This window comes from Gillisia sp. Hel_I_86, assembly GCF_007827275.1.
Classification (GTDB): domain Bacteria; phylum Bacteroidota; class Bacteroidia; order Flavobacteriales; family Flavobacteriaceae; genus Gillisia.
In genome coordinates this window covers 519,042-576,712 of the sequence record NZ_VISE01000001.1, presented here as the reverse complement: position 1 = coordinate 576,712, position 57,671 = coordinate 519,042, and the positions used below count along the sequence as shown (strand labels likewise).

General features: G+C 36.8%; 53 protein-coding genes (2 of these 53 cut by a window edge). 41 read left to right on the top strand and 12 right to left on the bottom strand.

The features are described from left to right. The 22 genes from JM83_RS02480 to JM83_RS02375 form a co-directional block, all read left to right on the top strand. A protein-coding gene (locus JM83_RS02480) for an alpha-1,2-fucosyltransferase (RefSeq protein WP_144959055.1) crosses the window boundary here: on the top strand, positions 1 to 24 show its 3' end. 882 nt of this gene lie to the left of the window's left edge; 24 of the gene's 906 nt are visible here — the last part of the coding sequence; the start codon falls outside the window, past its left edge; it ends in the stop codon at positions 22 to 24. 28 nt (positions 25 to 52) lie between these two features. Beyond that, entirely contained in the window at positions 53 to 907 is an 855-nt protein-coding gene (locus JM83_RS02475) for a glycosyltransferase family 2 protein (protein WP_144959053.1), read from the top strand. A gap of 33 nt (positions 908 to 940) precedes the next feature. After that, positions 941 to 1,873 carry a glycosyltransferase family 2 protein gene (locus tag JM83_RS02470; RefSeq protein ID WP_144959051.1) on the top strand — a complete coding sequence of 311 codons (933 nt, stop codon included), beginning with the start codon at positions 941 to 943 and terminating at the stop codon, positions 1,871 to 1,873. Further along, on the top strand, positions 1,870 to 2,976 hold the full coding sequence (gene wecB / locus JM83_RS02465) for a non-hydrolyzing UDP-N-acetylglucosamine 2-epimerase (protein ID WP_409994691.1): 1,107 nt from the start codon (positions 1,870 to 1,872) through the stop codon (positions 2,974 to 2,976). Before JM83_RS02470 ends, wecB begins: the two co-directional genes overlap by 4 nt. A gap of 204 nt (positions 2,977 to 3,180) precedes the next feature. Next, complete coding sequence (locus JM83_RS02460; RefSeq protein WP_144959047.1) at positions 3,181 to 4,425, top strand: glycosyltransferase family 4 protein; 1,245 nt, start codon at positions 3,181 to 3,183, stop codon at positions 4,423 to 4,425. Between the two features lie 51 nt (positions 4,426 to 4,476). Further along, the gene (locus tag JM83_RS02455; RefSeq protein WP_144959045.1) at positions 4,477 to 5,442 is read left to right on the top strand and encodes a glycosyltransferase family 2 protein; all 966 of its coding nucleotides are present in this window, start codon (positions 4,477 to 4,479) and stop codon (positions 5,440 to 5,442) included. An 11-nt stretch (positions 5,443 to 5,453) separates the two neighbouring features. Continuing rightward, complete coding sequence (locus JM83_RS02450; protein ID WP_261376313.1) at positions 5,454 to 6,608, top strand: glycosyltransferase family 4 protein; 1,155 nt, start codon at positions 5,454 to 5,456, stop codon at positions 6,606 to 6,608. Between the two features lie 2 nt (positions 6,609 to 6,610). Next, positions 6,611 to 7,684 carry a glycosyltransferase family 2 protein gene (locus tag JM83_RS02445; RefSeq protein ID WP_144959043.1) on the top strand — a complete coding sequence of 358 codons (1,074 nt, stop codon included), beginning with the start codon at positions 6,611 to 6,613 and terminating at the stop codon, positions 7,682 to 7,684. An 8-nt stretch (positions 7,685 to 7,692) separates the two neighbouring features. Then, entirely contained in the window at positions 7,693 to 8,691 is a 999-nt protein-coding gene (locus JM83_RS02440; protein WP_144959041.1) for an N-acetylneuraminate synthase family protein, read from the top strand. Positions 8,692 to 9,284: 593 nt separating this feature from the next. Beyond that, positions 9,285 to 10,298: a hypothetical protein gene (locus JM83_RS02435; RefSeq protein ID WP_144959039.1), complete on the top strand. Its 1,014-nt coding sequence runs from the start codon at positions 9,285 to 9,287 to the stop codon at positions 10,296 to 10,298. 43 nt (positions 10,299 to 10,341) lie between these two features. Then, the gene (locus JM83_RS02430) at positions 10,342 to 11,907 is read left to right on the top strand and encodes a glycosyltransferase family 2 protein (protein WP_144959037.1); all 1,566 of its coding nucleotides are present in this window, start codon (positions 10,342 to 10,344) and stop codon (positions 11,905 to 11,907) included. A 10-nt stretch (positions 11,908 to 11,917) separates the two neighbouring features. Next, a complete protein-coding gene (locus JM83_RS02425; protein ID WP_144959035.1) occupies positions 11,918 to 12,919 on the top strand; it encodes a glycosyltransferase family 2 protein in 1,002 nt (333 codons plus the stop codon). Further along, positions 12,912 to 13,925 carry a hypothetical protein gene (locus tag JM83_RS02420; protein WP_144959033.1) on the top strand — a complete coding sequence of 338 codons (1,014 nt, stop codon included), beginning with the start codon at positions 12,912 to 12,914 and terminating at the stop codon, positions 13,923 to 13,925. Before JM83_RS02425 ends, JM83_RS02420 begins: the two co-directional genes overlap by 8 nt. Further along, positions 13,922 to 14,746, top strand: coding sequence for a class I SAM-dependent methyltransferase (locus JM83_RS02415; RefSeq protein ID WP_144959031.1), 825 nt, complete (start codon positions 13,922 to 13,924; stop codon positions 14,744 to 14,746). Before JM83_RS02420 ends, JM83_RS02415 begins: the two co-directional genes overlap by 4 nt. Next, complete coding sequence (locus tag JM83_RS02410; protein WP_144959029.1) at positions 14,734 to 15,558, top strand: class I SAM-dependent methyltransferase; 825 nt, start codon at positions 14,734 to 14,736, stop codon at positions 15,556 to 15,558. Before JM83_RS02415 ends, JM83_RS02410 begins: the two co-directional genes overlap by 13 nt. Continuing rightward, a complete protein-coding gene (locus tag JM83_RS02405) occupies positions 15,558 to 16,805 on the top strand; it encodes a glycosyltransferase family 4 protein (RefSeq protein WP_144959027.1) in 1,248 nt (415 codons plus the stop codon). The genes JM83_RS02410 and JM83_RS02405 overlap by 1 nt, the downstream gene beginning before the upstream one ends. A gap of 97 nt (positions 16,806 to 16,902) precedes the next feature. Continuing rightward, the gene (locus JM83_RS19750; protein WP_144959025.1) at positions 16,903 to 17,247 is read left to right on the top strand and encodes a four helix bundle protein; all 345 of its coding nucleotides are present in this window, start codon (positions 16,903 to 16,905) and stop codon (positions 17,245 to 17,247) included. 85 nt (positions 17,248 to 17,332) lie between these two features. After that, positions 17,333 to 18,412 (top strand): glycosyltransferase, encoded by a 1,080-nt coding sequence (locus tag JM83_RS02395; protein WP_144959023.1) that lies wholly within the window; start codon positions 17,333 to 17,335, stop codon positions 18,410 to 18,412. Between the two features lie 2 nt (positions 18,413 to 18,414). Further along, positions 18,415 to 19,779 (top strand): O-antigen ligase family protein, encoded by a 1,365-nt coding sequence (locus tag JM83_RS02390; RefSeq protein WP_144959021.1) that lies wholly within the window; start codon positions 18,415 to 18,417, stop codon positions 19,777 to 19,779. After that, entirely contained in the window at positions 19,736 to 20,749 is a 1,014-nt protein-coding gene (locus JM83_RS02385) for a glycosyltransferase family 4 protein (RefSeq protein WP_144959019.1), read from the top strand. Before JM83_RS02390 ends, JM83_RS02385 begins: the two co-directional genes overlap by 44 nt. Continuing rightward, entirely contained in the window at positions 20,749 to 21,762 is a 1,014-nt protein-coding gene (locus tag JM83_RS02380) for a glycosyltransferase family 4 protein (protein ID WP_144959017.1), read from the top strand. Before JM83_RS02385 ends, JM83_RS02380 begins: the two co-directional genes overlap by 1 nt. Positions 21,763 to 21,815: 53 nt before the next feature. After that, on the top strand, positions 21,816 to 23,213 hold the full coding sequence (locus tag JM83_RS02375) for a sugar transferase (protein ID WP_144959015.1): 1,398 nt from the start codon (positions 21,816 to 21,818) through the stop codon (positions 23,211 to 23,213). A 118-nt stretch (positions 23,214 to 23,331) separates the two neighbouring features. On the opposite strand, the gene lnt is transcribed toward JM83_RS02375, so the two are convergent. Further along, the gene (gene lnt / locus JM83_RS02370; protein WP_144959013.1) at positions 23,332 to 24,918 is read right to left on the bottom strand and encodes an apolipoprotein N-acyltransferase; all 1,587 of its coding nucleotides are present in this window, start codon (positions 24,916 to 24,918) and stop codon (positions 23,332 to 23,334) included. A 350-nt stretch (positions 24,919 to 25,268) separates the two neighbouring features. Between lnt and JM83_RS02365 the strand changes: the two genes are divergently transcribed. Then, complete coding sequence (locus tag JM83_RS02365; protein WP_144959011.1) at positions 25,269 to 26,048, top strand: CDP-alcohol phosphatidyltransferase family protein; 780 nt, start codon at positions 25,269 to 25,271, stop codon at positions 26,046 to 26,048. A 1-nt stretch (position 26,049) separates the two neighbouring features. Here the strand turns inward: JM83_RS02365 and lptB are convergent, their stop codons facing one another. Genes lptB through JM83_RS02345 form a run of 4 tightly spaced genes read right to left on the bottom strand, consistent with a single transcriptional unit; the run spans position 26,050 to position 29,011 of the window. Further along, positions 26,050 to 26,790: an LPS export ABC transporter ATP-binding protein gene (lptB, locus tag JM83_RS02360; RefSeq protein ID WP_144959009.1), complete on the bottom strand. Its 741-nt coding sequence runs from the start codon at positions 26,788 to 26,790 to the stop codon at positions 26,050 to 26,052. A gap of 46 nt (positions 26,791 to 26,836) precedes the next feature. Next, positions 26,837 to 27,193, bottom strand: a complete 357-nt coding sequence (locus JM83_RS02355) for a carboxymuconolactone decarboxylase family protein (protein ID WP_144959007.1) — start codon at positions 27,191 to 27,193, stop codon at positions 26,837 to 26,839. Between the two features lie 4 nt (positions 27,194 to 27,197). Then, complete coding sequence (tatC, locus tag JM83_RS02350; RefSeq protein ID WP_144959005.1) at positions 27,198 to 28,046, bottom strand: twin-arginine translocase subunit TatC; 849 nt, start codon at positions 28,044 to 28,046, stop codon at positions 27,198 to 27,200. Further along, positions 28,046 to 29,011 carry an SIS domain-containing protein gene (locus JM83_RS02345; protein ID WP_144959003.1) on the bottom strand — a complete coding sequence of 322 codons (966 nt, stop codon included), beginning with the start codon at positions 29,009 to 29,011 and terminating at the stop codon, positions 28,046 to 28,048. Before JM83_RS02345 ends, tatC begins: the two co-directional genes overlap by 1 nt. A gap of 83 nt (positions 29,012 to 29,094) precedes the next feature. Here JM83_RS02345 and JM83_RS02340 point away from each other — a divergent pair, with 83 nt between their 5' ends. Further along, positions 29,095 to 31,290 carry a RecQ family ATP-dependent DNA helicase gene (locus JM83_RS02340; protein WP_144959001.1) on the top strand — a complete coding sequence of 732 codons (2,196 nt, stop codon included), beginning with the start codon at positions 29,095 to 29,097 and terminating at the stop codon, positions 31,288 to 31,290. Between the two features lie 150 nt (positions 31,291 to 31,440). Beyond that, on the top strand, positions 31,441 to 32,373 hold the full coding sequence (locus JM83_RS02335) for a peptidylprolyl isomerase (RefSeq protein WP_144958999.1): 933 nt from the start codon (positions 31,441 to 31,443) through the stop codon (positions 32,371 to 32,373). Positions 32,374 to 32,432: 59 nt separating this feature from the next. On the opposite strand, the gene JM83_RS02330 is transcribed toward JM83_RS02335, so the two are convergent. Further along, positions 32,433 to 33,080 carry a peroxiredoxin gene (locus JM83_RS02330; RefSeq protein ID WP_144958997.1) on the bottom strand — a complete coding sequence of 216 codons (648 nt, stop codon included), beginning with the start codon at positions 33,078 to 33,080 and terminating at the stop codon, positions 32,433 to 32,435. Between the two features lie 191 nt (positions 33,081 to 33,271). Further along, a complete protein-coding gene (locus JM83_RS02325) occupies positions 33,272 to 33,829 on the bottom strand; it encodes a thioredoxin family protein (RefSeq protein WP_144958995.1) in 558 nt (185 codons plus the stop codon). 108 nt (positions 33,830 to 33,937) lie between these two features. Here JM83_RS02325 and JM83_RS02320 point away from each other — a divergent pair, with 108 nt between their 5' ends. Next, complete coding sequence (locus JM83_RS02320; protein ID WP_144958993.1) at positions 33,938 to 34,273, top strand: tRNA-binding protein; 336 nt, start codon at positions 33,938 to 33,940, stop codon at positions 34,271 to 34,273. Between the two features lie 370 nt (positions 34,274 to 34,643). On the opposite strand, the gene JM83_RS02315 is transcribed toward JM83_RS02320, so the two are convergent. The 3 genes from JM83_RS02315 to JM83_RS02305 form a co-directional block, all read right to left on the bottom strand. Next, positions 34,644 to 37,157: a M14 family metallopeptidase gene (locus JM83_RS02315; RefSeq protein ID WP_144958991.1), complete on the bottom strand. Its 2,514-nt coding sequence runs from the start codon at positions 37,155 to 37,157 to the stop codon at positions 34,644 to 34,646. An 80-nt stretch (positions 37,158 to 37,237) separates the two neighbouring features. Further along, positions 37,238 to 37,618, bottom strand: a complete 381-nt coding sequence (locus JM83_RS02310) for a PUR family DNA/RNA-binding protein (protein WP_144958989.1) — start codon at positions 37,616 to 37,618, stop codon at positions 37,238 to 37,240. Positions 37,619 to 37,689: 71 nt separating this feature from the next. After that, positions 37,690 to 39,447 carry an ABC transporter ATP-binding protein gene (locus tag JM83_RS02305; RefSeq protein ID WP_144958987.1) on the bottom strand — a complete coding sequence of 586 codons (1,758 nt, stop codon included), beginning with the start codon at positions 39,445 to 39,447 and terminating at the stop codon, positions 37,690 to 37,692. A gap of 133 nt (positions 39,448 to 39,580) precedes the next feature. Between JM83_RS02305 and JM83_RS02300 the strand changes: the two genes are divergently transcribed. The 4 genes from JM83_RS02300 to yajC all read left to right on the top strand — a co-directional run bounded on the left by JM83_RS02300 (position 39,581) and on the right by yajC (position 42,533). Continuing rightward, positions 39,581 to 40,681 carry a Glu/Leu/Phe/Val family dehydrogenase gene (locus tag JM83_RS02300; protein WP_144958985.1) on the top strand — a complete coding sequence of 367 codons (1,101 nt, stop codon included), beginning with the start codon at positions 39,581 to 39,583 and terminating at the stop codon, positions 40,679 to 40,681. A gap of 81 nt (positions 40,682 to 40,762) precedes the next feature. Further along, positions 40,763 to 41,707, top strand: a complete 945-nt coding sequence (gene nusB, locus JM83_RS02295; RefSeq protein WP_144958983.1) for a transcription antitermination factor NusB — start codon at positions 40,763 to 40,765, stop codon at positions 41,705 to 41,707. Positions 41,708 to 41,753: 46 nt separating this feature from the next. Next, positions 41,754 to 42,218, top strand: a complete 465-nt coding sequence (locus JM83_RS02290; RefSeq protein WP_144958981.1) for a DUF1573 domain-containing protein — start codon at positions 41,754 to 41,756, stop codon at positions 42,216 to 42,218. 21 nt (positions 42,219 to 42,239) lie between these two features. Next, complete coding sequence (gene yajC / locus JM83_RS02285) at positions 42,240 to 42,533, top strand: preprotein translocase subunit YajC (RefSeq protein WP_144958979.1); 294 nt, start codon at positions 42,240 to 42,242, stop codon at positions 42,531 to 42,533. A 364-nt stretch (positions 42,534 to 42,897) separates the two neighbouring features. On the opposite strand, the gene JM83_RS02280 is transcribed toward yajC, so the two are convergent. After that, entirely contained in the window at positions 42,898 to 43,122 is a 225-nt protein-coding gene (locus JM83_RS02280; RefSeq protein WP_144958977.1) for a hypothetical protein, read from the bottom strand. A gap of 149 nt (positions 43,123 to 43,271) precedes the next feature. Here JM83_RS02280 and JM83_RS02275 point away from each other — a divergent pair, with 149 nt between their 5' ends. The 10 genes from JM83_RS02275 to JM83_RS19065 all read left to right on the top strand — a co-directional run bounded on the left by JM83_RS02275 (position 43,272) and on the right by JM83_RS19065 (position 53,069). Next, the gene (locus JM83_RS02275) at positions 43,272 to 45,695 is read left to right on the top strand and encodes a heavy metal translocating P-type ATPase (protein ID WP_144958975.1); all 2,424 of its coding nucleotides are present in this window, start codon (positions 43,272 to 43,274) and stop codon (positions 45,693 to 45,695) included. A 68-nt stretch (positions 45,696 to 45,763) separates the two neighbouring features. Beyond that, a complete protein-coding gene (gene ccoS / locus JM83_RS02270) occupies positions 45,764 to 45,979 on the top strand; it encodes a cbb3-type cytochrome oxidase assembly protein CcoS (RefSeq protein WP_144958973.1) in 216 nt (71 codons plus the stop codon). A 2-nt stretch (positions 45,980 to 45,981) separates the two neighbouring features. Further along, on the top strand, positions 45,982 to 48,186 hold the full coding sequence (gene ccoN, locus JM83_RS02265) for a cytochrome-c oxidase, cbb3-type subunit I (protein ID WP_144958971.1): 2,205 nt from the start codon (positions 45,982 to 45,984) through the stop codon (positions 48,184 to 48,186). Between the two features lies 1 nt (position 48,187). Further along, on the top strand, positions 48,188 to 48,376 hold the full coding sequence (locus tag JM83_RS02260; RefSeq protein ID WP_144958969.1) for a cbb3-type cytochrome c oxidase subunit 3: 189 nt from the start codon (positions 48,188 to 48,190) through the stop codon (positions 48,374 to 48,376). Further along, the gene (locus JM83_RS02255) at positions 48,373 to 49,284 is read left to right on the top strand and encodes a cbb3-type cytochrome c oxidase N-terminal domain-containing protein (RefSeq protein ID WP_144958967.1); all 912 of its coding nucleotides are present in this window, start codon (positions 48,373 to 48,375) and stop codon (positions 49,282 to 49,284) included. The genes JM83_RS02260 and JM83_RS02255 overlap by 4 nt, the downstream gene beginning before the upstream one ends. A gap of 455 nt (positions 49,285 to 49,739) precedes the next feature. Further along, on the top strand, positions 49,740 to 50,123 hold the full coding sequence (locus tag JM83_RS02250; protein WP_144958965.1) for a group III truncated hemoglobin: 384 nt from the start codon (positions 49,740 to 49,742) through the stop codon (positions 50,121 to 50,123). Positions 50,124 to 50,142: 19 nt separating this feature from the next. Then, positions 50,143 to 51,564, top strand: coding sequence for a cytochrome c oxidase accessory protein CcoG (ccoG, locus tag JM83_RS02245; RefSeq protein WP_144958964.1), 1,422 nt, complete (start codon positions 50,143 to 50,145; stop codon positions 51,562 to 51,564). 186 nt (positions 51,565 to 51,750) lie between these two features. Then, a complete protein-coding gene (locus JM83_RS02240) occupies positions 51,751 to 52,197 on the top strand; it encodes a FixH family protein (protein WP_144958962.1) in 447 nt (148 codons plus the stop codon). Continuing rightward, positions 52,198 to 52,905, top strand: coding sequence for a sulfite exporter TauE/SafE family protein (locus tag JM83_RS02235; RefSeq protein ID WP_144958960.1), 708 nt, complete (start codon positions 52,198 to 52,200; stop codon positions 52,903 to 52,905). 20 nt (positions 52,906 to 52,925) lie between these two features. After that, on the top strand, positions 52,926 to 53,069 hold the full coding sequence (locus JM83_RS19065) for a hypothetical protein (protein WP_186434936.1): 144 nt from the start codon (positions 52,926 to 52,928) through the stop codon (positions 53,067 to 53,069). Positions 53,070 to 53,692: 623 nt separating this feature from the next. On the opposite strand, the gene hemN is transcribed toward JM83_RS19065, so the two are convergent. Beyond that, entirely contained in the window at positions 53,693 to 55,057 is a 1,365-nt protein-coding gene (gene hemN / locus JM83_RS02230) for an oxygen-independent coproporphyrinogen III oxidase (RefSeq protein ID WP_144958958.1), read from the bottom strand. A gap of 1,495 nt (positions 55,058 to 56,552) precedes the next feature. On the opposite strand from hemN, the gene JM83_RS02220 reads away from it, so the two are divergent. Continuing rightward, positions 56,553 to 57,671: the beginning of a substrate-binding domain-containing protein gene (locus JM83_RS02220; RefSeq protein ID WP_261376310.1), read on the top strand. The gene runs 1,626 nt beyond the window's last position; 1,119 of the gene's 2,745 nt are visible here — the first part of the coding sequence; it begins with the start codon at positions 56,553 to 56,555; its stop codon lies off the right edge, out of view.

Here is a 57,671-nt window from a genome sequence, read left to right as displayed (position 1 = left end):
CCACAAAAGTGGATCAGGCTATAATTTAGTGCTTTAATCGTTAAAAATGATTATGAATAAACCAGATCCTTTAATTTCAATAGTAATTCCTTGCTATAATGATCCTTATTATATTGTAAAAAGCGTGCAATCAGCGATTGAACAAACCTATAAAAACAAAGAAATTATAGTAGTTGATGACGGCTCCAATTTAAAAACTAAAAAAGTTTTAGCAAACATAAAAACCAAAATTGATCTACTAATAACACAGGAGAATAAAGGATTGAGTGCTGCCAGAAATGCGGGTATAAACCAATCTAATGGAGACCTTATTTTGGTTCTGGATTCCGATGATTTCTTCGAACCAGAATTTTGTGCCAAAGCTGCTGAAGTACTTCAGAGTTCAGAAGATATAAAAATAGCCACCTGCTATGCGAGGAGATTTAACGAAGAAGGCATTATTGACATTTTTAAGCCTTCAGGTGGAGGTATTGAAAAATTTTTGCTTTTCAATGCTGCCATTGGTAATTCGCTTTATAGAAAAAAGGAGTGGGAAACTGTAAAAGGGTATGATGAAAAAATGATTAAAGGATACGAGGATTGGGAATTTTATATAAGGCTTTTAGCTGGAAGTGGAGAAGCTTATGTAATTAATGAACCCCTCTTTAATTATCGGCAGAAAAAACAATCTATGAGAATAGACGCAAATAAAATTAAATATGAACTGCAAAAGTATATTTATTTCAAGCATTCCAATCTTTATAAAGAGCATTATACTTTGTTTATTGAGGATTTGTTAAAACGAATTGAAGCGGAAGAAAAAGAAAAATTAAAAAATACCCGCAGAATTGAGTTTAAAATTGGAAAAACAATTTTAAAACCCATTAAATTTTTAAAGTCTAAATTTGGGAGTAGTCCAAGCAGATAGGGAGAACATTTAAATTCCAAAAACTAAATAAAAATGAACCCTTCCCCAATAGTTTCTATTATCATGGCAACCTATAATCGGGAACATTTGATTTCTGAAACGCTTGTGAGTATTCAAAATCAAACCTTCCCCAATTGGGAATGCCTAATTATAGATGATGGCAGCACCGATGACACGAAAGAAATCCTAAGGCCTTTTCTAGATGGAGAGTCACGCTTTAAGTATATAAAACGTAGCTCAAAATATAAAAAAGGATTGCCTGGTTGTCGAAATATGGGTTTGGATATAGCGAAAGGGGAGTATGTTGTTTTTTTTGATGATGATGATATTGTACATCCTGAAAATTTAAAAATTTCAGTCGATAATTTTAAAAATAATGTCAAGTATGTTAGATATTTAAGAAAGGTTTTTTGGGGAGATTTTCATTATAATTTCGATGGTAATACTAAATATAATTCTGAACTACTGGATATCTCTGTTTTAGATAAAATGATTACTAATAAGATCCCTTTTAATTCATGTCAGGTAATGTGGAGAAGGGAATGTTTTATTATGAACAGATTTAATGAAGCTTTAATGTACGCGGAAGAATGGGAATGTTATTCAAGAATTCTTTCATCGGGGATTAAAGGAATTTCTGTAAACAAAGTGCTTTTTTATGGAAGGAAACACTCCAATTCCAATACAGGAGAGTTTCATTCTGGAAATAATATAAGGAGGGATTCCCAAATTAAAGCTTCTTTCCTTATAATGGAAAAGCTAAAAAAAAATAATCTTTGGAATGAAGTTCTTGAAAAGTTTTTTATACGTTTGGGATTTTCTATTCAATCTTTTAGTGTAACAAAAACTGCTTTAGCTGCTGGGAACAGTTCAAATTGGAAGTCGTTCAAATATAAATTTGGCTATCAGTTTTATTTTGTTCTAAAACCAATTTTTGAATTAAAATCCAAAATGATCAAATCTTGAAAATCCTAGTCTGTTTTGGCACCCGCCCCGAAGCCATAAAAATGGCTCCAATTATTCATGAACTTCAAAAAGAAAACCTTCCTTTTAAAGTTTGTGTAACAGCCCAACACCGGGAAATGCTGGATCAGGTGTTGGATTTCTTTGAAATAGTGCCAGATCACGATCTCGATTTAATGCAACCAAACCAGTCATTGAATGCGCTTAGCGCAAAAATTCTTAGTGAAATCGACCGTATATTGGAAGAGGAAAATCCCGATCTTGTTTTGGTGCATGGAGATACTACCAGTGCAGCCCTGGTTGGCCTTGCCGCTTTTCACAAGGGTGTAAAAGTGGGGCATGTGGAGGCGGGTTTACGCACTTACAATAAAGCAGCTCCTTTTCCTGAGGAAATAAACCGCCAGCTTACTGCAAGGATCGCCGACTTCCATTTTGCACCTACAGGTAAAGCACATGCCAACTTATTAAGTGAAAAAATTCAAAAAGATCAGCTTTATGTTACAGGAAATACCGTGGTAGATGCCTTGCATTGGGCAATTGATAAAATGGATTCGAAGCCATTGAGCGAAGAAATTAAGAAAATCAAAGCCATGCTCAACCCGAATAAAAAATTGATCCTTGTTACAGGGCATCGCAGGGAAAATTTTGGAGAAGGATTTATTAAAATATGTGAAGCTTTGCGGGAATTGTCAGAAACCAAAAATATGGAATTGATTTTCCCCCTTCATTTAAATCCCAATGTAAAAAATCCCTTGCAGGACATGCTTAGGCACAAAAACAATATTCATCTTATGGAACCGGTGGCTTATCCCACCATGCTTTGGCTGATGCAGCGTTGCAGCCTTATAATTTCTGATTCTGGCGGAATTCAGGAGGAAGCCCCTACTTTTAAAAAACCCGTGCTCGTAACCAGGGACGTTTCAGAAAGAATGGAAGGCGTGGAAGCTGGGTTTTCTATTTTGGTGGGTACCGATAAAGATAAAATAGTGGAGGAGGCTGCTCGACTTTTGGATAATCTTCCAGATTTTAAGAATATAGCAAATCCTTATGGGGATGGAAATGCGGCTTTTAGAATTGTTGAGTTTCTGAAAAATAAAATTGAGTAATTAGCATTGAGTATTCAGAAAAGTGAATTGTGAAGAGTGATGGGTGAAGAAATGTAAAAACAGTAAACAGCAGATTACCACGGCTACGCCTTGCAATGACTCACGGATAATAGAAAACAGGACAACTCTTTTTAATAAGGTTCCTCTAAATTTCATAGTTTTACAACAAACCATAAACTAAGAACCATAAACCCCAAACAACATTTGCCAACCCAAAAGAAAATATTAGTCGTTGTTGAATCTATTGACGTGGAAGACAGCAGTGGTTCTAAGGCAAATTTAGCACTAATTAAAAACTTAAACGAAGCCGGGTTAGAGGTGTTGGTATACCATTACACCCGTAAAGAAATGCAAATACCCGAAATACAATGCGTAGCCATAAAGGAAAAAAGATGGACTTGGTTATTTTTCTTAAGCCGGCTGGAAAGGCAAATTCGATATAAATTAAAAATACATCTTAATAAACCGCTCGAAAAGATTTTCGGTTTTTCTTTTACCCTTTTTAACGATCGTAACAGTATAATAACAGCATTAGGAGAAATAAAAGATTTTGAGCCAGATTTAGTGCTTACCTTAAGTAAGGGGGGAAGTTTTAGGCCTCATCACGCTTTATTAAAAATACCGAAATGGCATAAGAAATGGATAGCTTATATTCACGATCCTTATCCGTTTGCATATTATCCAAGGCCTTATGACTGGGTAGAGCCGGGACATGAACAAAAAAGGATGTTTTTTGTGAAAGTTTCACAGCAAGCGGCTTTTGCGGCTTACCCCAGTTTGCTTTTAGCCGAGTGGATGGAGAGTTACTTTCCGTTTTTCAGAAATAAACGTTTAATTATTCCGCACCAAATTCAAGAAAGGAAGAGCTCCATTGCCTTACCAGATTTTTTTGATAAATCTAAATTTAATATTGTGCATGCGGGTGCTTTAATGGGGCCCAGGAACCCTTTAGGTCTTTTAAAAGCATTTGAATTATTCTTGCATAATAATCCGGAAGCAAAACTAAATGCAAGTTTAATCATGATTGGAAGGCAGTCGCAATTTTCAAAGAAATTTCAGGAAATGATGATCGCGATACCGCAATTCTATGCCAGTGAAAAAACCATTGATTTTGATACGGTATATAAAATTCAACAAGATGCTACGGTAAATGTGATTTTGGAAGCTAAGGCTTCAATAAGCCCATTTCTGCCTGGTAAATTTCCACACTGCATAGCATCAGGCAAACCAATTTTACTATTGGGACCCAATATTAGTGAATCTCATCGTTTACTGGGTAAGGATTATTTGTACTGGTCAGAAATTTCAGATATTGAAAACATTCAAAGAAAAATTGAAACACTGTATCAAAATTGGAAAGAAGAAAAAGATATAAGTCTAAATAGAATGGATTTAAACAAATATTTATCTGTTGATCATCTTAAAAACCTTATTAAAAAAGTGGTTTGATCCGCTTAGCATTAAGCTCAATAGAAAGTATAAATCAATTAAAATGAAGAAGTGAAAACAGCCTTGGTTTCTATAATTATTCCAACCTATAACAGGGCTCAACTTCTTGAGAAAACCCTCGATTCCATTTTGGAACAAACATATCGCAGTTGGGAATGTTTGGTTATAGACGATAACAGTACCGATAATACCCGCGAAATTCTTGAAAAATATATAGCAAGGGATTCCAGGTTTAAATATTTAAAAAGCCCCAGACATAAACCCAAAGGAGGAAATAGCGCAAGAAATTTTGGATTTTTGGAGAGCAAGGGGCACTTCATACATTGGTTTGATAGTGACGATTTAATGCAGAAAGACAATTTAAGTCTTAAAGTTAATTACTTAATCAATAATAATGACTGTGATTATTGCATTTGTAAAACGGTACAATTTTATGAAGAAAACAATAAATGGTATAAACGTAAAAATGAAAAACGATTAGAAATTAAGGAGGATGTCTATGAAGAATATGTGCTTGGTAAAATTTCTATTTTAAATGTAGTGCCGTTATGGCGTAAAAGTGCATTGCTGAATAAAAAACTTTATGATGAAAAAATACATCAGTTGCAAGATCTGGATTTCTTCTCAAGAATCATTTTTAAAAATGCCAATATTGGAATTTTAGATAAGGAATTGATTTATGTTCGCAGAGGTAATGAGTCTATAACCACACATAAAAACAAATTACAAATTGAGATAAATTCTTTTGTGGAAGTTTATAAAAGAATTATGGATAGAACTCCCAACAATCAAAAAATAGTATTACATTCTGTAAAGAACCTACTATGGGCGATGAGATGGAAGATGGCTGAAAGAAAATATGCCGAAGCTCAAGAATGTATAAATCTTAGTTTTTTATATTTTCGGAATTTATCTTTGAAAAACAGACTAGGACTTTTGAAGGTTTTTGTCTTCTATCAGGTTTTCAAAACCCTAAAAACCGGGGATACAAGGTTTAAGAAATTCTTGAAAATTTAAAATAATTTGCTTTGAAAATTCTTATGGTCTCTATGTTTTCCAATCATTTTTTTCGTTGGACGGAACAATTAAAAGATTCCGGGCATGAAATTTACTGGCTGGATGTCTTTGATTCCAATACCAGAGGAGAAAAAATAGATTTTGTACAGCAAATAATTGGTTGGCGTCAAAAAATTAAATATCCAGGTAGGTACGCCATAAAGCATCAATTACCGAGATTATACGATTATATAAATTCATTTAACCAAAGACAACTTTCTGATGTTTTTGAAGGAAAACTCAAAGAAATACAGCCCGATGTGGTGCATAGTTTTGTTATGTATTCGGCTTGCGTGCCAATTTTAGAAATAATTAAAAAGCATCCTGAAATTAAATGGATATATTCTGCTTGGGGAAACGATTTGTTCTTTTATCAAAATAATGCTCAAATGTTACAGGACATGAAGAGCGTATTTCCTCGTATGGATTATATGTTCGCTGATTGTGCCCGAGATTTTATTATCGCCAAAAGACATGGCTTTGATGGAGAATATTTAGGGAATTACCCTGGAGGAGGAGGTTACGTACTTGATAATTATAATAAGTATATAAAGGAGCATATAGAACGAAATATAATCTTAATAAAGGGATATCAGCATACATTTGGAAGGGGTAATAATATTTTAGAGGCTGTTTCAAGTTTGAAAAAGAAACTATCGACTTACGAAATTGTGGTTTTTGGAACTCATCAAACTATTTTCGATTTTGTGGAAAGTTCCGAAAAATTGAGTTCAATGGAAAACCTGAAGTTAATCGGCCAGGTTAGTCATGATGAGGTACTGGAACTTATGGGGAAAGCTGTTATTTATATAGGCAACAGTATCTCCGATGGTACGCCCAATACGCTTTTGGAAGCCATAATTATGGAAGTTTTCCCCATACAATCTAATCCCGGAGGTGCAACCGCTGAAATTATTGAACATGATAAAAATGGATTGTTGATTGATGAGCCCGAAGATAGTGATGAAATTGCAGCACTGATTTTAAAAGCTATTGGTAATCCAGAATTGATAATGAAAGGAATTGCTTATAATACAGCCAATATTAGACCCAGGTTGGAAAGAAAGTACATTCAGAAACAAGTTTTAGAAAAGTATAAATTGGTTGAAGATAATTTAAAAAGATAAACTTGCTATCCATCATCTACCCATACCGAAACCGCGATTTACAAAGGCTAATATATTCCTTCGAGTCTTTGGCGGGGCAAACCAGCAAAGATTTTAAGGTTTTTTTTGTGGATTATGGCTCGCGGCCGGAAACTGCGGAAAAAGTAAAAAAGCTATGTACCGCTTATCCTTTTATAACTTACCAATATTGTTTTACCCAATTTCAGCCATGGAATAAAAGCCGTGCGTTAAACTCGGTGATCAAAAACTTAGATTTCGGTTTTTGCTTTGTGGCTGATGTGGATATGGTTTTTCATTCTAAATTTGTTGAAAAAGCTATCGCCCTCCAAAACCCAGAAACCACTACTTATTTTCAGATAGGGTTTACTACCAATAAAGATGATATTTCCCAAATTTCAGAAGAAAGATTTAGCGGTTTTAGAAAGAGCACGGCAGAAGCGACCGGGCTCAGCATGTTTCCGGTAGAAATTTTACAGAAATTACGTGGGTTTGATGAATTTTTTCACTTTTGGGGTGCCGAAGATACCGATATGCACAACCGGCTTCGCAATGCGGGCTATAAACTGCAATATTACAATGAAAATGTTTTGATGCTACACCAATGGCATATCAGTTATCACTTGGCTGAGAAAAAAGATGTACATACAGATTTGCAAATTAAAGGTATTGTTAAATTAAATCATGAACATTTAAAATACAATAAACAAAACCACTTAACGCAGGTAAATAGTGATAATTGGGGCGATACTCTACAAAAAATAGAATTGCAGAAACTTTTAGAGGTGCCCACTTCTTTGGAATTGGACAATACCAAAGCGTCGATTGATCATTTCTTGTTTATACAGCTACCTTTAATACAGGGAATTCATAAAGTTAAGATCAGCCGCAGCAATTTTGAGAAAAGTGCAAAGTATAAAACGAAAAAAATGTTTAACAAGAAAGTTCCCACTTATTACAGTTTAAAAGAGATTAATGATAAGTTGCTGTTGCATAGTGTCGCCTTTTATCGTAACAAGCCTTATATATATAAAATTTCAGAAGGCTTGGATGCCCTAGAGTTTACCATTAAAAAATAAGTATAAACATGTTCATAATCGCCGAAATAGCGCAAGCCCACAATGGAGGTTTTCAAACTGCGTTGGAATATATAAATGCTTTGGCGAAAACCGGAGTAGATGCGGTTAAATTTCAAGTGCATATTGCCGAGGCCGAAAGCAGTATTCATGAACCATTTAGAGTGAAGCTGGATACACCGGACAAAACCCGTTTCGATTACTGGAAACGCATGGAATTTTCATTGGTTGAGTGGAAAGAACTAAAACAACACTGTGCGGAAGCGGGAATGGAATTTTTGGCTTCTCCTTTTAGCAACGCCGCAGTGGATTTACTGGAAGAAGTGGGGGCAACGCGATATAAAATCGGCTCGGGGGAGGTGAATAATTTTTTATTGTTGGAAAAAATAGTGGGCACTGGGAAGCCAATGGTTCTATCTTCCGGAATGAGTTCCTTTGAAGAACTGGATCGCACTATGAGATTTTTAAAGAAAAGAAAGGTGGAAGTTTCAATCTTACAATGCACCACGGCTTATCCCACCCAACCCGAGAATTATGGGTTGAATGTGATCGGGGAATTAAAGGAACGATATGGAGTTCCAGTAGGATATTCAGATCACTCCGCTAAAATAGAAACCTGTATCGCCGCTGCCGCATTGGGCGTGGAGATCTTGGAGTTTCACGCTGTTTTTAGTCGGGACAGTTTAGGACCGGATGCCAGTTCTTCCTTGGAAATTGAGGAAATCGCTCAATTGGTAAAAGCTGTAGGAAATATCCAAAGGGCTCTGCAACATCCTGTGGATAAAAATGACAATTCCAATTTTATGGAGTTAAAAAATATTTTCGAAAAATCATTAGCGGTAAATAAAGATTTAAAGGCAGGGTACGTATTGAGATTTGAAGATTTGGAAGCGAAAAAGCCTAAAGGATTTGGAATAGAGGCTTCGAGGTTTGGGGAGGTAATTGGAAAGAGGTTGAATAAGGATTTGAAGCAGTGGGAATTTTTGAATTGGGAAGATGTTTTGGAGTGAAGGGGGTGAAGTGTGAAGGGTGAAGAGTGAAGAAAAGATGCAATGCCATTTCGAGCGAGCGCAGCGACGAGAAATCTCGTTTTTGATCATGAGATTTCTCAATCGCCGAAAAGACTCATTGCGAAATGACGGGGTTGTCATTTCGACAGAGCGGTTTTACCTTAAGGGCTAATTTTATATCAAGAATTAATTTTAATTGGGATTTTTAAGTATTGGATAATGAAAGCGACGAGAAATCTCGTTTTTGACCATGAGATTTCTCAGTCGCTCAAAAAGCTCCTTCGAAATGACGTGGGTTGTCATTTCGAGCGAGCGCAGCGACGAGAAATCTGCGCCTTGAGTGTTGAGATTTCTCAATCGCTGAAAAAGCTCCTTCGAAATGACTTTGAGTACGTTTTTTGTTCTTTTTATAATAGAAGTTTCCAGTCATTTCGAGCGAGCGCAGCGACGAGAAATCTGTGTCTTGAATCGGGAGATTTCTCAATCGCCGAAAAGGCTCATTTCGAAATGACTCAGTACGTTTTTTTTCTTTTGAAATGCCCAGTTGGTAAGAGCGTTTTCCTTTGTATATTGGCATCATAAAAGTCCCAATAATGTATAAAGTTGTTGTTCATTTTAATTCTACACTTCATCATTTCAGTCAGCTCCTTGCCGGCCTTGAAATTCTGAGCAAGGAGAAGAAGATAGTTCTAAGCTATAATCTCGAGCTAGACAAATATCCAATCGATATTTTTAGGATTGAATTTAATGGATTGAACGTTTTCTTTGACCTAGCAGATAATAGTAGGATTTACAAGACTATCTACGAGCAAAGTGATTTCTATGTAAAAAGGATGCTGCTTAAAACAGATTTTGGCCAAAAGAAAAAACTTGTCCCATACGGTCTTTACTACCCGGTTTATTTTCAAAACCCGAGTTTAAAATGGCTTTTTCTTCAAAATTTTTCATTATTTAAATATGCATTGAAATACTGGAAATTTTTTTCAGGCATAATGAATGTAAAAGATAGTATTGCGGTAAATGAACTTTCCAGGTTAGAATCAAAACCTTGCCATACTAATCAGGTGATTTTTAGGGCGAGATTATGGAATCCCGGTAATAACGATACAGAGTGGAAAAAAAAGGAAAGAATCTTTTTAAACCAACAACGTATTGATATCAACAGGTTGCTAATCGAGAATTATTCTTCAAACTTTAAGGGTGGGATCTTAAGAGATGCATATTCTGAAGAAGTTTGTCCCGATATATTACTTCCCGAAAATGAATACCACAGGAAGGTGTATCTTAAAGAAGTAAAAAATTCCTCCATTGGCATTGTAAATCATGGGTTGGAAGACAGTATAGGTGCTAAAATGGGAGAATATGTAGCAAATGGTTTATGTGTCTTAACAACTTCCATAGATAAATACAAATTACCGGGCAACTTCATTGAAGGGCAAAATTATCTATCCTATGAAACAGCAGAAGATTGTTTAAAATTGACATCTAATATATTGGAAGATCTTCAATTACGGGAGAATATACAGGAAAATAATGCGGTGTATTATGAGAAATACCTGCACCCGGCAAAAAAAATTCAGATTATTATTGATCAAATAATAAAATAACGAAACGTAAATTTAATTCTTATAAAGCTCCTAATATTTTAATATGCTGATTATTGTCCATGAAAATTCGAAAATAGTAGTAGAAATTATTAGGGACAATAAGGCTGTTTCTATTGTGTTTTTGGATTTGGCTAAGGAATTCCGAAGAGTAGTAACAGCCTATCCCGAAGAGTTAATTATATGGATTGATAAACGGTTTTTTAAAAATTTAAATATCAATGAAATTGAAAATGTTTTCCATCATGATTTAATTATGGCCTCTTTTTCGGTTAATGAGCAATATTTTCCTGAAACTATTGGGTATATAGATCAGTTGCCTTTTATTAATCCAAACTACAATGTTCCCTATCCTACCTGGAGAATGAGTGCAAATGTAGGTGGTATTAGGAGTAATGTGGCCCGGTCTTTTCTTGATTTAACAAGGAATAATGATGATTTCGGTTATATAATAAATGGAATTGCCAAAGTGGGACAACAAAATTCTCTTTTTTGCTATTCAAACCCTTTTTTGATAAAAGATTTAAAAGCAACAAGAAATGGGAACAACAGTGCCCCAACAACCAAACTTTTTAAATTTGTCTACCAGTTTTACAAAACAGAATGGCTATTTATTTTGCTTTTTTGTTATATAAGATATGAATTCAAGTTTCCTGTTTTGGCTTTTATAAATGCATTTCTTAATAAAAAAAACTTTAACAGGGAAATTATTTTAAGTGATATTAAAACAAAAAACATTCAAAGGCATAGTGAATTGAATGAAACTATTGATGTAGTGATTCCTACTTTAAAACGGACTGAATATTTAAAGCAGGTTCTAATCGACCTTAAAGATCAGAGCCTTTGCCCAACACGAGTTATAGTAATAGAGCAGGATCCTGAAGTTGGTTCAAATTCTCAAATTTTGGAACTTCTTGAAATGCAATGGCCCTTTGAGATAATACATCGTTTTGTAAATAAAACGGGAGCTTGCATGGCACGAAATATGGCACTTAAAGAGGTGAGATCAAAATGGATATTTTTTGCCGATGATGATTTAAGAATGCCCCCAGATGTTCTTAAAAATGCGCTTTTAGAGATCAATAGGTTGGATATTTCTGCACTAAATTTAAACTGCCTGCAACCAGCGGAAGTCACAACATTTAATAAAATTAAGCAATGGGGAACCTTTGGATCCGGCACTTCAATTGTAGCGGCTGAGTATGCCCTAAAATGCAGGTTTAGAAAAATATATGAGCATGGATTTGGAGAGGATACAGATTTTGGATTACAATTGAGATCAATAGGAGCGGATATTATTTATCATCCGGAGATTAAAATTACTCATTTAAAAGCAGAAAGAGGTGGGTTTCGGGAAACTAATAATGCTCCCTGGGAATTAACAGAGATGATCCCAAAGCCATCTCCAACAATGATGCTTTTAGTACTTACGCATTACACGCCCTGGATGATAAAAGGTTATAAGGTATCTTTGTTTATAAAATTTTATTCAAAACAATCTATAAAAAATCCTATCAAATATATAAGGTTAATGGAAAGAAAATGGATGTACAGCCGAAAATTGGCCGATAAACTTTTGATAGAATCCAGAAGGTCACAGGCAATATGCTAAAATTTTTATTATGAGATTCAGCCTTATTATTTGCACCTATTGTCGCGCCCATTCTTTATACAGATTACTGGAATCTATAAAAAAACAAACATTGTATCCAGATGAAATCCTCATCGTAGATGGGTCTCCCGATTCTCAAACGGAACAGATGCTGAATGATCATGTATACGCCAGCCTTCGATATTACAAAGTAGATAAATATCACCGGGGGCTTACAAAACAAAGGAATTTAGGGGTTAAAAAATCTCATCAGGATTCCGAAATTTTGTGTTTTCTGGATGACGATATCGTTTTAAAACCAGATTACTTTAAGCATTTAGTTTCAACATTTTCGATTCATCCTGGTGCGGTGGGAGTGGGTGGGGCAATTATAAATGCCAGAGTCTGGAAAAAAAGCATTCCGGGATCTCCTAAAATGTTTAAGGCCTATTATTATAAAGAATGGGAACGGAAATTGGGAAGTAGAAATGTGCTGAGAAAGAGATTGGGATTGTTAAGTGATAGACCTCCCGGTATAATGCCAGTTTTTTCTAATGGATTTTCAATTGGATATTATCCACCCTTGGGGGAGATCCATCAGGTTGAATTTTTTATGGGTGGAGTTTCGGCTTACAGGAAGGAGTTATTTAGTCAAATCAATTTCTCTGAATATTTTCAAGGATATGGTTTATATGAAGATATGGACTTTTGTCTTCGTGCATCCAAAATAGGATTACTTTATTTAAATACTGCTGCACAGGTGTACCATCTTCATGAAGCAGGTGGCCGGCCAAATCATTTTAAATATGGTCAAATGGTTATAAGGAACGGTTTTTATGTCTGGAGGGTTAAGTATCCCAAACCTACAATCCTTGCCAGATTTCAGTGGCATTCGATCGCACTTTTGTTAACTTTGGTTCGTTTGGGAAATGTGGTAACTACCAGCCAAAAAAAAGAAGCTTTAACCGAAAGCCTGGGCAGAATAGCCGGGTGGTGGAGTCTTTTTTTTAAAGAACCAGGAACAAATGATTAAAAAATCCTTCATAATTCTTGCTGTATTTGCCACATTGGGTGTAACTACCCTTTTTATAAGTAATTTAAGGTATAGTTTTTATCCAATTCCTGGAAGTGGCTGGTCTATAGGTTTTAAAAATATTAAAAATCCTTTAGAAGAGTTCGAACCTTCAACAATACAAATTTTAAGCCCAGACTGGTTAAATAGCCGGACGCCACAAAATACAAGATTTTTAGCCGATCCTTTTGTGATTATGGAAAACCAGGAATATTATATATTTTTTGAACATCAGGCTGAGGGAAATGCTAATATAGGATTATTGAAATCCCAGAATGGTCAAGAATTTGAATATTTAGGCGAAGTGCTTGATGAAGATTTTCACCTTTCTTTTCCGCAGGTTTTTAAGTACAATGGAGCATTTTATATGTTGCCGGAAACGAAACAGGCAGGTCATGTTTTATTATACAAAGCTGAAAATTTCCCCAATAATTGGAAGCTTTACGATACTTTAATCAAAAATGTGGCCCTTCAAGATCCTGCAATTTTAATTTCCGATTCTTTATACCTTATTAGCGGCCGTTCTGAAAATCTTACCCAATATGTTTATACATCTGCATCTTTAAATGGAAAGTGGAAAAAAGACAAACGATTTACGCTACGGAAAGGCGATGAAACACGTGCGGCCGGAAATTTTTTTAACATTGAAGGGCGGTGGTATATTCCATTTCAAAAAAACAATAATGGCTATGGGAGCGGTGTATCATTATACGAATTAAATATTACGGGAAGGAATATAAAATTTAAAAGAATAATAAAATCATATTTGACAAAATCTGATAAAATAAAATTGTTTAACAAAGGAATGCACCATTTTTCTATTACTAAATTAGATAAAGATTACTTTAGTGTTTTTGATGGGGATATGAAAGATCATTCAAAACCTAGGACACCAAACTGGAAAGCTTCCCTTAAATACAATTTTTATGATTTTATGGATTTATTAAATGGAAAAAATTCAGAATGAAATTTGACAGAGAATCCATCAATCTAAAACAAAAGGAATTTTACGATTCTAAGAAAAAAAATCCTGCCACCCGTCTATGGTCTTATTTTCGCAATGGTTTATTAAATAACCTTAAAAAGGATATAGGGGTTGAAAAAGATATTTATAACTTACATAAAACATGGTTTGGGGACCTTTCGGGAAAAAAAGTTCTTGATTTAGGGTGTTATGAAGGAAATTCACTGAGTATATACTTGGCACAGCATTCAAATGAATATATTGGGATTGATCTAAGCTCAAAAGGTATAGACAATCTGAGCCGGCGACTCGAAAATATTTCAGGTGCCCGGGCAGAGGTAATGGACTTCTTTTCAAAAGATTTTGAAGAAAAGGATTTCCACCTTATCTATGCTTATGGAGTACTGCATCATTTTAAAGATGTGGATGAACTTATTGTTAAACTAAAGGAAAAACTTCAGCTTGACGGAGAAATCATAAGTCACGACCCCCTGCAAACAAGCTTGTCAATTAAATTAATTAGAAGCCTTTACCGTCCTTTTCAAAGTGACAAGGCCTGGGAATGGCCTTTTTCCAGAAAGACCTATTATAAGTTTGAAAATGCTTTCGAAATTAAAGAACGCCGAGCGGTTTTAGGGAATGCAAAATGGAGCGCATTAACTGGGCTCCTACCTCTTTCTGATGAAAAAAACCTTAAAAAAGCCAAAGACTGGCACCGGGAAGATTGGGAAAAATCTGCGATATCTGATAAGCATATGTTTAGGTGTATGCAGTTAAGCCTATTTATGAAAAGAAAAAAATCTAATCTTTTATGGAAAGAATAAGGTGTAAACTTTGTGGAAACAAGACAGAAATAATTAATTATTCACACAGTTTGCTGAGATGTTTGAATTGCAAATTGATTTTTTCTTCTCAGCATTTCAGCCAGGCACAGCTCGAAGCAATTTATAATGAACTATATAACGCTGATGATCCTATTTATAAAAGGCGGAGCATTTTTGAGTATAATTTATTAAAAAATGGAAAACCCACTATTTCTTATAATAGAAAATTACTATTAGCTAAATGGTTGAAGCCAACTTCGCAAATTCTTGAGATTGGTGCAGGTATAGGCACTTTAGGAATGTATATTCAAAAAAAATTTAAGAACCATAATTATACTGGTTTGGAATTGGATAAAACTACCGCAAGTAAAGCGAGGGATTTAGGGATTAATGTTTTAGAAGGTGATTTTTCATCCATAAAAAACTTTAAAAAAAAATATGATCTAATCCTTATGTGGGAAGTATTAGAACATATTCAGGATTTAAAATTGTGCCTTAAACTTATTTATGAACGTTTATCAAGTGGGGGAGTTTTATTGTTCTCAGTTCCAAATTACAAGAAAAAAGACAACTATAATTCTAATTCAGAAGTTTTACACCAGGTTGGTCCGCCAGTTCATTTAAATTTCTTCACCATTGAATCTCTGCATAAAATTATAGAGAATGCAGGATTTGAGGTAATAAAGTTGAGAAAGAAAAGAATTCCCTATTTAAGTAGAAATAAAAGTTTTTTTAAAATGATTCCAGTGGTTATATCCTTAAAATTTGAGGGTCCAACTATTTTTGGTGTAGTTCGTAAACCTTTGAAGTAATGAGACTTGCCGTATTCACTCACGTAATTCATCAGGAATTGGAAGAAAGGTATTATGCCTATATTCCTTATGTGCGCGAGATGAATATTTGGGTGCGGCAAGTGGAGGAAGTGGAAGTTGTGGCTCCCTCCTGGTTAGCAATCAGGGCGAGGGATGGAAAGCCCCCCAACCCCCGAAGACGAAGTGGTTTCGGAGCGTCCTATATCCATTCTCATCTTATTTTTACTAAAATCCCAAGTTTTCACCTGATGAACTTCAATGCAACTGTTGAAGCCATTTTTATTATTCCCCTGATCTTTTTCAGGATGCTGGGTGCGATGCGAAGAGCAGATCATATACATCTTCGATGTCCTGGGAACGTTGGGTTAATAGCCTGTTTTGCCCAAATATTTTTCCCACAAACCCCCAAAACAGCAAAATATGCCGGGAACTGGGATTCAAACTCGAAACAACCCAGAAGCTATAAGCTCCAGAAATGGATCCTTTCAAATACTTACCTTACCCGGAATATGACGGTGCTTGTTTATGGCAAATGGGCCAAGCAGACGAAAAATATCCTTCCGTTTTTTACGGCCTCATTTTCTGAAAAGGAAAGAGAAATTAAAAATAAAGAATTTACTACCCCTTATAAATTTTTATTTGTCGGGAACCTTGTTATTGGAAAACGCCCTGACATAGCAATAAAAGTTGTAGAAACTTTGAATAAAAGAAATATACAAGCTGAATTACATTTTTATGGAGATGGAGAACTGATGGCTTCATTACAAGACCAGTCAAATAATAAAACTTACATTCATCTGCATGGTAATGAATCCTTAGAAGTTTTAAAGCAGGCTTACAAAGATTCTCATTTTTTAATCCTTCCCTCAAAAAGTGAAGGCTGGCCAAAAGCGGTTGCAGAAGCAATGTTTTTTGGGTGTATCCCAATTGCAACGACGGTGAGTTGTATTCCATGGATGCTTGGGGAAGGGAGTCGGGGGGTTTTAATATCTGGTAGTATAAGAGAGGGTAGAGGTAAGAGGGCTGTGGATAGTGTAGGAGTTGAAAGTTGGGAGAGGAACCTGTCCAAACCGATAGGAGCGGGAGAGGCGAGCCAAGAGGTATTAGACGGTATAGTGGAGAAGATAATTGAACTTATTCAGATTCCAGAGGAAATGAAGAGGATGTCATTGGAGGCGCAGGAATGGAGTCAGGAGTATACGTTGGAAAGGTTTGAAGAGGAAATAAAAAAAGTTCTGAACGTTTAGAGTTTAACGTTCAGTGATCAGGGGTAAAAGAGTGTTTAATTTTATCAATACGTAAATGGGAAAGATGGAAAAGTTTGAAAATTTGTAGGTTTGACAATTGGTAAGAGAAATTTGTCAGGATCTTGAGAAGCTTTTCAACAACCCAGCATTAAGAAAGCGATATGCACTCCAGAACCAAATGGATAGGAGTTCCGGTTCAATAATGGATAATATTGCTGACGGTCTTGGGAGAGGAAAGAATTTGGAATTTCGTAATTTTCTGGGGTTTGCACGTAGTTCCTGCGCCGTATTAAGGTCGCAACTTTCTCGTACTTTAGATAAGGAACTAATTACTCCAGAACAATTCAAAGATCTGGATCAAAAATGTGATAAAATAAAAGCGTTTCATGTTCAGGGTTCAGTGTTTAAATGTTCAAGATATTGTCTAAAAGATCACTGTTGATTTTTAAATAGGAGCGACGCTAAACGCTGAACATTTAAACACTAAACGTCAAACGGAAAAAAAACACCAAACCAAGAAAGAAGTTATGCGTGTACTTCAACTAATAGATAGTTTACGCCCCGGCGGAGCAGAACGAATGGCTGTTAATCTTGCCAATGCCCTCGTCCCGCATGTGTCAGGTTCTTTTGTTTGTTGTACGCGTATGGAAGGGGATTTAATACAAGCTTTAGGACCTTCTGTAAAATATCTTTTGCTGGAAAAGAAAAACAGTCTGGATATTAGAGCTTTAAAAAAACTGAAACGGTATATTAAAAATAACAATATAGATATAGTTCACGCCCATGGGACATCCTATTTTTTAGCAGGATTATTGAAAATTACCGGAACAAATATAAAAATTGTGTGGCATGAACATTACGGGGGCCGTAGTTTAAAAAAAGTATTTAATTTCCCAATTCTATATACATTTTCTTATTTATTTAATGGAATTATTACTGTGAATCCTGATCTTTTATTGTGGGCAGAAAAATATCTTAAGGGGAAGAACAAAATCCATATCCCGAATTTTGTTCCTAATCAGCCCCTTTTGAGACCTCAGGAAAGCCTGATTATTAAAGATGATTATATTGTTTGCCTGGCCAATCTTAAAGTTCCTAAAAACCATCTAAATTTGCTCAAATCTTTTCTTCGTGTCGTAAAAGAATATCCAGGCATTAAATTATATTTAATTGGTAAGGATAATAATGATGATTATAAAAAAGAATTAGAAATTTTTATAAATACTCATAACATAGGCAATAACATTATTTTTAAGGGAGAGATTATGAATAACTTTGCCTTATTGAAAAATGCCAAAATTGGCGTTCTTTCCTCAGATTCGGAAGGTTTACCAATGGCCTTGCTGGAATATGGTAATGCCGGAATTCCGATTGTCTGTACTGATGTTGGGCTATGTGGTGATCTTGTCAAAGGATATGGCAAGGTAGTTCCTGTCCGGGATGATGAGGCTTTAGCTAAAGGGATACTATTTTATTTAAAAAATCCTGATCTTGGTAGCATAGATGGAAACTTATTCCAGAATCTTATCGAAATAAGTTATTCTGAAAAAAAAAATATTCCTGAATTTCTTAAATTATATAATAAATTAAATTTGCATAAAGGTTAACCATGGCCCGTACTCAAATAAACCCTAACGTACAGTATGTTCAGTTATTGCTGCTTCATATAGGGATTGCTTTGGCAATATACCTTTATCGACCGCTATCCTCTTTTATCCTGCTTTCTGTTTTAATTTACTTTCTATTCAAAATCATTCAAAATGAAAACCGGAACAATGAAGCATTATTGGCAGCTGCCTATATTTCCGGAGCAGAGGTATTCTTCCGGCAAACGGATGGAATGATATTTTATGAAACAGGAAAATATACGGTAATTGTTTTCCTTTTGATCGGGATGTTTTTTAAAGGAACTTCTTCCAAGACAGTACCCTTCTGGACTTATTTATTAATACTTATTCCAGGGATCGTAATTGGAGCATTGTCCATGAATTATAATGCACCTGTCCGGAATCAGATAGCTTTCAATTTAAGCGGGCCTGTAAGCTTGGGCGTTTCAGCATTATATTGTTATTACAAAAAGATCCGGAAAGAGGATTTTCAAATGGTAATAAACATGTTATTGCTGCCCATAATTGCCCAGATGCTTTATCTTTTTCTATATACGCCCACTTTACAAGAAGGAATTATAAGTATGTCTGGAAATTATGCTGCTACAGGTGGTTATGGGCCTAACCAGATTTCTACCGTTTTGGGTCTTGGGGCATTTCTATTGGTAACAAGATTGTTTACTGTACAACACCGGTTCCTAAATTTGATAGATTTACTCCTTTTAAGTCTTATGGGTTACAGGGCGGTGATCACCTTTTCCAGGGGTGGTGTTTTAACTGCTCTAATTAGCATTGTCGCTTTTATTTTCATTTTTTATTATAAACAAAAGGTCAGTGAAAGAAGTCAAAGTCAGTTAAAGTTAATTCTGCTACTTGTTTCTATTTTTGTTATCTGGAGCTATTCCTCTATTAAAACATTCGGTTTGATAGAAAATCGCTACGCAAATCAAAATGCGCAGGGAGAATTAAAACAAGATATTACAACCGGTAGAGTTGAACTAGTGGGGACAGAACTACTTGCATTTTATAACCATCCTTTTATGGGCATAGGGGTAGGCAAGGGAAAAGAGTACCGGGAGCAAACACTTGGATATGGAATTGCTTCTCATAATGAATTAAGCCGCTTATTGTCTGAGCACGGTTTGTTGGGTTTATTTGCTTTACTTATTCTTATATTTGTTCCGGTCCTATTTTGGTTTAAGTTTAAAAACAATTATTATTTTTTAGCTTTTATGGCCTTTTGGTTTTTAACAATCAACCATTCTGCCATGAGAATTGCCTTGCCGGCCTTTGTTTATGGGTTGGCTTTATTATATATCGTTGATGAGAAAAAACCTCCTGTACATAGGAAACGACTTAGCTATTAATAGCTTTACCGCTACCTACATTTCCTTTTTTAGCAAAGTGCTAAAAAAGGAAGGGTATACGGTGAGGACTGCTTCCAATAAGAACAATAAGGCTTTGCGTTTAGTGGAAATGCTTGGGATGATAGTTAAATACCATAAATCCACAGATATAGTGCTTATTGATACATATGGAGCGCTAAATTTTTATTATGCCTATCTGGTTGCAAAAGCGTGCCAATTTTATAAATTGGATTATATCCCGATTCTTCATGGAGGTAATTTACCTACAAGGTTAGAAGAATCCAAAGACTTAAGTAATGCGCTTTTTGGAAAAGCAAAAATGAATGTGGCTCCTTCCCAATTTCTTTACAGAATTTTTAATAGCGCTGGTTTTAAAAATTTACAAATAATACCAAATGCAATAGAACTCAATAAATTTCCATTTAAAGAGCGTAAAAGTTTTGCGCCCAAGTTGCTTTGGGTACGGCGCTTTCAAGGAAGGTATAACCCAATGATGGCTATAAAGGTTTTGGAGCAACTTAAAAAGGATTATCCTTTAGCAGAACTTTGCATGGTGGGTCCCGAAAAAGATGGTTCCCTTAAAAAATGTAAAGATTATGCTGAAAAGCATGGCTTAAAAGTGATATTTACCGGGAAGCTCAAGAAAAAAGAATGGGCAAAGGTTTCTGAAGAATATGATATATTTTTGAATTCCACCAACATAGATAACACTCCCATAAGCGTGATTGAGGCAATGGCACTGGGATTGGCTATAGTATCTACAGATGTTGGAGGGATGAAAGACCTAATAGATCATCAAGAAAATGGGGTGTTAGTACCATGGAAGGATGAACAATCTATGGTTTTAGCTGTAAAATCATTATTAGAGAATCAGGATCTTACGGCCCAAATGACTTTGAATGCCCGAGCAAAAGTTTCGCATTTCGACTGGGAGAAGGTCAAGAATGATTGGAACGAACTGCTAAGTTAATGGCACAATCTATTTTATATTTAGGTAATAAACTTTCAGACCCCAAAGCCAATCCAACTTCACATCAATCACTCGTAAAGGGGCTTGAATCTGAAGGGTTTCATGTTTATTCTGCTTCCGGGTTAAAAAATAAATATCTGCGACTGGCAGATATGATCTTTACATTTCTTAAAAACTCCAATAAATTTAAAATTGTTTTGATCGATGTGTATAGTACACAGAATTTTTGGTATGCTATTATCATAGCCAGATTGGCAAGATTTTTCAATAAAAAATATATCCCGATTCTGCACGGGGGAGATCTTAAGAATCGATTTGAAAATTCAACATTTGCCACAAAAAAATTATTAGGGAATGCGTATCATATAGTTTCTCCTTCCCGTTATTTTAAAAATGAAGTGATCAACCTGGGTTATCATAAAGTCGATCATATCCCAAACCCGATTTTAATTAAGGATTACGCCTTTAAAGAGCGTAATCAATTTCAACCAAAAATGTTATGGGTGCGGGCTTTTAATGAAATCTATAATCCTCTTATGGCCATAAAAGCCTTGGAACTGATTTTGAATACATATCCTTCTGCAGAGCTATGCATGGTTGGACCAGACAAAGATGGTAGTTTAGGACAGTGCGTGAAATATGCCAAAAGCAAAGACCTTCCGGTAAGCTTCACGGGAAAGCTCAAAAAAAAGGATTGGACGCTTCTCGCTTCAAATTTTGATATATTTTTAAATACGTCCAATATAGATAATAGCCCTTTAAGTGTTATAGAATCAATGGCTCTTGGATTGCCGGTAATTACTACCAATGTTGGGGGGATGCCTTTTTTAATTGATCATATAAAAGATGGAATCCTTATAAATAAGCAAGCTCCAGAAGAAATTTCGAGTTGGGTGGACTGGATAGTTCAAAACCCAGATCCTACCAAGGAAATTACTACAAGAGCACGAGAAAAAGTGCTAAATTTCGATTGGGATAAGATTAAAGAGAATTGGAAGGAAATACTAGTCTGAAAATTTTTATATTTAAAACGATTTCAACCCGAACCTAAGCTCCCCTATAGAATATGGCTCAGAAACCTTTAGTCCATTTTGATATTTCAGAACGCAAAGTCCTGTTGCGGATAATGGATATCTTCTGGGTACTTTTTACATTAACGTTGGTAAGTGTTATTTTTGAATTTGATTATTTTAGGATCTCTCCAGATCACTGGGCATGGACTTTAGTGTTGATAGTTTATTTGGTGATCTTTTCTAGTATCTTTGAATTGTACGATCTTCAAAAAGCAAGTAAGTTTGAAATAGTTTTAAAGAACGTGATCCTAACGGTTTCTGCGACAGTTCTTTTTTTTATGCTCACACCCTATTTTACACCAAGTTTACCAGCAAATAGGTTACAAATCTTGTTTTTCTTCCTCTCTCTGATTGCTGCTTTGTTAATTTGGAGGTTTGCGTATATCACACTTATCTCCTCGCCAAGGTTTTACAAAAAAGCATTATTGATAGGGGATATAGCTGAATTAAACTTAATGGTAGAGGCGCTGCAGAAATCAGATCCTAATTATGTGATCATTGGTTATATTAATACTGGGGAAAATTCAGAACAATTTATCAATCCTGAATTACAGAAATTTGAAGCATCGCAGTTAAAATCTATAATTGAAGTTGAAAACATCAATGAGATTGTGGTGGCCAGTTCCAGCACTCGTTCAAAAGATGTTACCGCGTCTTTATTGAAGGACCTTAATAGTCTATTGATTCAAGGCTTTCCAATTAAAGATTATACCCAAGTATATGAAAACTTAACCTATAGGGTGCCCGTTCAGCATATCGGGAAGGATTTTTATAAGTTTTTTCTTTTTAGCCGGAGCAACCATAATAAATTTTATCTCTTTTTTCTTCGTGTTTTCGACATTTTTATGGCCATGATAGGGCTGTTGGTATGTTTTGTTTTAATTCCTTTTATTTTTGTGGTCAACCTTGTGGCCAATAAAGGGAGTTTATTTTATTCTCAGGAAAGGGTTGGCAAAAATGCCAAGAAATTCAAGATCAATAAATTCAGGACAATGCTGAAGGATGCCGAAATTAATGGCCCGCAGTGGTCAGAGAAGGGAGATCATAGAATAACTTCCTTTGGCTTGTTCCTAAGAAGGAGCAGGTTGGATGAATTCCCTCAATTTTTTAATATCCTAAAAGGAGAAATGAGTATTATTGGACCAAGGCCGGAAAGACCTGTATTTGTTAAAGAGCTATCTAAGAAGCTCCCGTTTTATAAAACCAGGCATATTGTAAAACCGGGCTTAACAGGATGGGCACAGGTAAAAGCCAATTATGGATCCAGTTATACGGATAGCCTGGAAAAGTTGCAGTACGATCTTTATTATATTAAACACAGAGGACTATTTCTGGATCTTAACATTCTCTTGAAGACCTTTAGTACTATTCTTTTCTTTAGGGGGCAGTAACTCCCCACCTAAATCCTCCCCAAAGGGGAGGACTTCAAAAACGCCATATTTTAGCAAATATCTTTTTCCCCTTCCCTTTGGGAAGGGCTAGGGATGGGATGAAGGACCAGGGCGGGGATTACCTACGCCGCTTATATTTTACTATTGAAAATAGAAACAGGAAAAGTGCAAGAAATTGGGATATTCTTGCAATATAGTCCCCATGCTTCACATAAAAAGTTTGCTTGTTGTTTACAGTGATTTCACTTTTTATAGATCCCTGTTTTGCATAACCCAAACTTTTTGTTACCTGTCCGGTTTCATCTATAAACGCTGAAATGCCCGTGTTGGCACTTCTCACTACAGATTTTCTTGTTTCCACCGCTCGTAAGCCGGCGTAGCTTAAGTGTTGCTTGTGTCCTTGCGAATTTCCCCACCACGCATCATTGGTAATGATGGTAAGAAAATCTGCGCCGTTCTTTACATAACCTGTTACGTACTCCCCATACACAGATTCATAACAAATAATTGGGGCGGTAGCTTGTGCATTATTCAGTTTAAAAATTTCCCGATCTTCTTGCGTGGTTTTCATGGCAACCGTACCACCCAGATCGATCATGATATTGCCAAGGATAGGTTTTAGAATATTTTGATAAGGAAAATTTTCTACGCCTACTACCAATTTCGATTTGTGATATAATTCTGGTTCGCTTTCAGAATTTAAAAAGAAAGCCGAGTTGTAATCGTTATACCAATCCCTTGGGCCAATAAAGTTACTTTGTTTGCCCACTTTTTCGGGATCTTGGAACCTTTCGAACATAGAGATCCCACTTAATAAATTTAAATTTGGGTGCTTCCTTATGAGCTCATTTCCAAAATAAACAGCCTCGGAACCTTGAAATTGTGATAAAGCTGTCCCATCTGCGAAAACTGTTTCCGGAGCAATCAATAGCTTGGTTTTTTCGGTAACCAAGGAATCACTCAGCTTTAGCAATAATTCTCCAATTCTAGTATCGGTGGTATTATATTTTTCGGTGTACGGATTTATATTTGGCTGAAGGATAACAGCTTCAATTTTCTGGGTTCCTTCAGTATAATTGGCTAAAAGTAAATAGGATATTGCAATAGGGAGAAAAATCATCAAGCTGATTTTAATGGTACTTCGAATCAAAATTTCCTTTTTTCGGTGTTCCTTATAAAGTAAAAAGAATTTAAAAACAGCAATGTTCACCAGCCATACCCATAAGGTTCCACCAAAAGTCCCTGTGTACTCATACCACTGAACCCAGTTTATATAGCTGGAAAATCCATTTCCTAGATTTAACCATGGCCAAGAAAAGTCCCAGTTTAAATGCAATTTTTCGAACACGATCCACAAAGAGATTAGAAAGGCAGAAGAGGCTTTGAAATTGGTTCTTTTGGCAACTATATGGTAGAGTAAAAATACAAAAGCCATTAAAAGGGAATTCACCAAAATGGCAAAAGCTCCTCCGAATGGTGTCGAAAAATATAGCCAATAAGTAGTTATAAGGTTCCAGAGTACGAAGGAAATATAGCTATAGCCAAAAACCTTTAATTTTAAAAACGGTACGCTGGATGTTCTTAGTTGGTATTCAATATATAATAGGGGTACAAAACCAAAAAACAGCAATAGCGGAAAGCCATAGGTGGGCCAAGCAAATGCAAGCAATAAACCGGAAAGGATCGCGAAAAAGAGGTTTTTCATAAAAATTCAATTCTGTTCAAAAATAGCAAAGACTTTTATATTGCAAGAGGGAATAACGAAAATCTTGGTTAATTTGAATTTCTGTTGACAATGATTTGAATATTTATTTATTATTGCATAAATTTTTGGATTCTTTTGATTGCAAATAATTACTTTTGTTTGTCCGTAAAGTATCCTAAACGGAAAAAGGACGTCATTCTGTCCCGACCGTTCGGGAGTTTCAGAATCTCATTTCAATGGGAATCAATACGATATGAGACCCTGAAATAAATTCAGGGTGACAAAGAACTTTTAGGACATAAAACGGATATACATATAATTACATTAGAAGCCTGAAACAATAAACCCACATGAGTTTAAAAAAACACATTCCTAATATAATTACAGGCTTAAATATGTTATGCGGTTCGATAGCCGCAATATTTGCAGTTCAGGGCAACCTTATAATGGCCGCATTATTTGTTGGATTAGGGATCTTTTTTGACTTTTTTGATGGTTTAGCTGCCAGAGCCTTAAATGTGAAAAGTGAAGTGGGGTTGCAGCTGGATTCTTTAGCCGATATGATTACAAGCGGATTGGTCCCAGGAATTGTAATGTACCAGTTGTTTTTAAGGGCCCTTCCGGGGATTTCAGATCCAACGGCAGATAGTTGGAGTGCCGATGCCGCCAGTACTTGGTTGGAATGGGACATTCCATTTTTGGCAATTTTTGGTTTGTTAATTGTAGTAGCTTCTGGATATAGGTTGGCGAAATTCAACATAGACGATCGTCAGACAGATTCCTTTATTGGGCTTCCTACACCTGCAAATGCATTGCTTATTTTGAGCTTACCTTTAATTTTGGTATACCAGCCCCATCCCATTGCAGTTTCATTGATCCTTAATGAATGGTTTTTGGTGGGATTAACACTTTTTAGCTGCTATATCCTAAATGCAGAAGTGCCGTTGTTTGCCTTGAAATTTTCAGATTGGTCCTTCAAACAGAATAAACTGAGATATTCGTTTATCGCCTTTTGTTTAGTGATGATCGTTATTTTTCAATTTATAGCTATTCCATTGATCATTGCTAGTTATATATTACTTTCTATTATTTCAAATAAAAGTAGTCCTAGGCAAGGGGAACTTGCATAACCTAATCGAAGATCTTCTTTTTTCTTAACTCGAAATTTTGACCGAGATATACTTTTCTAACCATTTCATCTTCAGCCAATTCCTCTGGCATACCATGCTTAAGGATGTTGCCTTCGAACATGAGGTAGGTTCTATCTGTAATAGCCAGGGTTTCCTGAACGTTGTGATCTGTAATTAGGATTCCGATATTCTTGTTCTTTAGTTGCGCTACAATTCGTTGGATATCTTCTACTGCAACTGGATCTACTCCGGCGAATGGTTCGTCCAAAAGGATGAACTTTGGATCGGTTGCCAAGGCACGGGCAATTTCGGTACGTCTACGTTCACCCCCACTCAATAGATCCCCTCTGCTTTTTCTAATATGTCCAAGTCCAAACTCTTCAATCAAAGATTCCATTTTTAGATGTCGTTCTTTTTTTGATAATTTGGTGAGTTCCAGCACGCTCATAATGTTATCCTCGATGCTCAGCTTCCTAAAAACAGAAGCCTCTTGCGCTAAATATCCAATACCATATTGGGCCCGTTTGTACATTGGAAATTTGGTGATGTTCTCATTATCCAAATAAATAGTTCCCCCATTTGGTTTTATCAAACCTACGATCATATAGAAAGAAGTGGTTTTTCCAGCCCCGTTTGGACCCAGTAACCCCACAATTTCGCCTTGATTTACTTCCACGGTAATTCCTTTCACAACCTGCCGGCCTTTGTATGATTTTACTAAATTCTCGGCTTTTAACTTCATAGATTTATTTATTGATTATGGGGTGAGGTAAAGACAGTTGAAAACACTAAAGATTTTCTGTACTGGTTTCCAGCTCATCCCAATATTCATAGGCTCTTCTTAAATGTGGAATAACAATGGTACCGCCAACTAAAGTCGCGATGCTTAATGCTTCCACAACCTCCTCTTTTTTCAATCCGTTCTTATAGGAAGTCTCTAAATGGTATTTCACACAGTCGTCACATCTTAACACTGTAGATGCCACTAACCCTAAGAGTTCTTTTGTCTTAACATCCAATGCTCCTGCAGCAAAAGCATTGGTGTCCAGATTAAAAATCCGTTTTATGATCTTATTGTTATCTCCCAAGATCTTATCATTCATACGCTCTCTGTATGAATTGAATTCCTCAACTTTATTCGCCATTTTATTATTTTCTAGCTAATTTATTTTTATGCTCTCTTTCTTCCTTCTGAAGCCTTTTGTATACAATTTTGGAGATGAAAATACTTATTTCATATAAAACCAAAACAGGAATTGCTACAATTATCTGACTTACAATGTCTGGTGGGGTTATAATTGCTGAAAGCACTAAAACTCCAATCAAAGCATATTTCCTGTATTTTCTTAAAAAGTCGGGGGTAATTACACCCACCTTGGTGAGAAAGAAAATCACGATTGGCAGCTCAAATATTAAGCCACTTGCAATAACTGAAGCTCTTACAAGGCTAATATAACTGCTAAGGTCGAATTCATTTAAAACTACTTCGCTTACTTGATATTTTCCTAAAAAGTTGATTGATAAAGGGGTAATTACATAGTATCCAAAAAGCACCCCTAGAAAAAACAGTACCGAGGAAATAAAAATAAAGCCACGTGCATTCTTACGTTCATTATCCTTCATTGCCGGAGCCACGAATTTCCAAAACTCATAGATGACGTATGGAAAAGCAATTACAAATCCTGCCGTTATTGCAACCCAAATATGTGCCGAGAACTGACCTCCCATGGTTCTGCTTTGAATTGAGAAAGGCATTTCGTTGTTGCAAAATCCCCCATCAACACCTACCATGGTAGAGATTCTACATAAAATATCATAGGTCCAAAAATCGGCATTACTGGGTCCAAAAAGAAGCACATCAAATATAAAGCCCTTGGCTAAAAACGCAACTGTAGCAGCTATTAAAACTGCCAAGGTAGAGCGTATTAAATGCCATCTTAGATCTTCTAAATGGTCGAGGAAAGACATTTCCTCTTCTGGTGAACCCACGTTTCCCATTATATAATTCCTTCTCGTATTAAATTGTGAATATGCACGATTCCAGCATATTTACCATCTTCAACTGCAATAAGTTGAGAAATTTTATTCTTTTCCAAAACATCCAAGGCTTCAACTGCCATCGTATCCTGAGCTACTGTTTTAGGGTTTTTGCTCATAATGTCTGCGGCCGTAAGGTGCAGGAAAGTATCATTATTCCTTAGCATCCGTCGGATATCCCCGTCTGTAATAATTCCTATAATTTTTTCATCTTCAATCACTGCGGTTACTCCAAGCATTTTTTCGGAAATTTCAATGATCACATCCCTAACATTGGTTTGGGGTGAAACTTGTGGCAGCATATTTTGAGCTGTAATATCGCTAACGCGCAAATATAGTTTTTTACCCAAGGCGCCCCCAGGATGGTACTTTGCAAAATCTTTACTGGAAAACCCTCTTAAATTCAACAAACAAACAGCTAAAGCATCTCCCAAAACCAATTGGGCTGTTGTGCTGGTGGTTGGGGCCAAATTATTTGGACAAGCCTCCATTTCTACATAGGCATTCAAAACAAAGTCAGCTTGCACTCCTAAAAAAGAATCCTTATTTCCTGTAATCGCGATAAGTTTGTTATGGAAATTTTTAATAAGGGGCACCAATACCTTGATCTCTGGAGTATTTCCACTTTTTGAGATGCATATCACCACATCGTCTGTTAAAATGGTTCCAAGATCTCCATGGATAGCATCTGCAGCATGCATGAAGACTGCGGGAGTACCTGTAGAATTAAGGGTAGCAACGATTTTATTTGCAATAATCGCACTTTTGCCAATTCCAGTAATAATTACCCTACCTTTAGAGTTGTAGATGCATTCAACGGCATTGGAAAAATCTTTGTCAATGAGATTTTCAAGGTTTGCAATCGCTTTTGCTTCAATGGAAATAGTGTCTTTGGCAACAGAAAGGATTTTTTCTTCTAGTTTCAAATTTGTAGAATTATGAATTGTGAATCCTAAAGAAATATGTATCTTTATTAATGCAAATGTAAATAAAATTGTAACACGATTTAATGAGCTCTACCGAAATCGATTTACACCAACAACTAAAAAAGTACTTTGGGTTCAGTCAATTCAAAGGTCTACAAGAACAAGTAATAAAAAGTATCGTGAACAAACACAATACTTTTGTTATTATGCCCACTGGTGGCGGGAAATCCCTTTGTTATCAACTCCCTGCTTTAATCGAAGAAGGAACTGCAATAGTGGTCTCTCCCTTAATCGCTTTAATGAAAAATCAGGTGGATGCGATCCGCGGGATTTCTTCAGAACACGGGATAGCGCATGTGTTAAATTCGTCTTTAAATAAGTCTGAGATCAAGCAGGTGAAGGAAGATATCACCAACGGTATTACCAAACTGCTCTATGTTGCGCCAGAATCCCTTACAAAAGAAGAAAATGTTGAATTCTTAAGAGGGGTGAAAATCTCTTTTATGGCGGTAGACGAAGCTCATTGTATTAGTGAGTGGGGTCATGATTTTAGACCAGAATATCGAAATTTAAGACATATAATAAAACGAATTGGGGATAATATTCCAATCATTGGGCTTACAGCCACTGCTACGCCAAAGGTGCAAGAGGATATCCTCAAGAATCTTGGGATTACAGATGCCAAGACTTTTAAAGCAAGTTTTAACCGTCCCAATTTATATTACGAAATAAGGCCAAAAACAAAGAATGTAGATTCAGATATTATTCGTTTTGTTAAGCAAAATGAAGGGAAATCTGGGATCATCTATTGTTTAAGTAGAAAGCGGGTAGAGGAATTGGCGCAAGCGCTTCAGGTAAACGGGATTAAAGCGGTTCCTTATCATGCCGGTTTAGATGCAAAAACACGCATTAAACACCAAGACATGTTCATTATGGAAGATATAGATGTCGTGGTGGCAACTATTGCTTTTGGAATGGGAATAGATAAGCCAGATGTGAGATTTGTGATTCATAATGATATCCCGAAGAGCTTGGAGAGTTATTACCAGGAAACTGGTCGTGCCGGAAGGGATGGGGGAGAAGGTCATTGTTTGGCATATTATGCCTATAAGGATATTGAGAAACTGGAAAAATTCATGAGTGGTAAGCCTGTTGCAGAACAGGAAATTGGGCATGCATTGCTCCAAGAAGTGGTTGGATATGCCGAAACTTCTATCTCTCGTCGTAAATTTCTACTCCATTACTTTGGGGAACATTTCGATGAAAAAACAGGAGAGGGAGCTTCCATGGATGATAACGTTCAAAACCCTAAAAAGAAACACGAAGCCAAAGATGAGGTTGTGCTTTTGCTGAAAACAGTAAAGGAAACCAATCAAATATATAAAGCAAAAGAGGTTGTAAAAACTTTAATTGGGAAAGCCAATGCCTTGATCCTTTCTCATAAGACAGATGAACATCCGCTTTTCGGAAAAGGAGAAGGTAAAGGTGCGCAATACTGGACAGCACTTGTGCGCCAAGTCTTGGTGGCGGGAATGCTGAAAAAAGACATTGAAACCTATGGTGTGGTAAGGATAACCGAGAAAGGGAACGATTTTATTAAAAATCCAAGCTCGTTTATGATGACAGAAGATCATATTTATGACTTGTCACAAGCTGATTCCAACACTCCAAAAGCAGGCAGTGCCGATGCCGATGTGCAATTGGTGAAAATACTAAAAGAGCTTCGTAAAAGTGTAGCTAAAAAACAGAATGTACCGCCATTTGTGGTGTTTCAAGATCCTTCTATTCAGGATATGGCTTTAAAATATCCAGTAACAATCGAAGAACTTGGTAATATTCATGGAGTTGGGGAGGGAAAGGCCAAGAAATTCGGGAAGGAATTCGTTGAGGTCATTAGCAATTATGTAGAGGAAAATGATATTATAAGACCCGATGATTTTGTAGTGAAATCCACAGGTGCAAATAGCGGACTCAAATTGTACATCATTCAGAATGTAGATAGAAAACTTCCCTTGACCGATATTGCTTCTGCAAAAGGGATGGAGATGAATGAGTTTATAAAGGAAATGGAAGCTATTGTATATAGCGGAACCAAGCTCAACATAGATTACTGGTTGAACGATATTTTGGATGAAGAGCAGCAAGAAGAAATCCATGATTATTTTCTAGAAGCTGAATCTGATAAAATTGAAGAAGCCATAGAAGAGTTTGATGGCGAATATGAAGATGAGGAACTACGTCTTTATCGAATTAAATTCATCAGTGAAGTAGCTAATTAATTCAGAATTCAAAATTCAAAACCTTGAACCCGCAACCCAAAACCCTTCACTCTTCACCCTTCTTCAAATTTATTCTTAAAATCTCCCCAAGCCTATCCCGGTTACTTTTTCAAATTGCTATCTTTGCGCCACTAATTAAAAACTAGCATTATGCAAGACGGATTATATGCCAAGTTTCATACTTCTAAAGGTGAGATATTGGTGAAGTTGGAACACGAAAAAACACCTGGGACTGTTGGGAATTTTGTGGGACTGGCAGAGGGTAACTTGGAAAATAAAGCGATCCCCCAAGGGAAACCTTATTACGACGGATTAAAATTCCATAGAGTAATTCCAGATTTTATGATCCAAGGGGGAGACCCAAAAGGAAATGGAACTGGTGGGCCAGGTTACAACTTCGAAGATGAAATTCATCCGGAATTAACTCACGATGCACCTGGAAAACTGTCCATGGCAAATGCCGGACCTGGAACCAATGGAAGTCAGTTTTTTATTACACATATCGCAACTCCTTGGTTGGATGGCAAACACACCGTTTTTGGAAGTGTAGTAGAAGGGCAGGATGTAGTAGATACTATTGCTCAAGGCGATAAGATTGAAAAATTGGAGATCATAAGGCAAGGGGTAGAAGCTGAAAAATTTAACGGGGTAGAAGAATTTAGCTCTTTTAATGGTGCCAAAGCAGAAAGAGAAGCAGCAGCGAAAAAGAAACAAGAAGAATTAATGGGGGAAATGTCCCAGGGCTTCGAAACAACCGATAGCGGACTTCGATATAAAATTGAACAAAAAGGGGATGGAGTTAAGGCTGAAAAAGGCAATACCGTTTCTGTGCACTACAAAGGAATGTTGCCAGATGGTAGTGTTTTTGATTCTTCTTATACCCGTAATCAGCCAATAGATTTTAAATTGGGAAAAGGTCAGGTAATCCAAGGTTGGGATGAAGGAATTCAGTTATTGAGTGTTGGAGATCAAGCGCGATTTGTGATCCCTTCGCATCTAGCCTATGGAGAACGCGGAGCGGGTGGAGCAATTCCCCCGAATGCCACTTTGATCTTTGATGTAGAATTGGTAGCGGTAAAATAATTTAACCAGCATATTATAAAAAACCTCCTGTGTTTGCTAAAACACAGGAGGTTTCTTTTTTAACTATTCTTAAGTTCTGGCTGAGGGGTAAGTCTCAAATATGGTTTTACTTCTTTAAATCCCTTTGGGAACATAGTTTTAGCATCTTCGCTAGAAACCGATGGGCTAATAACCACATCCTCACCGTGCTTCCAGTTTGCTGGCGTTGCAACCTTATTATAAGCTGTTAATTGCAATGAATCTATTACTCTTAACAATTCATCAAAATTTCTTCCCGTACTTGCAGGATAGGTCAATAAAAGTTTTATGGTTTTATCCGGGCCAATAATAAAAACAGATCTTACGGTAAGAGTATCATCCGCGTTTGGGTGGATCATATCATACAAATTAGATACTTTTCGGTCCTCATCTGCTATAATCGGAAAATTAACTGTGGTATTTTGAGTTTCGTTGATGTCCTTAATCCAATCTTTGTGAGATTCAACGCCGTCCACACTAAGTGCGATCATCTTAACGTTGCGCTTATCAAACTCTGGTTTATATCGGGCAGCAGTTCCAAGCTCTGTGGTACATACCGGCGTGTAATCTGCTGGGTGTGAGAAAAGAATTCCCCAACTGTCTCCTAAATAATCATAAAGATTTAATTTTCCTTCTGAAGTATCTGCATCAAAATTTGGTGCTTTATCTCCTAATTTTAGTGTGCTCATAAAAATTTATTTTTAATATGTGAAAATTAAAGTTACACAATATCCAGAAGAGAAGCTGTTAAGATTTTGTCAATTTAATCCCTCATTGAGGGTTTAATTTTGCGAGACTTCCCACGAATTTTTACAGGTATTTTATAATTCATGCTTCGTGCGTTTGCCCAGAGCTTATATTGGATTAAGTGAGATAACATCTATTTCTTCCATTTAATATTACAGCCAATACTGGGCTTTTGGGGTTCTGGAACATTTCGATTATTTAGAACTGAATCCAGGGCTTCCCTTAAATCCCTTCCGTTCACCGGAATGCCATTTCCCGGGCGCGAATTATCCAATTGTCCCCTATAGATCAATTTTAACGCAGCATTGAACAAATAAAAATCCGGAGTGCAGGCAGCATCATAAGCTTTTGCCACTTCTTGGGTTTGATCATATAAATACGGAAAAGGATAATGAAATTTTCTAGCTGCTTTCCACATCAGGTCTGGATGATCCTCTGGATAAGCTTCTACATCGTTGCTCATAATGCCTACAAAACCAAATCCCGTAACTCTATAGTCATTAGCCACTCTCACAATTTCGTCGTTAACATGTCTTACAAACGGACAATGATTGGAAAGGAACATGATCACGGTTCCTTTATCTCCTTTTAGATCAGACAAACTATACCTGTTTGAAGTTACCGCATCGGGAAGGGTAAAATCTGGTGCTTTTGTTCCTAAAGGAAGCATGTTTGAGGGTGTTAAGGACATAGTTTGAAATTTTGAATTTGGGATGTTAACAAATTTAATATCTTTATTTTTATTATAGTATCTACATTGCTAGATTAGCACTTCAATTTGAGAATATACCAAAGAAATATGGAAATAAGCTGGAATGATTTTGAAAAAGTGGAAATTAGGGTAGGAACAATTGTAAACGTTCAAGATTTCCCAAAAGCCAATAAGCCAGCTTATATAATGGAAATCGATTTTGGAAGTGAACTCGGCATCAAAAAAACTTCTGCACAAATAACCAAACGGTATTCCAAAGAAGACTTATTTCAAAAACAGATTGTTGCGGTGGTAAATTTTCCAAAAAAACAGATCGCAAATTTTATGAGTGAATGTTTGGTCCTAGGAGCTGTCGGACCTAAAAACGATATCGTATTGTTAAACCCGGATTTTAAAGTTGAAAATGGCTTGAGGATAGGTTAAATGATTTCAAAATTCAAAATTGAGTTTACTCCGAAAACTCAAGTTGAACAGGAAAAGAGTAAAAAAGTCAAAAATTATGGATCTTTCCATTTTGCATACAGCTTTTAATCAAGGTTTTGTAAGTTTTTAAGTTTTGATTTTTTGTGGTTCTAAAATTAAAGCTGCTTTTCGGAGGGAACTTAAAATTTAAGTTTCATGTTTCGTGTAAATTTCAATCCTACTTCTTATGCAGGAAACCTTTTGAACGCATCCCCACCATGTCCCAATAAATAAGGGATTGTTGTAAAATTTTAGTTCTCGATCTAGGTTCTAGGCTCTTGGTTCTTTATTTTTTGTTCTTTGTTTTCTGGTCTTGCCCCTTAAATCTTGTCTACATCTCATCTCCAAAGAAAATGGCATTCATCAATAATTTATTGGTTCCATACCAAAAGCCTCTAAAATTCGTGTTGTCGGTAAATAGTATCACATTTCCACGGCCCATTCCCACATGTTTAAAAGGGACTGTATTAGCTAAGAGTTCTAGGTTCGGTTTGCTTATATAGCCGCTTAAAAGGGGTTTTTCGGTATATTTTATAGGGTTCTTATAACTCGTGGAATCGGCTTTTATAAAAATTGTGGTATCCCTGAATAACGCGATCTTATTGTCGGAATAGCCGAAATTCACCGGATGGGACCTGTCTTGAGCAGCTTCAAAAATTGCACCTCCAATTCCCTGTGCTCCCCTAAAATCGTTTCGTTCTTCAAAACTTATATTTTTAGCTTTTACCTTGTTTTCTAAAAATTCCAGTTTCATGAATTCGTTGGTGTTAAACCACTTTGCTGCATTTTTATAGCCTATCAAAGTCCCTCCATCTTTTACCCAGTCCTTTATTTTTTCTGCATCCTTTTTTTCTAGAGCAGTACCCCAACTATTCGGTAAAATAATATCGGTGTATTTGCTAAGGTCTGTTCTTACAAAATTACGGGTGTCCAATTTTGTGATTTGCATATCATAACGCTGATCGAACAAATGCCAGATCTCTCCGGCATCGTAAGGGGTGATTCCATCACCTACAATCATTGCTACTTTTTGTGGCTCTAAAGGCCTGAAGTAATTGCTTCCTAAATTGATGCCTTTTGTAAGTCCTGTGGTAACACCGGTTATAGAAACATTTGATTTTTCTGAAACTTCTTTTAGGAAATCAAAGATTTCTATAGAATTCATATCTTGATTTTGAGCTGGGACCAAAATAGTTCCATAGTCGTATTTTTTGCCATCTGCTTCAAAGCTTTTCATTCCAACCTGTGCACGCAGTCCTTTTTCTAAAATTAAGTTGAGCGCTTTTGGAGCATTGTAATCGTGCCATTCCATTAAATAGGCATACTCGCTTTTTGCAATAGCATCAAAAGTGGGCTTTTGAAGACTATCTATCTTCTTCCCTGCATTTTTTAAGGAAACGGGATTATTAAAATCTAGATCGAAAGCTAAAGGAAAGGACCAGGCAGAAATATCGTAAAATAAACTATCTGTAAATGAGGTCCTTTTTTCGAACATCGCTTCAACTATTCTATGCTGTCGCTGATTCTTAGGAACGATGTATCCAGCATCTTTTTTGAATTTTTTGCCATTAAGCTCAAAATCCTCTTTTATTTCATAAACTTCGACTTGCTGCCTTTTTAATATTTCAGCCAAGTAATAGGCCTTGTTTTTGTCTTTTTCACTTCCAAAAACATAGGCATCTTTCCCCATAGTGCTTCTGGAATTTTTATAAAACGAACGCTGATAATCCAAAATCTTACTTCTCATACTTCCCGCAGCTTCTAAAGTGGATAAAGCCGCGGTAAACTGATTTTTGATGGTGAACGGGAAAGTCAATAAGCCATTATCCGTTTCTTGAGCGTGTCCACGGGAACTCCCCTGTTCAAAAAGGATCCCGATACTTCCATTGATATCCGGGAAGGTAGAGCCTTTTCCGTAGTAAAAATCATCATAATCTTCCTGGGTATAATAAAGAGAGCCAATCTTATCGAATGCTTTTGCGTGATAGGTTCCAATCTCCCTAGTAAGATCCTGATTCATTTGCGGAGTTAGTGGATGCGTTCTGGATGGAATTCCCGGCTGAAAGAAAAAGGAGGAATTGGATCCCATTTCGTGATGATCTGTAAGGATATTTGGTTGCCATTTATGAAAAGTGGCAATTCTAGCCCTGGATTCTGGCAATTGTACGGGTAACCAATCCCGGTTCATATCGAACCAATAATGGTTGGTTCTTCCACCAGGCCAAACTTCCCTAAATTCCCTGTCCTGAGGATCTGGATTTAAATTTTTGCTTTTATTCGTATTTGCCCAATAGGCAAACCGCTGTAAACCGTCCGGATTTAATGAAGGATCAAATAAAATCACTGTATTTTCTAGCAGCTCCTCAATTTTTTTGCCTTGCCCCGCGGCTAAATAATAGGCTGCCAATAATGCAGCATTCGATCCGCTGGGTTCGTTCCCGTGAATGGAAAACCCTTGATATACCACAATTGGCATTTCTTCGGTTTTTAAATTCTCGCTATTGGCGTCGGTAAGACTTACATGATCCTTCCGAATAGTTTCTATGTTCTTCTGGTTTTCTTCAGAAGTGATCACGAGCAATAAAAGTGGCCTCCCTTCAAAAGTGCTGCCCCTGTTCTCTATGGTAATTCGTGATGATTCCGAGGCAAGCGTGCGCATATAGGCAACCAATAGATCATGTGTTACATGCCATTCTCCTGGAATATACCCCAGGACATCTTGCGGAGTGGATATTTTGGAGTTGTAGGAAATATCTTGAGGAAGATAATAGGAAAGGTCTAGATTTTCTTGTGCACTTATATTGAAAGAAAAAATAAGGATAAGTGCTATTTGTAGATGTTTCATAAATTTAAAATGTTGGATGCCCTAATATAAAAAAACCGCCCCAATTTCTTGGGGCGGTTTGAGTTTATTTGCTTTTAAGCTTAAATATCTTCAAAGCTGATATCTGTAAACTTATCTGGCGAAGGTGTTGCATCCGTAGTTGCTTCATTTTCCTGATATTCTTTTTTGAAATCTTTCTGATGCTTATCACTTATTACTTCCTGCCCTTTTTCTTCAACAATATAGCTGGTCATCTCATTTAAGATTTCGGCAAAACCATCAAAATCTTCTTTGTACAAGTAGATCTTGTGCTTTTTATAATGAAAAGATCCATCTGCATTGGTGAATTTTTTGCTCTCGGTAATAGTAAGATAGTAATCATCTGCTTTGGTAGCTCTTACATCAAAAAAGTAGGTACGTCTTCCGGCTCTTAATACTTTAGAGAATATTTCATCTTTCTCCATCATTCCATTTTCATTCATAAAATAAATCTTTTGGTTTTATTTAACTGATGTCAAAAATCTAAAAAAAATTAACATTTCACAACAAATTTTCACATTTCTTTTTCACTTAGCTGCTTTGCGTAAAGTTCTTTGTAGTAACCTTCCTCCTGAATTAATTTTTGATGGTTCCCTTCCTGAACCACAGCCCCGTCTTGAAGGATAATTATCCTGTCGGCATTTTTTACTGAAGAGATTCGATGGCTTACAATAATTGTGGTTTTGGTTTGTGAGATTTTGAATAGATTTTGAAGTATTTCTTCTTCCGTTTCGGTATCTACTGCCGAAAGACTATCGTCAAAAAGCAATATTTGAGGCTCGTGTATAATTGCCCTAGCAATAGAAACACGTTGTTTTTGCCCACCAGAAAGGGTAATTCCCCTTTCGCCAAGAACAGTATCGTACCCCTTGGTAAATCCTTGGATGTTTTTATGTACCGATGCGTTTTTTGCTGCATCTATCACCTGCTCTTCGGTTGCATTGGTGTTCCCGAACTTAATATTATTGCGGATAGAATCGCTAAAAAGAAAAGCATCTTGGGGAACATATCCAATGCTATTTCTCAAATTATAAAGATTATGATTTTGAATATTTTCTCCATCAACAAGGATGGTTCCTTGATCTACATCATATAATCTGCCAATTAGTTCCAAGATGGTGGATTTTCCTGAACCGGTTTTTCCTATAATTGCCAAGGTTTCACCTCTATCTACTTTGAAGGAAATATTTTTAAGGGCAGTGATATTGGTGTCTTCATAGGTGAACGTCACATTTTTAAATTCAATATTTCCTTCAATCTCCACAGCCTTTTCTTGATGATTTTTTATTTGGGGCTCTTGTTTCAGGAATTCATTAATACGCTTTTGAGAAGCTTCTGCTTGCTGCACTATAGATGTAACCCATCCCACAATGGCTACGGGCCACGTAAGCATATTTACATATAACAAGAACTCTACAATGATCCCAATATTTTCAATTTCCCCACTAATTACTTGTTTCCCCCCTATGTAGATCACCATGGTATTGCTTACGCCAATAAGAAGGACCATCAACGGAAAAAAGAAGGCTTGCACTTTAACCAAGTTTAGATTCTTTTCTTTGCTTCCGTTGGAAAGCACTTCAAAATTAAGATTGGTTTGGGGTTCTAGTCCGTAAGATTTAATTACCGAAATCCCACTGAAACTTTCCTGGGTAAAAGTGTTCAATTTAGATAGGTATTGCTGAACGACCGTACTTCTTTTATGGATAGCTACACTTAGTTTATAGATGGCAAAAGACAAAAAGGGAAGCGGGGCAAGGGTGTAAAGTGTTAATAAGGGAGCGGTATTTACCATGTACCAAATAACAACCACAAATAATGTTAGGGTGGTAATACTGTACATAATTGCTGGGCCAAGGTACATCCTTACTTTAGATACGTCTTCACTTATCCTGTTCATAAGGTCTCCCGTACGGTTCTTTTTGTAGAAATTTAAAGATAGCCGTTGGTATTGCTGATAGATCTCGTTTTTTAGATCATATTCCATATGTCTGGAAGCAACAATAAAGGTTTGGCGCATTATAAATGTTAAGGCAGCAGCTACTAAATTGGCTCCTATAATAAGTAAGATGTTATAAAATAATTCTTCTCTCAACTCTGCTGGATCGGTTATTTCTCCTTTTATATAGCTTTCGATAACCGTTGTGGAATTTCCTATAAATTGGACTGGATATAAAGTAAATATTCTTGCAGCTATGGTTATTAATAGCCCAAGCAGCATATGCCATTTATATTTGAAGAAATATTTATTGAGGTGTTGTAATTCTTTCATGTAGTGGTATCGCCCGTGATTCTTACAGTATTCGCAATTTAACAAACGAATTGACTGTGATAATTAAAATATTGGTTAATTTTGCCCATTGATTTTTCGAAAACACAAAAATCCGAACTTAAATTTAAAATTTATGCAAGTTCACGTTTTAGCTGCTGATGACCTTAAAAAAACTGCGCCTGTCTTCGGGCAATTATCTTTTGATAATCATGAACAAGTGGTTTTTTGCAACGACAAAGATACAGGTTTAAGGGCAATAATTGGAATTCATAATACTGTTTTAGGGCCGGCCTTAGGGGGGACTAGAATGTGGAACTACCATAGTGAATGGGATGCTTTAAACGACGCCTTGAGATTGTCTAGAGGGATGACCTTTAAAAGCGCAATCACGGGATTAAATCTTGGTGGTGGAAAAGCAGTAATTATTGGCGATGCCAAAACTCAAAAAACTCCAGAATTAATGAGAAAATTTGGTGAGTTTGTACATTCTTTAAGCGGGAAATATATTACAGCAGAAGATGTAGGAATGGATACCGAAGATATGGATATTGTTCGGGAAGTAACTCCTTATGTTACCGGAATTTCAGAATCTAAAGGAGGTGCGGGAAACCCTTCTCCTATTACTGCTTATGGTGTTTTTATGGGAATGAAAGCGGCTGCAAAATATAAATTCGGGACAGATGACCTTGATGGAAAGAAAGTCTTGGTTCAAGGAATTGGCCATGTTGGAGAAGCTTTGGTGGAACATTTAACCAATGAAGGAGCCATTGTATTTATTAGCGATATTAACCCTACTAGGTTAGAAGAAGTAAGTAATAAATACGGGGCAACTATTTACACGGAAAATCCGTACGATGCCGATGTGGATATTTATGCGCCATGTGCTTTGGGCGCCACCGTAAATGATGAGACCATACATAGAATAAAAGCAAAAGTTATTGCGGGTGCGGCAAATAATCAATTGCAGGATGAAAACACCCATGGGCTACTTTTACAGGAAAGAGGGATCGTATACGCTCCAGATTTCTTGATAAATGCAGGAGGGATTATTAATGTATATGCAGAATTGGAAGGTTATGGAAGACAAGAGATTATTAGAAAGACAGAAAACATATACAATACAACGCTAGAAATCCTTAGGACAGCAGAAGCTCAGTCCATCACAACACATCATGCTGCCCTTAAAATTGCACAACAACGAATTGATGACAGAAAAAGAGAGAATTTGAACTAAGTAGTTTGAAATAAACACTATTTTTGCAAGGCGAAAGGGGATTCTTTCGCCTTGCTAATTTTATAACGTTCTTTTACAGCTATGTTAACCAGAAGACATATTCGAGTTAAGGTAATGCAATCACTCTATGCATTCCATCAAAGTGAAAACAAAAACTTCAGTACCGAAGAGAAATTCCTTCGGAAAAGCATGTTGGAGATGTATGATTTGTTTTTATTGATGCTTAAATTAATTGCTGAAATAAAAACCTATTCAGAAAATTATCTGGAAACATCCCAAAAGAAATTCCTTCCAACACAGGAGGAGAGAGATCCCAATAAAAAATTTGTAGAAAACAAGGTTATAAAAATTCTGGAGAACAATCAGTATTTACAAGATGCCTGGGAGGAAAGAGGCATAAGCCATTGGAAACGGGATGGGGAGTATGTTGCTATTCTTTGGGAAGAAATTCGCAATAGTGGGGCTTTTGAAACTTATATGACTACACGTGAATCTACTTTTAAGGAAGATAAAGATTTTGTAATTCTTTTGCTGAAGGAATTCATTGCCCCGAACGAAAAATTATATGATTATATAGAGGACACCAAATTAACATGGGTAGATGATCTACCGTTAGTAAATACTGCCATTCTAAAGTATTTGAATAAACTAAAGGAGAATACTCCAGATGATGCCAAGGTTCCAAAGTTGTTTAAAAGTCCAGACGATGAGGAATTTGCTGCTAGGTTATTTAGAAAAGCTTTGGCCAATGATGAAGAGCTCGCTAACGAAATGGTAGATAAAACGCCCAATTGGGACAAGGAACGAATAGCAGAAATAGATACCATTCTTATTAAAATGGGAATTTGTGAAATGCTTCATTTTTCTTCTATTCCGGTAAAAGTAAGTATCAATGAGTATTTGGAAGTGGCTAAAGAATACAGTACGCCTAAAAGCAGTATTTTTATAAATGGAATTTTGGATAAATTATCTAAAGAATATCAGGACCAAAACCGATTAAATAAAATGGGACGTGGTCTTATGTAGTTCAATAAATTTATTATTTTTAACGTTTAATTTTAAATTATATATTATGAAAAAAGGAATTTTAATGATAGCAGCGGTAGGAGCTTTGTTCTTTACTTCTTGTAAAGATGATGCATCCAGCAAAGTGAAAGCTGAAAATGTTGAAACAGCAGCCGAACGCGATGCGCAAGTAGCTGCTTTTGCAGAACTTACTTTCGAAGAAGAGGAATTCGACTTTGGAACCATTGCAAAAGGAACAGAGGTAGAGCATGTATTTAAATTTACCAATACTGGAGATGGGCCATTGGTAATTACCAATGCAACCAGTACTTGTGGATGTACCGTGCCAACGTATCCTAAAAATGAAACTATTGCGCCGGGAGAATCTGGTGAGATGTTGGTTAAGTTTAATGGATCTGGACAAGGGCAAGTAACTAAAACAGTAACGGTTAATGCAAATACAGAAAACGGAACTGAACAAATAAGAATCAAAGCTTTTGTTGAAGGCGAGGGAGAGAATACAGCCGGATAAACAAAATTTTTAAAACAATATATGGATCAATTAACCCAGTTTGCACCAATAATATTAATGTTTGTGGTGGTGTACTTTTTTATGATACGCCCACAGATGAAACGAGCTAAACAGGAAAAAACCTTTGCAGCCGAGCTTAAAAAAGGAGATAGAATAATCACTAAAAGCGGGATGCATGGTAAGATAGTTGATTTTAGCGAGAAAAATAATTCAGTAATTATTGAAACAGGTGCAGGGAAAATCACTTTTGATCGTTCTTCCATTTCTATGGAGATGAGCAAAAAATTGAATGAACCAGTTGCAGAAAAAAAATAAGTTTAATTTTTTTCTATAAAAAAAAAAGCCTGTTGAATTTTCAACAGGCTTCTTTATTTATCAACGCGAGCTAATTCCAAAATACCCCAGGGATGCCCTTTAGGGATTAAACCCCATCAATAATAGGCATTCTCTTTTCCGAAGTTTTTTGATCCCGCATTGAAGGTTTGCTAAGGCTTGCCTCGAATTTTTGAAGCTATTTTCCTGCTTTTTCCCAGTTTCGGAGGAGGTAAATACAATCCCGAGTTTCGGAACGGCTTTTGGCCTGGAAATCAAAATGAAACTGGTGAAATACCTCGGAGGATAGTCGGTTTCAAGAAATTTTTATTCTTGAACATATTGATATGTGGGTTTTGGAATATGGTCAATCGTTCCTGTCAATAGGATAATGCTCATAAAAATCATCGAAGGTCTTATCTGTTGTATAGTATTCCCTAAGCACTTTATAAACCGAAAATATCAGTAAGACCTGTCCTAAGAAAATTAATAAAAACACCCATCCATAAGAAAATCCTAGTGCTGCAAGAACTGTTACTGCCAGCAAAACCAAGGTCGTTGCACCCAGCAACATGAATCCCACATTTTTCATGATTTTCTATTTAAGTTACAAAAAATGCCAATCGAAAACTCTTAACAGATTATTAAAATAAAGAATCTTCAAAACTGACAATTGTCATCTTTTTTAATATTTCGGTTTAAGTTCTTTGCACTAGGTATTTGAGCAGAAGGGAATTATTTATGGAAAGTTGTTATCATTGCGGCGATCAATGTCGGGAAAGGGTTATTTCGCATTGCGGTAAGAATTTTTGCTGCAATGGTTGTAAAACCGTTTTTGATATTTTACAAGATCATGATCTCTCCTATTATTATGATTTAGAACTTAACCCGGGTACAACACCTTCTGCATTTGAGGGCAAGTTTGATTTTTTGGAAAACGAAACCATTGTTGCCAGCCTATTGGAATTTGATGAACAGGACACACAAATTGTTTCCTTCGTTGTTCCAAACATACACTGTAGTTCTTGTATTTGGGTACTGGAAAATTTAAACAAGCTCCATTCCGGGATTAAAACAACCCAAGTCAACTTTCCGGAAAAAACGGTTCGTATTACCTATGATGCCAAGGCATATTCACTTAAAGAAGTGGTCACACTGCTATGTCGAATTGGCTATGAGCCATCTATTGCCCTGGAAGATTTCAATAAAAAAGAGAAGAATATCGACCGAAGCCTCATCTATAAATTGGGCGTCGCTGGCTTTGCCTTTGGAAATATAATGTTTCTCTCCTTTCCAGAATATTTTGAAGTAAATGAATTTTGGTTGGAACAGTTCAAGCATGTTTTTAGGTGGTTGATGTTTGCTTTTTCAATACCTGTTGTATTCTATTCGGGACGCGACTATTTTATTTCAGCTTATAAGGGACTTCGATCTAAAATATTAAATATAGATGTTCCCATAGCTATAGGTATTGCGGTGTTGTTTATACGCTCTACTGCGGAAGTTGCCATGGGTTGGGGAACCGGTTTTTTCGATAGCTTGACAGGCTTGATCTTTTTCCTGCTTTTAGGTAGGTTGTTTCAACAAAAGACCTACTCCTTTCTTTCTTTTGAGAGGGACTATAAATCCTATTTTCCTATTGCCGTAACCCGTATTTTATCCTTGGATACTTCTAAAAACAACCAAAAAGAAGAACAAGCACAGGTCTATGAACTTAAAAAGGGCGACCGGATATTAATACGCAATGGTGAATTAATTCCGGTAGATGCAATCTTAATTAATGGGGACGCACTTATAGATTACAGCTTTGTAAGTGGTGAGGCAGAACCTGTTGCAAAACAATCTGGAGATAAGCTTTTTGCGGGTGGAAGGCAACAGGCGGGAATTATCGAGATGGAAGTTATTAAACCGGTAGAGCAAAGTTACCTAACCCAACTTTGGAGCAACGAAGTGTTCAGCAAAAATAAGACGAGCAGCTTTGAAAATTTAACAAACCAAATTAGTGAAAGGTTTACATTGGGTATTCTTTCCATTGCCATTATAGCTACAATATTTTGGATAGTATTTGAACCATCGAAGGCCATTAATGTATTTACTGCCGTCCTAATTGTGGCCTGTCCCTGTGCCATAGCCCTAGCTGCGCCTTTTACTTTGGGCAACTTGCTTCGTGTCTTTGGGAAGCACAAATTCTATGTAAAGGATAGCAGTATTATCGAACAAATGGCGCATGTGGATACCATAGTTTTCGATAAAACCGGTACGCTCACCACCAATGAGAAAAGTGTGATAAGTTATGAAGGTGTTGCGCTTAATGCATCTGAAAAATCTTTGCTTACCAGTACGCTCCGGGCATCCAACCATCCTTTAAGTAGAGCGTTATATGATATACTAAAAGAAAACAACATCCAGACCTTGGATGAATTTGAAGAGGTGGTAGGAAAGGGGATTTCAGGGGTGTATCAAAAAGAGCGAATTAAAATTGGGTCTTATGCCTTCGTGGATGAAGAAGAGGACAATTTACAAACTCACTTGAATTTTAATGACAATAAGCATACAACCGTTCACATTAGCACAAATAATGGGTATAAGGGATGTTATGTTTTTTATAATCGATATCGCGAGGGCGTTCGGCAGGTTTTTGATCAATTGAGCGATAAAGCCGAAATCATTATCCTTTCTGGAGATAATGATGGTGAAAAGAAGCATTTACAACACCTGCTTTCCAAAAAGGCAAAACTTCTTTTTAATCAAAAGCCTGAAGATAAGCTGAATTACATAAAAAACCTTCAGGATAAAGGAAAAAATGTAATGATGGTTGGTGACGGACTAAATGACAGTGGTGCGCTGGCGCAAAGTAATGTTGGGGTTGTTGTTTCAGAAAATATAAACGTTTTCTCGCCAGCTTCCGATGGAATATTGGACGCAAAAAGGTTTAAGGACCTGTACACCTTTTTAACGCTTTCAAAAAATGGGATTAGCGTAATAAAATGGAGCTTTATACTTTCGCTTCTATATAATCTTGTTGGTTTGGGATTCGCCGTCACTGGGAATTTGAAGCCGGTTGTTGCAGCTATTTTAATGCCTTTGAGTTCTATAAGCATAGTAATTTTCACAACAGTTGTTACTTATTATTTAGGATTGAAATTAAAAAACAGCAATAATTAAAAAAACTGATTTATATCATCTTTTAAGAAAATGGGCACCATTAATTTTACAATCAAATTTAGGTAGGTATGAGTATTATTTATATGCTTCTCGCAATAAGCGTTATTGTTGCCGTTGTGTTTTTTGCAGCTTTTGTTCTTTCGGTAAAAAATGGGCAGTATGACGACACCTATACACCTTCTGTACGCATGCTTTTTGATGATGAACTCGTCAAGGACAAAAAACCGGCGACCAAGAAACCCGCTACGCCAAACACGAATAACCATAATCCGAAATTAAATTAACTATGCAAGTAGAACAGTTCTATTACGATAATAAAATCGTAAAAAAGTTTATCAATGCCACCATATTTTGGGGACTTATCGGGATGACCGTGGGTTTGCTGCTCGCTTTTCTTTTTTTGTTCCCTAACCTTACAGATGGTATTCCTTGGTTGAGTTTTGGCCGTTTAAGGCCATTGCATACCAATGCCGTTATTTTTGCTTTCGTGGGAAATGCGATTTTCGCAGGGGTATACTATTCCTCGCAACGATTGCTTAAGGCCCGTATGTGGAAAGATTGGTTAAGTAATTTCAATTTTTGGGGATGGCAAGCCATTATAATAGGCGCTGCGATCACCCTTCCCTTGGGATATACGACCTCTAAAGAATATGCAGAACTGGAGTGGCCATTTGATATTGCTATTGCATTGGTTTGGGTAGCATTTGGTGCCAACTTGATAGGTGCCATCCTAAAGAGGAGACAGCGGCACTTATATGTGGCTATTTGGTTTTACTTGGCAACATTTGTAACGGTTGCAGTGCTACATATTGTAAACAGCATCGAATTGCCGGTTAGTGCTTTAAAAAGTTATTCGGTATATGCAGGAGTTCAAGATGCGTTGGTTCAGTGGTGGTACGGCCATAATGCCGTGGCATTTTTCTTGACCACGCCATTTTTAGGGCTTATGTATTATTTTGTTCCCAAGGCAGCAAATAGGCCGGTTTATTCCTATCGGCTTTCCATTGTACACTTTTGGTCGCTTATCTTTATTTATATTTGGGCAGGGCCCCACCACTTATTATATACCTCCTTGCCAGATTGGGCGCAGAATTTGGGGGTTGCCTTTTCCATAATGTTGCTTGCACCTTCTTGGGGTGGAATGATAAATGGATTATTGACCCTTCGTGGAGCTTGGGACAAGGTGCGAACAGACCCGGTTCTTAAATTTATGGTGGTTGCAATTACAGGATATGGAATGGCAACTTTTGAAGGGCCCATGCTTTCACTTAAAAATGTAAATGCCATAGCTCACTTTAGCGATTGGATTATTGCGCATGTTCACGTGGGTGCATTGGCCTGGAACGGATTTTTGACATTTGGAATGATATATTGGTTGGTTCCAAGATTGTTTAAAACCACACTTTGGTCCACTAAACTGGCCAATGTGCATTTTTGGATAGGAACGCTGGGTATCATTGTGTACACCTTGCCTATGTATGTTGCGGGATTCGTGCAAGCATCTATGTGGAAGCAATTCAACCCAGATGGAACACTTACCTATGGCAACTTCGTGGAAACCTTGGTAGAGATCATTCCAATGTACTGGATGCGTGCAATTGGAGGGACCCTGTATATAATTGGTTCTTTTGTAATGCTCTACAATGTTGTTAAAACAGTACGAAATGGCAGCAAGGTTACCGATGAACTTGCGGAAGCTGCACCACTGCAAAAAGTGACCAAAAAGCGAACTGCCAAGGAGGGCTATCACACCTGGCTGGAACGTCGCCCTGTGAAACTAACCATTTTTGCGACCATCGCTATCCTTATTGGTGGAATTGTTCAGATTATACCTTCGCTAATGGTAGATGATTATGTGCCCGTTATTTCAACTGTAAAGCCTTATACACCATTAGAATTGCAGGGAAGGGATATATACATTCGTGAGGGTTGTGTATCCTGCCATTCACAAATGATACGCCCTTTTCGAAGTGAGGTAGAACGCTATGGTGAATATTCCAAATCTGGAGAATATGTGTATGACCATCCTTTTTTATGGGGAAGCAAGCGTACAGGACCAGATTTATTTCGTGTTGGCGGGAAATACTCCGATAATTGGCACTTAAATCATTTTTACGATCCACAGAGTACATCTTCGGGTTCCATAATGCCCTCATATAAATGGCTTATTTCGAACGAATTGGATAAAGATTTGACAGAGGCAAAAATGGAAGCCATGCTTGCATTGGGCGTTCCTTATACTGAAGAAGAAATAGCCAATGCCCAGCAATGGATGACGGAACAGGGAACTCAAATAGAGAAGAATCTTTATAACGATCCAGATTTTGCAAAAACTTATGAAGCAGATAAGAAATATGCAAAAGATAACGGCGAGCACTTTGTAGAAATGCGCAACCGGGAAGTAGTTGCACTTATTGCTTACCTACAACGCTTGGGGACCGATATAAAGATTAAAACAAAGGAGGAAATAACCGTTTCAAAATCTGAATAGTATGTTAAGATTCATAAAACAAAACCTTGAAAACATCGATGGAGTGGCAATATATCCCATCATATCACTGCTCATATTTTTCATCTTTTTTACAGCTTTATTCTGGTGGGTTTTCACCGCCAAAAAAAAGCATATAGAAGAAGTGAGCAATATTCCATTAGAAAATGATCTAAACCACCAGGAGCTATGAGAAGTACCGCATCATTTATAAGAATCGCTGCCTTTGCACTATTTGGCTATCTATTTATCTATTTCTTGGGATCTACCGGAGAAACTTCGGTATTCGTTGAATATCCATGGTTATGGGCAATTTATGGAGTAGTAATCCTTATCTATATTGCCAGTGAAATATGTATCGAAGGATTGCGAGCCTTATTGTTTAGAACATTAAAGGCAGAAGAGAAAGAACGATACGAAGAAAAACAAGTTCTTGCCAAGGCAAATCAATTTAAGTGGTTTAAGGAAACCTATATAAAATTATTGGGTGGTAAGCCTATGGAAGAAGAAGGGGAAATTATCCTCGACCATAGCTATGATGGCATTAGGGAACTCGATAATGATCTTCCGCCATGGTGGGTATATGGCTTTTATGCTACCATCATTTTTGCCGTTGTATATATGGCCCGCTACCACATTTTTGATGGTATTGACCAAGAAACGGAATATAAAATAGCAGTTGCCGAAGCACAGGCAGAGATTGAGGAATACAAAAAGACAGCAAAAGATTTAGTAGATCCCAATACGGTGGAGCTTCTTACCGATGCCAGCGATCTAAATGCGGGAAAGTCTATTTATTCTGCTAGTTGTGTGGCATGCCATCAAGCGAGTGGTGCCGGAGGTATTGGCCCCAACCTAACGGATGAATATTGGATTTTGGGAGGTGGTATTAAAAATGTATTTAATACCATTTCTGAAGGGGGACGTGCAGGAAAAGGAATGGTTCCTTGGAAATCAGAACTCAAACCCATAGAGATTGCACAAGTAGCAAGTTATGTGTTGAGCCTGCAAGGAACCAATCCAGCAGATCCAAAGGATCCCGAAGGAGATATTTGGGTAGATGATAATTCCAATATAGAGGGAGGGGAAACCATAAATTGACTTAGTGTAATTGGGGTGAACGTGTCTGTTGGTATAGATTTGGCCCTTACTAAATAAGTGCTTTTCAGAATTTATATTCTTTGTGATTATAAAGGATGGTATAAATAGTTTTAAAAAGAACAATCCACCCGTAAAAAAAAGCAATTAATAATGGTAGCAGGCAAATTTTAGCAATCGGTTCAAAAAAAAGAAGCTACGCCAACAGCACATACAGCCTCTAGGACGGCAATGCTAGTGGTTATGAAAGGAGAAGGGGGTTTTACTATCAAAAACAACAGTATTCTTAAGTTGTGGGATGGGTAGGACATGCCCTTACAAATGAACCCTTGGTATGGGTAGGACAGTATTCAATGTATTATACAAATAAAAATCAGTATTGGTCTTGGACTAATTGTTTGTTTTGCATTCAGTAGGGTAAATTATTATTGGGATGGGGATTAAAAGCGGATTTTACAATGAAAAAAGATATTTCAACAAGAGAGGACATCCAGCTACTGGTCGATTCATTTTATATGCAGGTGAAGGAAGATCCAACCATAGGTTATATTTTTAATGATGTGGCTAAAGTAGATTGGGACAAACACCTCCCTAAAATGTATAGTTTTTGGGAAACCCTTTTGCTGGGAAAAATGAGTTTTAAGGGCAACCCGATACAAAAACATATGGAATTGAGCAAAAACACCGAAATAAACAAAGTCCATTTTGATCAATGGTTGTTTTTATGGTCGGGTACCATCGATGCACATTTCGAGGGCCCAATTGCTGAAGAAGCAAAAACAAAAGGCAAATCCATTGCGGGATTGATGTTATTTAAAATTGAACAATTTAGCAGTAAATAGATAGTAGGGACACAGTAGTATGGCAGAGCAAGGTAAAGATAATTTTAGGGACACCATTGGCACGCTTAACGATGAAGGAAAGCGGGCTTGGGTATTTCCTAAAAAGCCATCAGGTAAATTGTACGAGTATCGCAAGTATGTGAGCTATGTTCTTTTGGCGTTCTTGTTTTCTGCACCTTTTATTAAGGTAAATGGAAACCAGTTCCTTATGTTCAATATATTGGAAAGGCGTTTCAATATTTTTGGATTTCCGTTTTGGCCACAGGACTTTCATTTGTTCGTAATAATCATGCTCATAGGGGTTGTGTTTTTAGTACTGTTTACGGTGGCTTTTGGGCGCGTGTTTTGTGGTTGGATCTGCCCGCAGACCATTTTTATGGAAATGGTATTTCGTAGGATCGAATATTGGATAGATGGAGATCGGGGCAAACAAATACGCTTGGATAAAATGCCATGGAATGCTGAAAAAATAAAAAAGAGAACGTTTAAATGGTTCCTATTTTTTGTGATTTCATTTTTGGTGGCCAATATTTTTTTGGCATACCTAATAGGTAGTGATAGATTGATACGTTACATTCTCGATGGTCCGGAACAACATTGGAACACACTTGTTTCCCTCCTTATTTTTACAGGTGTGTTCTATTTCATTTTTGCATGGTTTAGGGAGCAGGTATGCATCATCGCTTGCCCTTACGGGAGATTGCAGGGCGTCTTGTTGGACAATAAATCCATAGTTGTGGCATACGATCACAAACGCGGCGAAAAGGAAGAAGGGCGGGCAAAATTCAAAAAGAATGAAGACCGTCAATTATCTGGGAAAGGCGATTGTATAGATTGTTTTCAATGTGTGAACGTATGTCCTACAGGTATCGATATTCGTAATGGAACCCAATTGGAATGTATAAACTGTACAGCCTGTATAGATGAGTGTGACAGTATAATGGAGGCTGTAGATCTTCCAAAGGGACTTATCCGCTTTACAAGCGAAGAGAATATTGAGAAAAAGACAAAATTCAAATTTACCGCCCGTCTTAAAGGATACACGGCGGTATTGGGCATATTAACGATGGTATTGGTTGGAATGCTTTTTCTTCGGAATAACGTAGAGGCAAATATCCTGCGGTTGCCAGGGCAGCTTTATGAACACAAGGAGAACAATATTATAAGTAATGTTTATACTTTTAAATTGATAAACAAAACCTCTCAGGAAATTAAAGGAATTCAATTTAAACTCCTCTCTCACAAGGGAACTATAAAATTGGTTTCGCACGATGAGTTTGATTTGCCAGGACAAGGCCTTTCAAAAGGGACACTTTTTATCGAAATAAATGGCAGTGCGTTGAGTGGTGATAAGGATAGGGTAGAAATAGGAGTGTACAGCAAGGACAAACTTATTGAAACAACCACCACGGCATTTTTAGGCCCTCGAAGCTATAATTAAAAAGGAATAAAAAAAAGCTGATAAAAATTGTTGCCAAGATTATAAGAAAAGACAAAAAGAAAAAATCCGTTATGCAGACTCACGTTATATATGCAACAATGGGGTAAGGCGAAGACGATAAACCCCGATCAAGTAAAATTGTGGGGATGGTAGGGTGCAAGAAATCAATATTTAAAAGAACGAATTATGAAAATGAATTGGGGTACAGGTTTGGTGATTGGGATGCTGTTGTTTATAAGTTTCATTCTTTTTTTCGTGATAACAATGAGCACAGATAAAAAATACAGTTATGATCTGGTTACTGAAGAATATTATAAAAAAGAAATGGAATTGCAGGACAATATCGACGCGCAGCAAAACAGCGCCGCGATGACCACACAAATAATTGGCGTTCATACTAAGGAAGGATACCTATTGCAATTTCCAAATGAATATGAACCAGAAAAAATTTCAGGAAAAGTGTTCCTATATAGACCGTCCAATAAACAACTGGATTTCGACTTTCCCATTGAAATGTCAAATTCCCATTTGCTCATACCTAACAAACGTTTGTTGGACGGTCGTTGGAACATTACGGTAGATTGGGAATATAATCACAAGCGGTTTCGGTATAAAAAATCCATAACCTACTAAATGATTTGGACGGCGCTCATATTTGGCCTTTTGGGCAGTTTTCACTGTGTGGGAATGTGTGGCCCCATAGCTTTCCTTTTACCGGTCGACAGAAAAAACAATGTTAAAAAAGCATTTCAATTGGCAAGCTACCATCTTGGGCGGTTACTTACTTATTCGTTGATAGGTTTTATTTTTGGATCCATAAGTGGACGGTTGAACCTTTTTGGGCTTCAGCAGCAGCTGTCAATCCTTATTGGCCTACTTATGATATTAGCAATTGTTTTACCATCAAAAATATTTAGTCGGTTCAATGGTTCAAAACCAATCTATAAAGGGGTGGGGAAGTTAAAAAATGTTTTAGGTGCCCAATTGAAAAAGAAAACACCCGATGCCTTTTTCACCATAGGTTTTTTAAACGGGCTTCTTCCATGCGGTTTGGTGTATATGGCAGTTTTTGGAGCCTTAACAATGGGCGGCGCTTGGCAAGGCGGTTTGTATATGTTCGCATTTGGATTAGGGACGGTACCACTTATGACCGGCGCAATCTATTTGGGAAATTTTTTAAAAGGAAAAGCAAAGCAACGTATTGTAAAAATGATCCCTGTATTTGTAATCACAATAGGGCTTTTGTTTATCCTGCGGGGCTTGGGCTTGGGAATTCCGTATGTGTCGCCCAGTAAAATGGTGGCGCAACAAGAAGTTTCAGCCAATTATAATTGTCATTAAAAATATAAAAATACAAGAATATGAAAGCAGTTTTTTTGCCCTTGGTAAATTGGGGATTGGGAACCATTATTATTGGTGTCTTCGCAGTGGTTTGTGTTATACTCGTGCTTGTTGTTTATAATATGATGAACAGCGACAAAAAGAAACAAGACGGGGATTTATAAGAATAATTTATGTAAATCTGTTTTTTGTCCAGCAAGATGCCAGATCATCTCGTTACCCTAAACCCGTGTTGTAAAAATCATCTAACGCAGGAAATTTACGTATGATGATGGTTCCTTGCCGATTTATGGTATCAAGAACTTCTTTTTTTTTGGTTAGTTTTTTTGCTTCCGACGAGTGAAGCGAGAGGAAAGCATAACAAAAAGATGAATAATCTTAAAACTCACACAGGTCTTTATTGACTTCTCCATAATTTTGAGGGAGGTTTCCAAAATCTTAGAAATACGTCAAAGTTAACCTTCCTGTCCGGCAGGCGGGCCTGTTTCAGGGTCTCCTCCAGATGTACTGGGATGCTGAAATAATTTTGGCAGCTTTCGGGAGAAGCCGAAAAAACTAAAAGGAGTTGTATCTTTCAACAAGGGATCCCTCCTCATTCTTCATTCAAAATGACAGCATTCGGCATTTAAAAACATAGCTATTTGATTCACAAAAAATTTTAAGTCGAATCAAGGTTAACAGAAAAAATGCGGATAGCAAGAATTTAGCGAGGTAAGTACTTGTGTTTCAGAATAAAAAAAGGAGAAATATCGAAGTGATATTTCCCCTTCCATCAGGGGAGATTATACTAAACAGTCATTGAAAAAAGTTTTGTTTCGGGATTTTTACGTTGCAATCGCAAGTCAAACGGGAGGCAGATATTGCGGACGAAAGTTTTCCCCTTTTCGGTAACTAGGATCGTTTTATCGCCCAACTCGATCAAACCATCATTTTTCAATTCCTTCAATTTATCGATGACCTCTGGAAGCTCCTCAAAATATTCACTTTTGTTGTTCCATGAGGTTTTAAAGTTGCACATTAGGTTTAGGATATGTTTCCTTATTATTAGGTCTTCATCGGTTAGAATATGGCCACGATAGATTGGCAGGATATCATTCTCCAAAAGATGATAATATTCTGAAATTCCTTTAACATTTTGGGCAAAACTGTACCAGCTATCACTTATAGAAGATACTCCTAATCCCAACATTACTTGTGTTTTGGAGGAAGTATACCCCATAAAATTACGGTGCAGTTCCTTCTCTTGCTGTGCCCGGTATAAATCATCTGTTTTTAAAGCAAAATGGTCCATCCCTATTTCGACGTAACCAGCTTCCAAAAGCATTTGCTTGCCCATTTCATATTGTTCGCGTTTTTCCCCTGCCTTTGGGAGGTCCTCATCACGATAACCGCGTTGCCCATTTCCCTTTATCCATGGCACGTGTGCATAACTGTAAAATGCGATACGGTCCGGTAGTAACTCTATGGTTTTTTCGATGGTATATTTTATGTGTTGAAGGGACTGGAAAGGCAAACCGAAAATAATATCGTGGCCAACAGAAGTGTAGCCAGCATCGCGGGCGTTTGTTGTTGCATTTTTTACATTTTCAAAGGGTTGGATCCTGTGGATTGCCTTTTGTACTGTTTCATTATAATCCTGCACCCCATAAGACACCCTTTTAAACCCAAAAGAGCGTAATTTTTCTAAATGTTCTTTGGTGGTATTATTGGGGTGTCCTTCAAAACTAAATTCATGATCTTCGGTCTTATCTGCAATCCTGAAAATTCCTTTTAGCAAGCTGCTTAAATTTTCTGAAGAAAAAAATGTGGGCGTGCCACCCCCAAAATGCAACTGCTGGATTCTTGGGCGCTCCCCAAAAAAATCCTTGTACATCCCTAGCTCTTTTAGCAATGCCTCTATATAGGGCATTTCTACAGTATGATTTTTGGTTATACGTTTATTGCATCCGCAAAACGTGCACAGCGATTCACAGAACGGCAAATGAATATACAGGCTGATCCCTTCAGTTTTATTGCTTTCCCGAAAGCTTTTACGCAAAGTTTCTTTCCATTTAATTAAACTGAAAGTGGCATTGTCCCAATAAGGAACCGTAGGGTAACTGGTATATCGAGGTCCGGGAACATTGTATTTTGTAACCAAGGAATCTTTCATAATCATATAAACATTTAAGTATCCATCTCGCTGCAAAATTAAGCATGATTGAGCAGGGGTTTTATGACTTTTGTCAGTTCTATCAAAAAATGTGTTTTTAATTTCCCGTTTGTGGTCTCAGTCAATGTCAATAAAAGTTGTAAGGTTTGCAGAAATAGAATAAACTTCATTTTTACAGCTATATGGTTATTTAAATAATAGGTTTTCCTCCTCGATAAAATATTAAGCAGAAAATAGGTGATACTGCTGTTTTGAAGTCTTGATTTGCTGGAAACAGAACTGTAGATATTTAGTCGATACATAACCCGAAGATTACTGATTTTCCCCGATGTTCCAGGGCTTTCCCGTTATTTATCAGAGAAAGACTTCACAGAAATGTGAGGTCTTTTGTTGTTGTGTGGCGTGCATGGCGAATAACTAGACGGAGCAAGTCCGTTATGGGGGTTTGTAGTTACCTACCATTAGCTCAAGGCAAGGGTGTCCATCTTGAGGTGGAATGTGAAGGAAGCCGGCGGCAAAGTTTCGACCCGAGGAACACGAACATCATCAGGCATATGCAATGCGGATAAGGTTGCAACACAAACCAAAGTCCAAAAGCTACACGGGCATTGTCGTGTAAATGGTGCGGGTACATGGAACGAAAGTTATTGGTTTTACCACGGCCCCGCACGGGCGAAGTCACGGAAATGTGGAAACGGAGTATGAAACATGGATAACAATTGCCGTGAGAAGTCAGCCGAGGCAATAAGAGCTATCTGGAACGAGCTGCGCAGAAGAGTGTGGAGGTCCCCCATGATAACGAAGGGCCAAACCTTGCAGCAGAACAGTAAATGAATGTTGCCTAAAGGGAAGTTTTGTTCAGATGCCCCATCAGGGACTCCTTTCAAGCGAACAGGTTAGGACGGAATCTGAAATGTTGGAGAGAGTGAGCATTACCCAACGGGATAACTGAAAACAACATCTGCACATCCAAAGGGTGCCAAAGCAAGGAACGGCGGTATACGAGAACCGTACGTACGGTGGTGTGAGAGGTCGAAACGGGAACTAATCCCGTTTCTCCTACCCGATTTTTAAGGGTTACAGGTTGCCCCGACGCTTTCAGGTGCCCTTCACATTTTTATCCAACATTTCATTATTGTTGATTCCCACATAGAAGGTTTTACTTCAGATTGCGGAAAGCCTTTTCTTGGATATATTGAATTGATAAATTTAGGAGCTTACACCTGTACAGTCGTTCATACCATCTTTGGCTTTTAGATTCTATGGTTTTTTTAAAGTTTTTCCAGATATATTATTCTCAAATTTCTGCTTTTATTGTCTATTCTTGAACTCATTTATGCTCGGTCTAAACCAGCCATCAGCAATTTGATTGATAACCTAGAATAATTATAATTGAATCTTTAACATTATTTAGGCCTTTGTAATATTCTAAAAATAGACACAGATTTCATTTAAAAATTTCTAATTTAGAAAACTGCCAATACTTTAATAAATTATGGAGATTCGTATGTCCAATATTTTAAAGCCAATTACTCTTATATATCTGATTTTTATTTTTGGGTGTTCAAAAACTTCTGAAACCAAAAAATATACGATAGGTTTTTCTCAAACTGGTGTTAACGATGAGTGGCGCAAATCCATGAATCAAGCCATGAAAATTCAAACGGCCTTTTACCCAGAAATCCAATTGAAAATTCTAGATGGGCAGGATGATGTTAATGACCAAATTAAAGATATCGAAGGGCTAATAAAGGAAAATGTGGATGTTTTGATTGTCTCTCCGGTACAAGCAATGCCTATAACACCTATAGTAGAAAAAGCATTTAAAAAAGGCATCCCGGTTATAATAGTTGACAGAAAAATCAATGGAGAAAATTATACGGCCTACTTAGGTGCAGATAATTATCAAGTTGGAACAAATGCTGCAAATTATTTGGCTTCACTTACTACTGAACCTAAAAATATTATTGAAATTAAAGGACTATTGGGATCCTCGCCTGCTTCGGAACGTAGCTATGGATTTAATAATATTATTAACGATATTCCTACTTTAAGTGTAGTCAATAGAATCCAAGGAAATTGGGAAAGTTATTCAATAAAAAATAAGTTATCTAAAATTTTGGATAGCATTAAGAATGTCGATTACATATTTGCACATAATGATAGAATGGCTTTAGGGGCATGGGAAGTTCTAAAAGAAAAAGGGCTCGAAAAGTCGATAAAAATAATTGGTGTGGATGGTTTAAATGGACCAAATGGAGGAATTAAACATGTTCAAGACCAGGTTTTTATGGCAACCATATTATATCCAACTGGCGGAGAGGAAGCTATCAAACTCGCTGTGAAAATACTTAATGGTGAAACTGTAGCTAAAAAAAATATACTCGGAACTACGGTTATAGATTCAAGAAATGCTAATATTTTAAAAAATCAGTTTGATAAAATTACGCAACAACAAAATGATATAGAAAAGCAACAAGATAAAATTCAACTACAAGATAAAACGTATTCAACTCAAGGTAACAGATTAAAGCTTCTTTTAGGTTTATTAATTACTAGTTTGCTTTTAGCTACCTACAGTATTTATTCTGCATATAACATAAGGAAGAAAAAG

Coding starts and splice junctions, on each gene's coding strand:
- JM83_RS02475 (WP_144959053.1), top strand. CDS start 53: ATGAATAAACCAGATCCTTTAATTTCAATAGTAATTCCTTGCTATAAT.
- JM83_RS02470 (WP_144959051.1), top strand. CDS start 941: ATGAACCCTTCCCCAATAGTTTCTATTATCATGGCAACCTATAATCGG.
- JM83_RS02440 (WP_144959041.1), top strand. CDS start 7,693: ATGTTCATAATCGCCGAAATAGCGCAAGCCCACAATGGAGGTTTTCAA.
- JM83_RS02435 (WP_144959039.1), top strand. CDS start 9,285: ATGTATAAAGTTGTTGTTCATTTTAATTCTACACTTCATCATTTCAGT.
- JM83_RS02430 (WP_144959037.1), top strand. CDS start 10,342: ATGCTGATTATTGTCCATGAAAATTCGAAAATAGTAGTAGAAATTATT.
- JM83_RS02425 (WP_144959035.1), top strand. CDS start 11,918: ATGAGATTCAGCCTTATTATTTGCACCTATTGTCGCGCCCATTCTTTA.
- JM83_RS02420 (WP_144959033.1), top strand. CDS start 12,912: ATGATTAAAAAATCCTTCATAATTCTTGCTGTATTTGCCACATTGGGT.
- JM83_RS02415 (WP_144959031.1), top strand. CDS start 13,922: ATGAAATTTGACAGAGAATCCATCAATCTAAAACAAAAGGAATTTTAC.
- JM83_RS02410 (WP_144959029.1), top strand. CDS start 14,734: ATGGAAAGAATAAGGTGTAAACTTTGTGGAAACAAGACAGAAATAATT.
- JM83_RS02405 (WP_144959027.1), top strand. CDS start 15,558: ATGAGACTTGCCGTATTCACTCACGTAATTCATCAGGAATTGGAAGAA.
- JM83_RS02395 (WP_144959023.1), top strand. CDS start 17,333: ATGCGTGTACTTCAACTAATAGATAGTTTACGCCCCGGCGGAGCAGAA.
- JM83_RS02390 (WP_144959021.1), top strand. CDS start 18,415: ATGGCCCGTACTCAAATAAACCCTAACGTACAGTATGTTCAGTTATTG.
- JM83_RS02385 (WP_144959019.1), top strand. CDS start 19,736: ATGAGAAAAAACCTCCTGTACATAGGAAACGACTTAGCTATTAATAGC.
- JM83_RS02380 (WP_144959017.1), top strand. CDS start 20,749: ATGGCACAATCTATTTTATATTTAGGTAATAAACTTTCAGACCCCAAA.
- JM83_RS02375 (WP_144959015.1), top strand. CDS start 21,816: ATGGCTCAGAAACCTTTAGTCCATTTTGATATTTCAGAACGCAAAGTC.
- lnt (WP_144959013.1), bottom strand. CDS start 24,918: ATGAAAAACCTCTTTTTCGCGATCCTTTCCGGTTTATTGCTTGCATTT.
- JM83_RS02365 (WP_144959011.1), top strand. CDS start 25,269: ATGAGTTTAAAAAAACACATTCCTAATATAATTACAGGCTTAAATATG.
- lptB (WP_144959009.1), bottom strand. CDS start 26,790: ATGAAGTTAAAAGCCGAGAATTTAGTAAAATCATACAAAGGCCGGCAG.
- JM83_RS02355 (WP_144959007.1), bottom strand. CDS start 27,193: ATGGCGAATAAAGTTGAGGAATTCAATTCATACAGAGAGCGTATGAAT.
- tatC (WP_144959005.1), bottom strand. CDS start 28,046: ATGGGAAACGTGGGTTCACCAGAAGAGGAAATGTCTTTCCTCGACCAT.
- JM83_RS02340 (WP_144959001.1), top strand. CDS start 29,095: ATGAGCTCTACCGAAATCGATTTACACCAACAACTAAAAAAGTACTTT.
- JM83_RS02335 (WP_144958999.1), top strand. CDS start 31,441: ATGCAAGACGGATTATATGCCAAGTTTCATACTTCTAAAGGTGAGATA.
- JM83_RS02330 (WP_144958997.1), bottom strand. CDS start 33,080: ATGAGCACACTAAAATTAGGAGATAAAGCACCAAATTTTGATGCAGAT.
- JM83_RS02325 (WP_144958995.1), bottom strand. CDS start 33,829: ATGTCCTTAACACCCTCAAACATGCTTCCTTTAGGAACAAAAGCACCA.
- JM83_RS02320 (WP_144958993.1), top strand. CDS start 33,938: ATGGAAATAAGCTGGAATGATTTTGAAAAAGTGGAAATTAGGGTAGGA.
- JM83_RS02315 (WP_144958991.1), bottom strand. CDS start 37,157: ATGAAACATCTACAAATAGCACTTATCCTTATTTTTTCTTTCAATATA.
- JM83_RS02310 (WP_144958989.1), bottom strand. CDS start 37,618: ATGAATGAAAATGGAATGATGGAGAAAGATGAAATATTCTCTAAAGTA.
- JM83_RS02305 (WP_144958987.1), bottom strand. CDS start 39,447: ATGAAAGAATTACAACACCTCAATAAATATTTCTTCAAATATAAATGG.
- JM83_RS02300 (WP_144958985.1), top strand. CDS start 39,581: ATGCAAGTTCACGTTTTAGCTGCTGATGACCTTAAAAAAACTGCGCCT.
- nusB (WP_144958983.1), top strand. CDS start 40,763: ATGTTAACCAGAAGACATATTCGAGTTAAGGTAATGCAATCACTCTAT.
- JM83_RS02290 (WP_144958981.1), top strand. CDS start 41,754: ATGAAAAAAGGAATTTTAATGATAGCAGCGGTAGGAGCTTTGTTCTTT.
- yajC (WP_144958979.1), top strand. CDS start 42,240: ATGGATCAATTAACCCAGTTTGCACCAATAATATTAATGTTTGTGGTG.
- JM83_RS02280 (WP_144958977.1), bottom strand. CDS start 43,122: ATGAAAAATGTGGGATTCATGTTGCTGGGTGCAACGACCTTGGTTTTG.
- JM83_RS02275 (WP_144958975.1), top strand. CDS start 43,272: ATGGAAAGTTGTTATCATTGCGGCGATCAATGTCGGGAAAGGGTTATT.
- ccoS (WP_144958973.1), top strand. CDS start 45,764: ATGAGTATTATTTATATGCTTCTCGCAATAAGCGTTATTGTTGCCGTT.
- ccoN (WP_144958971.1), top strand. CDS start 45,982: ATGCAAGTAGAACAGTTCTATTACGATAATAAAATCGTAAAAAAGTTT.
- JM83_RS02260 (WP_144958969.1), top strand. CDS start 48,188: ATGTTAAGATTCATAAAACAAAACCTTGAAAACATCGATGGAGTGGCA.
- JM83_RS02255 (WP_144958967.1), top strand. CDS start 48,373: ATGAGAAGTACCGCATCATTTATAAGAATCGCTGCCTTTGCACTATTT.
- JM83_RS02250 (WP_144958965.1), top strand. CDS start 49,740: ATGAAAAAAGATATTTCAACAAGAGAGGACATCCAGCTACTGGTCGAT.
- ccoG (WP_144958964.1), top strand. CDS start 50,143: ATGGCAGAGCAAGGTAAAGATAATTTTAGGGACACCATTGGCACGCTT.
- JM83_RS02240 (WP_144958962.1), top strand. CDS start 51,751: ATGAAAATGAATTGGGGTACAGGTTTGGTGATTGGGATGCTGTTGTTT.
- JM83_RS02235 (WP_144958960.1), top strand. CDS start 52,198: ATGATTTGGACGGCGCTCATATTTGGCCTTTTGGGCAGTTTTCACTGT.
- JM83_RS19065 (WP_186434936.1), top strand. CDS start 52,926: ATGAAAGCAGTTTTTTTGCCCTTGGTAAATTGGGGATTGGGAACCATT.
- hemN (WP_144958958.1), bottom strand. CDS start 55,057: ATGAAAGATTCCTTGGTTACAAAATACAATGTTCCCGGACCTCGATAT.